Here is a 57,671-nt window from a genome sequence, read left to right on the forward strand (position 1 = left end):
GCCATGGATGAAAACAACTGGCCTGTTGTGTGGCAACTCAGCCCTGAAGAAATGAATGGTGAATGATCTTGATCAGCAAAAGTGGGGAACAGCAAATGCTTGATGTTGTCCCCGGCGTCGACCTTGCCAAGCTGAGCGCGGGTGATCAATACCAATCAACCCCAATCAATGATGCGCAGAAGTCATGAACAACCAAATCCTGTTTGAACTTTTAAAGTAATGAAGCTTTACCATTTTGCATGATCAAAAAAAAATAATGACGTATATTTACATGCAACATTTTTCCGCAGAAAATCCATATGGCACAAAGAAGTAAGCTGCCTGGCTGACAAAGCAAACAAGGGCCATATGGTGAGAATGGTATTTTCCAGGGAATATGCGCAAGCCAGAGGCACTGAACGCTGGCCTGCCCTGTCTTGGCCCTGTCTTACACAGCAAAGCAACTCAGGTGCTACTGATGTGGCAGAAAGTCCCGTTCTCTTGAATGGCAGAGACATCGCATATATGCTGGCGTACAATAATAAAAAGCGCTCGCAAGGTTTTCACTGGCTAAAATCGAGCCGGGATGCGACGCTAATAAATATAAAAACGGAGGCAACACGTGACTTGCTTCGCATTGAATATCAAAAGCGCAAGATGCTTTATTCTGCTTGCGGCCTCCTTGTTATTTTTTGCCGGGCCCGCCAGTGCGCAGAGCCTGATCAGGACAGCGGCGCAAGAAGCTTCTGCCCCCAAATTTATCTCCCTGGTACAAGACGGCAAACCTGCTGTTGGTGGTATCTGTATAGATATCATGCGGGCCATAGAAGCGGTGGAACCTGGCATCAAGTTTGTCGGCGATCAAAACTGGCTGCCACTGGTCCGTATCACTTCTGGCCCCATGGATGCCATTTGCGGCTTGCTGCATACCAAGGAGCGCGCCCTCCTCTTTGACTATGTCGATACCCCCATCTTCTCGGTCAATTACCTGCTGGCTGTGCGGGCTGATGACGACGTCCAGGTGGCTAGCTGGGATGACATACGCAAACTGGGCAAGGACGGCATCATCCTGTCCATGCATAACTATGCCATCAATGATCGTTTGAGAGACCTGGGTGGCTTGCATGTAGATTCCAGCGCAGTCTCGTCCAAGTCCAATCTGAACAAACTGCTTGCACGCAGAGGCCGCTTTTATTGTCACCGCTCGCCCGGTATTGTGGCCGACATACGGCAAGCTGGACTGGAAGGCCAGATCAAGCTGCTACCCAAAGTGATGCTCAAAGATGAGTTCCATATGCTGTTGTCAAAAACTTTAGCGCCTGAAGATGCAAGGAAATTGAAAGCCGCAATCGCCTTGCTTGAGCGTCAGGGTACGTTGGCGAAATTATTTGAAAAATATCAGGAGTGAGCCTGTACCTGTGCCCGCCTGAATAAGCTGGCTTACTCTACTGCCCCATCGCACGCAGGTTTGCAACTGCATGCGACATCACCTGACCCACGATCATTCCTGCGGATAAAAAAACCCTAATACCACTGTCGCAAATCGCCTTGGCTGGTCTGATCATTGCCCGGCAAAAGCAGTGCATGCATTTTTTACCTGATTCTTATTTCCATTGAATCTTGTTGCCTGCCCATCAAGTGGTATTTAAGTGGCAAGATAAAAACAAAACCAGTTGACGTCCAAATTCAAGGGTTACATGCTTGATTCCTGAGCGCTTGTTTGCTGCAAGGGCGAGCGTATCAAGAATGTATCTGGGGGAATAAACACAATTTTTGAATTCACAAAATCATGGGGGAGATAGCAGTGGAAAATACAACTTTAAGAAACCTGATTCAAAACATGCTGGTGTGCGCGACGAGCGGTAGCTTGCTGGTGGCATGCGGTGGTGGTAGTGGCAGCGCAAGCACGGGCCAGGCAAACACGCCACCACAGGCCCCGCCAGCAGTGGCTTCAACAGCGTGCTATGCGGCATGGGATGCAGCAACGGCCTACAACGGCGGTGCCCTGGTCAGCACGGGCGGTAATAATTATGTGGCTAACTGGTGGACGCAGAATGAGAACCCTGCGACCAATAGCGGCGCATCTGGCAGCGGCAAGCCATGGACTGGCAAAGGAGCCTGCGATGCTACGCCAACTCCAACTCCCACACCAACGCCAACGCCCACACCAACCCCGACTCCAACACCTACCCCAACACCCACGCCGACACCAACTCCCACACCGACGCCTAGTTGTTCTGCCTATGTCGCCGGCACTCAATACGCTGCTGGAAAAGTGGTCAGCAATGCGGGTGGCTTTTATCGTTGCGATGTGGCGGGCTGGTGTTCTACCGGTGCATCGGCTTATGAACCTGGTGTAGGCTGGGCTTGGACCAGCGCCTGGACTTCGGTCACTTCAAGTGCCTGCCCTACACCAACTCCTACGCCTACTCCGACACCAACACCGACACCGACTCCGACGCCGACGCCGACCCCGACACCAACGCCTACGCCTACGCCAGTCCCGGGCCTGGCCAAGCATGCACTGGTAGGCTATTGGCATAACTTTACCAACCCCGCCGGTAATACCTACCCTATCGCGCAAGTCAGCAATGACTGGGATGTGATTGTCGTTTCATTTGGTGACAACGCCGGTGGTGGCAACGTGAGTTTTACGCTGGACCCCAGTGCCGGTAGCGAAGCGCAATTTATTGCAGATATCAAGGCCAAGCAGGCGCAAGGCAAAAAAGTCGTGCTGTCACTCGGTGGCCAGAATGGTTCAGTCTCGGTAGGCTCTGATGCAGAAGCAACCAACTTTGCCAACAGCCTGTACGGCATCATCAGCAAATTTGGTTTTGATGGCATCGACCTTGACCTCGAAAACGGCGTGGCACAGGGCGCAGCTATCCAGACTTACCTGCCTGTCGCCGTCAAAAAACTGAAGGCCAAAGTCGGCTCCAGTTTCTATCTGTCGATGGCACCAGAATGGGTGTATGTAGAAGGTGGCTTTACCTCCTACGGCTCGATCTGGGGTGCGTATATCCCCATCATCAATGCACTGCGTGATGAATTGACTATCCTGCATCCGCAGTACTACAACAATGGGGATATTTATACACCGTATCAAACTGCAGCACTCAAAGCAGGGTCGGCAGATCAACTGGTGGGCACGGCAAAAATGCTGATCGAGGGCTTTACTTATGGCGGCAATACCTTTGCCGGTTTGCGCCCTGACCAGGTTGCTTTTGGTGTGCCGTCCGGGCGTAGCTCAGCCAATTCCGGCTTTACCACTTCAGCAGATGTCAGTAATGCGCTGAACTGTTTAACCAAGCTTTTGAACTGCGGTACCATCGTCCCCAAACAGGCTTACCCTGGTTTCAGAGGGGTCATGACCTGGTCTATCAATTGGGATAAACATGATGGCTATAATTTCTCGGCACCGACCAAGGCTGTCTTGAAAACTTTACCTTAGTGTTGAAATGCGTTGCCTGTCAGATGACGGGCAACGCATGGAGTGATAGAACTAGTGAATGTATGAGTTCCGGCACATGCTGACAACTATGCTCACTGCTGTCAGGAATAATGTTCTTGACAAACAATAACGAGTAAATTCCCTCCCTTTCAAGGGGAGGGTTAGGGTGGGGATGGGTTTCGGTCGATTGACGATGGAAAAATTTGCGTCGGAAACCCATCCCCATCCCAACCTTCCCCTTGAAGGGGAAGGGGCTTTAAGCACGACCGCTGGCAAATAATATTCATTTGCAGAATTAAGTCATAGACGCAGAAAAATCGCTAGGACACTGCTTGTACTTGGGGTCCAGAACGAGTTAAGACAATTATTCCGGACAGCAATGGACAGCTATGCTGGAATGCTGTCCTGGTTTAGACGTCTGATCAAAAATCGTGATTAGCCGGGTAATTGCTGAAGAAGTCATTATCCCAGCGAAAATTCGTCGCGGCGATGGTGACAGAAATATCCAGTGATTCCACAAAATGCCACCACCCCACAGGCAGGAACAATACCTCGCCTGGCTCCAATATACATTCCAGCACAGGCACATCCCGCATCTGGGGGAAGCGTGTCAGGTCAATATTGCGGCCATCGACTGGTGTAAAGCAATGACGTTCGTTCTGCAACTTGGCGAGGTGGCATGGCGCAATGAGTTTCACGCGTTTTCGCCCCATGATCTGCATCATGAAATTATTGGTCAGATCATGATGAAACGGCGTAATCGTCCCCGCCGGGCCAAACCAGAAAAAGCCTTGCTTGCCCTGGTCTGTCTTCAGGTATTCTGGCAATGAGGGTACGTCTTCCCACAATTCATTGAGTGCTTTACGATTGCTGGAATCATTATTGGCGGTCATGTACATGTCATTGCTGTGACCGTTTTCTTCCACCAGATCGACGTAGTCGCCAAAGCGCATCTGGCGTTTGTGGGCGATGCTGTTCATTTCATAATTGGCGTCGCTATTACGGCCAAATTGCACTTCTACCTGGCGTTCAGAATAATGCTCACGAAAATAAGCCAGATTCCAGCGGCTGCGCGCCGGGCAATCGTCGAGCATGCCTGTAATGATGACGGGGCGGTTTTGCTGATAATAGTCATGCAAAAACTGTTCGCCGGATAACCGCTGCTTGCGCTCCAGCGCCATCGGTTCTATCTGATCAAGTTTGGCAGTGATGGCCAAGACCCAGTCACGCTTGTCGAGTCGGTTCTTGAGTCTTTGCACGCCTTGAAAATAAGGGCTGGACAAAGCCGCACTGATTTCCAGCCTGGCTGTATGCAGGCTGAAGGAATTTTGCTGCAATACATTTTCCAGTGTTGCCGGATGCGCGCCGAGTAGCAGATTTTCTGCGATCCAGCGACGCCATTCATCGCTCATGGACTGGGCCGATTGGGCTGATTGCGTTGCTTGCGTTATTTGTTTTGCCTGCGCATGCAAACCGGGTTGTGCATTCATGTACTTTCCTCTCACTAAAAAACTGCGGATGTGATTTTATACATCATCACATCCGCAGCCATTTACTTCAAGCCAGGATTAACGTCCCTTCCAGACTTCGCTACCCAGGGCACCGCTGGCATCGCCATCAAGCTCCCAGGTAAATGCGCCACGCAAGTTCTGGTCGCGTACATACTTCATCTTGATACCTATCACTGCAGGATCATCGTAACTCCACCATTCACCATTATTGGTCAACAGCATCAGTTGCTTGGTCACAGGGTGCAGGGTACGCGTACCGGTCTTGTTTTTCAAGACCTTGTAGTCTTCTATCCCTGCCTCATAGGTGGCCGGGGCTGGCCCACCTGTTGCCTGATACAGCCCGTTTCCATTTGGCCCGGCACTGACGCTCTTCCAGCCGCGTCCGTAGAACGGAATACCCAGCAAGATTTTATTGCGTGGCATGCCGGCAGTGACCAAAGCCTGGATGGCGTCATCACTATTGTACTTGGCAAGCACACCCGTGGATGGGTCTGCACTGTCATGGTACAGCGGTGAATGGAAGTTGGTGGTGTTTTCCCAACCGCCATGGAAGTCATAGGTCATGACATTCACCCAATCCATGTACTGGCTATACAGCGAAGGCTCGGTCTGGGCGATTTTTTCAGTACCCGCACCAATTGCTGCAGTCAAGGCATAACGCTTGCTGTCCAAAGCCCCTTGCGCATCAAGTTGCGCGCGGAACTCTGCCATCAACAAAGTGAAGTTATGCTTGTCATTGGCAGTATCAAAGGTATTGTATGACTGCCCGCCACCGCCTGGGTATTCCCAATCGATGTCGATACCGTCAAACACACCCTTCGCAGCACCAGGGCCACCACGGCCATCCTGCACAGGCAAATCACCTGCGATAAATTGCTTGACGCAAGACCTCGCCAATTGCTTGCGCAGGGCATCAGTTTTCGCCGCCGCTGAGAAATACCTGGACCAGGTCCAACCGCCGAGAGAGATGAAGACCTTCAGGTTCGGATGTGCCGCCTTGAGCAATTTCAGTTGCGCAAAATTACCCGTGAGCTTGGCGTCCCAGGGTATGGTTTTTCCATCGACGGTGCGTGCAGGCTGACGCTGGTAATCTGCAAAGGCATCGCCACCGGTACCGGCATCGGCTGGTGGCGGATTGTTATTGCCCGTCTCTGCCTTGGTGACCATATCGCATTCATAACCACCGTTTTTGGCATACACATTGCCGAAGGCATAGTTAATGAAGGTCAGTTGATCAGCAATGCTGGTCTGCACGCCATTCACCGGCGTCTGCGTGGTGTGGATATCGGCCACTTCATAGGCACGGCCATACACGCCCCATTGCGCGAAATACGAACCGACCTCACGACCACCGACAGGAGTCGGCGTTGGGGTAGGAGTCGGCGTCGGAGTTGGTGTCGGAGTTGGTGTCGGAGTTGGTGTCGGCGTTGGAGTTGGAGTTGGTGTGGGCGTTGTGCAGGCGCTGGACGTTACCGCAGTCCATGCAGAACTCCAGGCCCAACCTACACCAGGTTCATAGGCAGATGCGCCTGTCGAGCACCAGCCCGCCACATCACAACGATAAACCCCACCCGCATTGCTGACGACGCTGCCTGCCAGATAGCTGGTGCCCGCAACATAGGGGGCGCAAGCTGGTGTAGGCGTGGGCGTAGGTGTGGGAGTTGGCGTGGGTGTTGGGGTAGGAGTCGGCGTTGGTGTGGGGGTTGGCGTCGGAGTTGGGGTAGGTGTGGGGGTGACCGCGCTCACTTCCCAGGGGCCCCACTGTTCTGTACCTGGGACATTCCCTTGCGTCCACCACTTGGCCTTATACGTTACGCCTTGGTAAGTGACACAATTACCTTGTGTATAAACTTGCGTGCTACTCCATACAGCGCAACTGCTATCGCCCATCTGTGCTGGCGGCATCGCCATATGTGCGCCAGTCTTGGGTGTGTCTGTCAAACTGCTGGTACTACTTCCACCGCCGCAAGCCGCCAGCATACTGCCGACCAGGCCTAGCATTAGGTGGTTAACGCGATTTCCAGTTCTTTGTCTCATCCTATTCCCCCTGAGGTATAAATAAACGAATGCCCCAATTGTTCGGGGTCATTTTCGTGATTTAGGCTTCATTCCAAGCAGAAACCTGCGACAAAGATGTTGCTTAAATATCAGGCGGTCAAGTGGTTTTTTTGGAAAGAAAATATTGTTACAAAAGAAGAGTCCAATTGAGAGAGCTGAGATTTGGAAAGGAAAAACTGAGGGGCGTGACGATCAAATCAGCCTCACAAATTAAATACCATAACAATACCAATTCTTACAATTACCCAAAGTGGTATTACGCCTGCACACAGAGTATTTATTTAAAAATTTGCCTTGATGAACAGCCGTTTTCCCGTTGGGCAAGAAGACAGCAGGCATATTTTCAGCGATTATGGCGCGGATTTGAAATGATGGATGCATACCCTAATTAATTAGCAAGACGATCATTTAAACCTAAGCCCGCGTTAAGATACAATTCCTGGAAAACATTAATAGATAACTCAGAATGATTTCGCTCCCAGCTCTGCATTGGCTTTTCCATACATACGCTTTCTGGATGGATGCCAATTGATCACTTGGACATCACGCAGCGTAACGTCTATGGATACCAGCGTTGTCGCATGCCATCGCTACTATGGCGAACAAGAAAGCCAGGACGACAAAGTCGCCTATGCAAACTGGCTCAGTCAGGCAATTCTTGATGGTCGTTACATCGGACTGTTGGCCGAAAACAATGGCGAAATCATCGCTGGCGCTGGCATGGCAATGCTGGATTGGGGGCCAACACGCGGCGACCCAAATCCATATCGCGGCAGAATCGTCAACGTCTTTACGTTGCCAGCCATGCGTCGCCAGGGCATTGCCAGATCACTCGTTGAGAACTTGTTGGAATTGGGGGAGCAGCGTGGCATCCAGACATTCAGCCTGGCTACCTCCGAAGATGGTGCGCAGATGTATCTCCAACTTGGTTTTTTGCCCTATAAAAATGAAATGCTGCGCAAGTTGCACTGCATGGGCAGCAAGCCCACCCGTGCAGTGATGACACGCTATGGGTTCACGCTGCACGGCGAAGCCACCAGCAAATAAGCAGCGACAAGATAACAAATTCAAAACAGAGTACAAGCACATGCAGATATCCAAACGTGATACCCAGGGATTTGTGGCTGGTTCACTCATAGGCACCTTGGGCGGGCTGATCGGTCTGGGAGGTGCGGAATTCCGCCTGCCGGTACTGGTCGGGCTATTCCGCCTCCCCACGCTGGAAGCGGTGATACTGAACAAGGCAATGAGCCTGGTCGTGGTAGCCACTGCTTTTGCTTTTCGCATCAAGTCAATTCCGATTACAGAACTCGGTCAGCACTGGGATGTCATCCTGAATTTACTGGCGGGTAGTCTGATTGGTGCATGGTGGGCTGCTGGTCATGCACTGACCATGTCTAAAGTTTGGCTGAACCGCATCATCATGGTGCTGCTGGTGGCGTTAGCAATACTCATGCTGTCAGAAGCATTCTTTGGATTTCATGATAAGACGACTGCATTGATTGCACCCGGCATGACACGCATCATTGCCGGATTAATCGCTGGGTTTGGCATAGGCATGGTAGCGGCCTTGCTGGGTGTGGCTGGTGGCGAACTCTTGATACCTACTATCGTGCTGCTGTACGGGCTGGATATCAAGCTGGCGGGCAGCTTGTCACTGGCAGTCAGTTTCCCGACCATGATAGTTGGCTTCGCCCGTTACAGTAATTCCAATGCCTTTGGTATTTTGCGCAAGGAAAGCAGCTTGTTCCGCTGGATGGTAGCTGGCTCTATCCTCGGTGCTGGCATAGGTGGTTTGTTGCTGGGCATCGTGCCTTCACATCTGTTAATTAGTGTACTGGGTGGCATACTATTGATTTCTGCGATCAAGACTTTCAAACACGCCCAATGAAGCACAGGAGCACGCAACCGTGAACCAGCGTGATTTGCTGGCAATTTGGCTTACCGTCTAACTGGCATGCACGGTCACGACGATTCTGCTGCTCATAGAAAACCAATCACCAAGACATCAACGCACATCCCCAAAATAAACCTGCTCAGCTTTCCCCACCTTATCCAAAAGCTGCACCGTAGTTGATGGCCCGAGATTGGGCTCTTTCCACTGGTGCAGTGCCCACACTACTTTCTTATCCGGTGTCACTTCCAGCAATTGTGCTGGTGCGGTGGCGGGGTCTATGTTGGCACCTGTCGGACTCCATTGGTTGACCCAGTGGTTCAGCAGGGTGTTGCCGTTGGGCAGGCGTTGGGCGATTTGGAAGCTGGTGTATTTGTAGGCGGCCAGGTCTTCCGGTATCAGGCTCCATACTATTTCTGCCTTGTTGTTGTATTCAAACACGCCGGTCTTGCCGGTGATGAGGGTGTTGCCGTTGTCCAGGCGTTTGGCTGACCAGATGCCGGGGAAAGGCAGGCTCCAGACTTCTTTGCCCTGGCTGTCAAATTCTACGGCGCGTTTCATGTCCATCTGCGCTACCAGGTAGGTGCCTGTGCTGGTGAGGCGTGCGTGGCGCAACTGGCCGTGGGTGTTGGCAAGGTTGCCAGCGGGGATGGCGATTTCTCGTTCTACTTTATTGATCTTGATATTGGCGACCATGATGCGTGGCCGTGGGCCACTCTGTATGAAGATGACTTTATCATTGCCGATGAATTGTGCGGTGTGGATTTCGTGTTTTTCTTCGGCGGCATATGCCCACAAAGTCTCGCGGCTTTGGTCTATGACTTTGACGCCATGCTGGTGTGCGATGACGATATTGCCGCTGGATGCCATGACGGCATCGCTGATCTCACCTTCTACTGAAGTGTCATGAAATTCCCAATCGACTTTGCCAGCGCGGACAATATACACGTCGCGGGTTCTGGCTTCACCCGCATATAAAAAATCATGCTGCGCCAGGCCTTTGCCTGGCATGGCTGGCAGTGCATCTACCGCATGACAAACACTGGCCAGCATGAGGGTGGCGAGGGACAGCAGTTTGATCAGAATTGGGGTGCGTGTCATGCGATGTCTCTCCATGTTTTTTAACCAAAAGCTACGCTTCAGTGTGCATACTTAAAAACTGCGCATGGGCACCAAGGCAGCAGCTGGCTTCACCGGAATGATCACCACACTCTCGGGCACACCCGGCATGGCTGGCACACGCGCACGCACGGTGATCTTGCCGCTGCTGGCTGTGGCACGCAGGATGGCCATTGCATTACCGTCATACAGTTTGCGGCGGTTGGAGTGATAAGGGTCGTGGTCTTGCAGATTGCCATTATCGACGGCGATGAGCTTGCCCTCGCCTTCAATCAAGAATTCGACGACGGTATTGTTGTCGGGGATGCGCACGCCCTTGTCGTCGAGCAGGGTCACGGTGACATGGGCGACATCGTCCAGGTGCTGGCTCACCATTGCATCGGCGAACAGGTGCAGGCTTGCGGCTGGCCCGGCTGTTTGCAATTCATCCGTAGCGACGGCCTGGCCATCACGTTTGGCAATGGCCTTCAAGCTACCGCTTGCAAACGGCAATTTGATGACGATGGGTGTGGCGTCGGCATGGCGCTTTTCTGTTGCCACGGGTTTGCCATTCAGGCTGAGTTCAACTTCATCTGCATTGGTATAAATTTCCAGCGTCTCGGTATGCGGTTCACGGTTGGCGGGTGACCAGTCGGCCACCAGTGGCTGCGAGAAGCGTGGTCTGGCAGTTGCTGCAGCCTGGGCAGGCTGGTCTGCCGGGGCAGCGCCGGGGCCAAATACAGGTTCCACCACGTTTTGCCCAACATTGGCAACGCGACGGGCGATCTTTACCATAGGCGCGCTTGACCACCATGACAGGCGCTCGAAGGCGCGTGGTCTTTGCAGGCCGGTGGTCAGCAGCAAGCCAGAACCTGTGCCTATGGTGGGCCAGCGACCTGCCTCACCCAGGTAATCTACGCCTGTCCATAAGAATTGCCCGGCGTATTCTGGGTGGTCGCGCACTGCTGTCCATTGATTCACTTCGTGGGTGTTTTCTGTGCCTAGGATTTTGCGGCTGGGCTTTTGTGCATGGGCGGCGAGGATTTCTTTTTCACGGTAATTCTGGCCCACCACATCCAGCAAGTCAGCATAGCCGTTGTCGTAATCCTTGGTCACATTGGGGCGGAACAGGGCTTGCGTCACCGGGCGGCTAGGGTCAACTTCATGATGTACCCTGATCAGGCGTCTGGCCCATTCAAATGCGATTTGTGGCTGTGTGGTATCGCGGATTTCATTGCCGATGGAATAGATGACGATGCTGGCATGATTGCGGTCACGCTTGACCAGGTCTGCGGTATCGCGCTCTGCCCAGTCCTTGAAATACTGGCTGTAGTCATGCGGCACTTTGGCGAGTGTCCATTGATCAAAAAATTCATCCATGACCATAAAACCCATGCGGTCGCACAGATCAAGAAATTCTGGTGCGACGGCATTGTGTGCTGTGCGGATAGCATTCACGTCCAGTTTGCGCAATTCTGTCAGGCGGCGCTTCCAGATTGCCAGCGGCACTGCGGCACCGACAGCACCACCATCTGAATGCAGGCCAACGCCGTAAATTTTTAAGGCACGACCATTCAGGAAAAAACCCTTGGCAGCATCAAATTCAAAACTGCGGATACCGAACACGACATCTTCATTATCCACGACCTTGCCATCACGCAGCAGGCTGACTGCGGCGGTGTACAAGACCGGGCTGTCAATATCCCAGCGTTGAGGTTTGCTAAGCTCTATATCAGTTTCCAGATGCAGGGTCTGGCCCGCTTTGGCTTGCACTGCGGATGTATTGACCGTCGTCAGCAACGCACCTTTGCTATCAAGCAGGCGCACCTGCAGTGCCAGTTTGCCGCCGCTGGGGCTGACTATGCTGCTGCGGACATGCACGGTGGCCTGGTCGTCCGTCACCCTGGGTGTGGTGACAAACGTGCCCCAGGGTTCAATATGGGTGTCGCCCGTGCTGACCAGGCGTACCTGGCGGTATATGCCTGCGCCCAGATACCAGCGCAGTGCAGGCTCATTGGCATTGTCACAGCGCACGGCAATGATGTTGTCGCCAGGTTTAAGGTAGCTGCTCAGTTCATGCACGAAGCTGACATAGCCATTCGGGCGCTTGCCCAGATGCTGACCATTGATCCAGACATCGCTATTCGCCATGACGCCGTCAAAGACGATGAAGTGACGCCGCCCCGGCTTCAATGTATCGATATGCAGGGTCTGGCGGTACCAGCCCACGCCGCCAGGGAAAAATCCGCCAGCTGGGCCAGAGGGATTATCTTGAGCCACTGGCCCTTCTATACTGTAGTCATGCGGCACGGTGATACGACGCCATTGGCTGTCATCAAAGCCCGGCTGCTCTGCACCACTGGCATCGCCCTTCGTGAAGCGCCAGCCTTCTGACAGCAATTGCACAGTGCGCGCTGTATTTGTGCTGGTAGCAGCAAATGCCTGGCCAGTGTTCAGAACACTTGACATGCATAGTGCGAATAGAAGAACAATACGAATCAGGACCATCAGACTATCACCTTAAAGTTCAGGGTAAATCAGACTGCCAATGGTAAGTCAGGCGCATGGGGTGGACGCCAGCGCACTTTGAAAAATCATCTTCTTGAGCAGGATTTTTTAGCAAAGCCTGCATAATTCCTGAACTCACTCCCAGAGCCGGAACTATCTTCAGGCAACACTATTCATGGACCGCAGAAGCTTTCTTAAACTCTCTTCCTTCAGCGCCGGTGCATGGGTGTTGTCAGAAACACTGCCTGCTGCCCTGGCACAGGCGAATACAGGCTTTCGCCCCTCGCCACTGATACGAATTGCTGCCGATGGACAGATCACACTGTTCGTACAAAAGCAGGAAATGGGGCAAGGCGTGCGCACTGCCCTGCCCTTGCTGCTGGCAGAAGAACTCGATGCCGATTTCGACAAAGTAGAAATAGCAGCACTGCCCTATGATGCCACCAACGCGGGGCAATACAATACCTGGGCCAGTGCCAGTGTCAAAGGTGGCTGGGGCAGCTTGCGCAAAGCGGGGGCCGCAGCGCGTGCCATGCTGGTCAGTGCCGCAGCCAGTCACTGGAATATTCCTGTCGAAAGAGTCGCCACCAGCAATAGCACACTCGTCAACCTGGATAACAACGCTGTCTTGCCCTATGCCGCATTATTAGAAGCTGCCAGCAAACTGCCGGTGCCAGCCAACCCGGCATATAAACCACGTAGTGACTATATGCTCATAGGCAAACACGTCAAACCCATCAAGCGCTATCACGCTGAAGAAAAGGTGAATGGACAAGAACATTTTGGCATCGACATCAGCCTGCCTGGCATGCTGTTCGCCACTATCGCTCGCTCACCCACATTTTTTGGCACAGTACGCAGCTATGATGACAGCGCAGTCAGGGCACTGGGTGCTGGCATTATCGCAGTGCTGGAAGTCAAACAAATGCCGGGCTGCGATAACCGCAATGGCGTAGCGATAGTCGCCAGCAATACCTGGCTGGCATTGAAAGGCCAGGCCTTGCTGAAGGTGGATTGGGACACAGGCCCTGCCCTTGCCCACCCTGGTAGCGCAGAACTATCACTGGCGATGCGCGCCGCCATCCAGAAAGACGTAGCCGCCCTCAGTTACGATAATCAGGGCAAGAGCAAAGCCTACATTGCAGCACCCGAAGCCAGTTTCAGTGCCGAATACGAATTACCCTTCCTTAGCCAGGCACCGATGGAGCCGCCCAATTGCATCGCCCGCTATCAGGACGGCAAGTATGAAATCTGGGGCGGTTTTCAGGCACCAGGCTTTTTTGCCAGCACCCTGGCAAAAGCATTTGAAGTCGATAAATCAGCCATCTTTGCCCACCTGCTACCCATGGGTGGCGCATTTGGCCGCAAGGAAAAAATCGATAATGCGGCAGAAGCCATGCAATTAGCCAAAACCATAGGCAAACCCGTCAAGCTGGTATTTTCGCGGACTGACGACACGCGCAACAGTTTTTACCGGCCAGCCACCTTGCACCGGCTATCAGCCAGGGCCGATCAATCTGGCATACAGGCGTGGCGTCATCAAGTGGCAGTGAGCACTTTTCCGGCCAGGAACATCGCTTCGGCCCAGCATATCTATGGCGGCCCATCGAATGATTTGATTTATCCGGTGGCAGATTACCAAAGTGGATTTTATCCGGTAGAGTCGCCCATCCCGGTTGGTTCGTGGCGATCTATCTCGTATAGCCAGAATGTGTTTGCGGTGGAATCTTTCATCGATGAGCTGGCTGCGCTCAACAAGGCCGATCCACTGGAATACCGGCTCATGCTGTTGCGCCAGTATGGCAACGACAGCGCAATAGCCACACACCGCAGACGCATGGAAACCGTGTTGCTGCGTTGTGCCGATGCGGCAGGCTGGCGCAAACCCGCTGCGCGAGGGCGCTACCGTGGCATTGCCTGCTGCGTCTATACCCATACGCATGCTTACACTGCACATGCATTTGAAATCAGCATCGCAGTAGAAAAATCAGTACAAAAATCAGCAAACAACTCAAGCAAAAGCGCGGCAAAAAATGCAGCCAAAATCGTGGTAAAAATACACAAGATCGTCTGCGTCACTGACTGCGGCCTGGTAGTTGATCCTTCCGGCTTCAGGGCTCAGATTGAAGGCAGCCTGGTGTGGGGATTATCGGCAGTGATGAAGGGTGAAATCACCGTCAAGGATGGCGCGGTGGAACAAGAAAACTTTTCTGACTACCAGGTACTGCGCCTGCATGAATTGCCTCCAGCAGAAATCATCGTCATCGACAGCGAAGAATCCCCCGCCGGGGCAGGCGAACCAGCAGTACCATCGATCGCTCCGGCCTTATGCAACGCCATCGCCGCAGCGATGAAAGGGAAACACGTGCGCGTATTACCCTTGTCCAAAGCGGGCTTTAGTTTTACCTGATGACGGCGCGGTAATTCAGGCCATCGTCAGGCTATTGCTAACGCACAGCATACCCGACCACATTGCCAGCACCAGCAAAACCTCGGGCACATGCTGTCGCAAAGATTTTCTTTGTACAAAAACGATGAGCATGGCAAGCATGGGCAAAAGCAGGCAAGCTTCAATGATCAGATTGCGCCAGAACGCATAAGTGTTAAGCCCGGTGTGTGAGGCCCCTGGTAATACAGCCAGGTGCAAGAAAAACTCAGTCGTCAAGAAAGGCCACAACAAAGGCAAAGCCCGCCCCACCAGCATATCAAGCAAGAGATGCGAGCATGCAGCCAGCAGCAAAATCCAAAAACCCGGAATAGCATAGGATTGCCACCCCATGCGACGTACAAGGTAGTAAGCGACGCTGCTTGTCATCAGACAAAATAACAGCGAATGCGTGAAACGCTGTTCATAGCGCAAATGAAAAAACCAGATACCAAAATAATCAAAGTCAGGTGCAATCGCCAGCAAGACCGGCAATGCCATGCTGACATGCAGTCGTGGCAACTGACCCTTGCGACAACAATACAGCGTCAGGCCAACGGCGACATGGGCCAGCAAAGAAGACATCGGTAAACGTGGCCAAATGGCAGCTAGTGAAGATGCACCAGCTTAGCCTGGCAATGTGAAATGAGTGTGCGCTGGGTGTGAAGTGTAAGAACCTGGAGGATTGCTCACACTTCAAATTTTCAAAAAAATGTCAATTCAAGAATAGGCATGACAAAAATAGGCATGAGGTAGATCAGAATCAATCAGCATCACGCGGCCCCGGCATATCGCGGCCATTTTGATGCAAGACCAGGCCGCTGATCTTGCCATCTGCGTTACGCTGGAAACTCAGTTGGGCATCGACGATTTTTAAAAAGAATTTGTCTTTTGCCTCGGCAAAAACAGGATTGCCGCCCTGGCCTGTGGCCTGCGCGTACAGTTGTCCGGCCTTTTCGCTGATGATGAGTTTGAAGCCGGGTGCCAGGGTGTAGCTGCCTGCATATTGCTTGAGCTGTTCAGCCGGGATTTGTATTTCTGTGCGCTTGGCGGCTTCGGGGGTAGCGTCGCCTACGCGGGCTGCGGGTGAGGCGTGGCCGTTTTGGTTCAGGGTCAGTGACTGTACCTTGCCATTGGCGTCGCGTTCAAACTGCAGGCTGGCTTCGACTACTTTGTAAAAGAATTCATCTTTCTTGCGCGGGAATACTGCTGCCTGTGGCTGACCTGTCAATTGCGCCAGCAAACCATCTGGCCCGGCGCTGATGTTGAGGATGGCACCTGGTGCGAGTTGATAACGGCCTGCGTATTCTGCCAATTCCTTGCTCGTCAGGCGGATGTCTTTGGCTTTGCTGACTTCGCTCTCCGGTGCTGCTGGCAACAAGGCTGTCATACCTATGTCGTCAACGCTGACACTGGCATTTGCCAGTACCACGACACCGCGCTGGCCATCAGCAGTGAAGCCGACGAAGGACGCATAGCCACCTGTCATGCCGTTATGCCAGACCACGGTTTGACCGCGCACGCTTTGCACATGCCAGGCCAGGCCTATCTGCAAACCCGGCATGCCCGTCGGGCGTTGTGGCTGCTGTACCAGTTGCAAACCTGCGGGTACTTTGACGTCCTTGCTGTGCATGTGTGCCTGCAAATAACGCAACATGTCTTGCGCACTGGAGCGCAGCGCACCTGCACCGGCCAGGGTGGGCATATCCCAGTTGGCGGCAGGCTTGCCCTGCCCGTCATGACCTGTCGCCAGATTGCCTTGCATGGTGGTAGTCAGGGCGATACCGGTGTCTGCCATGCCTAAAGGCTTGGCTATGCGTTCTTGCACCAGTTCTGCATAGGACTTGCCTGCACGTGTAGACAGAGCCTGGCCGAGCAAGCCAAAGCCCAGGTTGGAATATTCATACTTCGCGCCAGGTGCGCGCGTCAGTTGATAGCCACGCAAGAAGTCGCGCAGATTATTTTCTGTGTAATCGGCATAGGGATTATCAGGCTGTTTGGGCATGAGATTGGCAGGCAAACGCGGCAAGGCTGAGGTCTGGCTGGCCAGATCCAATAAGGTGATGGCGCGCCCCTGATATTGCGGGATAGTGTATGTCGGCAGCAAAGTTGCCACGGCATCGTCAAGTTTGACCTGGCCCTGCACCTGCATATCTGCCAGCAATAATGCGGTAAAGGTTTTGCTGACAGAGCCAATTTCAAAGACAGTGCTGGCATCTGGCAGATGTGCTGGCGATTTGCCATTCGACACCAAGCCAAAGCCCTGCACCTTTTGCTCTTGCCCGTTGATGGTCGCTACTACCAGCCCAGGAATGCCACCACTGCTGACGCGGGCGCTGGCAATTTTTTGTACGGATGTCGCGGTGTCATCTGCTGCAGCTACCGGCCCCAGAATAATGAAGCCGCATACTGCAAGCAGGGCTGAAGATATTTTCATGTGTAATCCCGAAAGGCTAAATGAATGACCAGCGGTATATTACATGAATCATCAAATTATCTAAAGAGCATGTTATTCCAGTACTAGACGCAGGGTCCAGAACTCATTTCATCCGTGTTTATGAAATGAGTTCTACATATAAACTTTACATATAAATCGCCTGCCAGCCAGTCGCTGGCATGATCAGGTTGCCCTTTTCTTTGGCGGCGTCCTTGGCTGCAAATCTGGCGCAATGGACTTTGTTTTTCAAAGGATCAGTAGCATCGCTATTTGCTGGCAGATGTTGCTCTTCACTACCTTTCACCAGCACAGTCTGGTTTTGCTCAGCATAACAAATCCCTATGCCACTCACTGAAGGCATGAACAGGCGCAAATACCAGGGCACGAGTTCTTTGATGGCCAGTTGGGCGGCTTCGATACTCTCGCTGATGTCTGCATATTTGAAGACATCTTGCGGCAGCTTGGGCAAGAGCAGGATATTGACTTCCATCGAGCCTTTTTTCTGGTTGGTCACAAACTCGGCACCATCGGCATAGGCCGCTTGATCCAGTGGGACATTGATGAAGCCGGTTGCGGATATGTCCAGTTGTTGATGGGTGTTTTTACCGTCGAGGTAAATATTCAGGCCGGGTACCGGTGCGTGGGATTTGGCCGAGGTAATGCGTATCAAGATTTGTACTTTGTCCTTGCTTGCAGCACGCACTTTGGACATCAGTTCATACGCCACTTTATAGGGCATGATGGCGGGATCTCTGATGGCTTTGACTTCTACACTTTGTAGCTCTTCGGTGCTCGTTGCCGATGAACTGGCGGAGGCGCTGGCAGATAAGCTGGCAGGTATGCTTACTGGCGAACTTGCAGGTGCGCTGGCTGGCGTATTTGCCTGGGCATGGGCCTCACCAGAAAACGCAGTCGCCGATGCCAGCAAGATTGTGAGCATGGCAAGATATCTTGAGGGAGTAAGAGTAGATGTAAGAGTAGATGTAGGAGCGGATGTAAAAGCAGACGCAACAGGCATAATGAGCATTTCCTTGAATTATTATTCTGCTGAGCAAGAGCGAATATGTTCGTGCTCATCAGTCTATGCTTGCATCCTCCACAAAGCCTTGAACTGGGCAAGGAAAGGTAGTGCAAGCAAATTAATATTTCAAAGTGTCGTCACTTTTAGTGCTTAGTGCTATATTTTTGGACAAAGTACTGCGTTTTCACCCTCCAGGCACTGCATGACAGCACTAATTTGTAAATTTATTACTCATTGCCAACTCACGCGAATTCACAGAGAACTCATAGCGAACTCACTTGACCTCGATCGCTTCGACCCTGATCAATTCACAGGCACCTGCCCCGGTGTCGTCCCGTGTCAGGGATGAACGCCAGTGCCAGCCATCTGCCGCCTTGGCCTCAACCAGCTGGCCGCGTATCTTGACGACCTGGCCAACGCGCACGTCTTTCATGATTTTTTCCAGCGCCGGGGTGGTCGGTATCAAGTGCATGTTGGCACTGTGGGTAGCGATTTCCGTGGGTGGACGCGGCGGTTCTTTTTCCCAGCGATAAAAATAGAAGCGGTTGCTCTGCCCTATCGACAATTGATCCAGCACCGCAGTATCTGACATAGCCCCCCAGCCCAGCGCCAGGTCAACGGGGGCAAGATCAGCTTCGCGGTCTGATGAATAGGTCTGCTTGGACAAGACCCGTGCCTCTACCGTAAAGTCTGCCAGTGCGGTCAGCTTGTAATTGTTTTGATCGTAAGTCTTGCCAGAACTCAGCATGGTTTGCACAGGTTCATTGGGGGCAATGCTGCCCGGCGGCACAGGCAAGGGCCGGTTGCGCCAGTGTTGAACAGCAAAGATCAGGATGATTGCTGCGAATAGCCATTTCCATGAAAACATACATGCCTTTTTCTACAAGTTGAATATTTCAAAAAATATTTAAGGCTTACATCTTATTTGAATTTGTTTCTCAGGTATATTCTTTGCATCTGAACTCACGCGGTGCCATCTTTCATGCGCCCCTATTTTTAATGCACTATGTATGATGCAAGCTATTTATTTTTGCGGCGACACCCACGGCAATTTCCAGCATGTAATTGATGCCGTGCTGGAAAAGCGCCCTGCCGCCATTGTCTTTCTGGGTGATTTGCAAGCCAGGCAGCCGCTGGAAGTGGAACTGGCGGCCATCGTGGACCTGACAGAAGTCTGGTATATCCACGGCAACCACGACACCGATACAGATGCTGACTATGACCACCTGTTTGGCTCAGCCCTGGCTGGCCGCAATCTGCATGGGCGCGTGGCAGAGATTGCCGGTTACCGCATCGCCGGCCTGGGCGGAGTGTTTCGCGGTCATATCTGGATGCCGCCGGGTGCCAAGAAATTTCAGACGCAAAGAGAATACACGCAGAAGGCAGGCAAGGAAAACCGCTGGCGCGATGGCTTGCCGCGCAAGCACTATAGCTCCATCTTCCCCACTGACTACAATTACCTCGCCAGCCAGCGCGCCGACATCCTGGTGACGCATGAAGCCCCCAGCGCTCACCCACATGGCTTTGCTGCCATCGATGAACTGGCACGCGGCATGCGCGTGAGCCGCACTTTTCATGGACATCATCACGACCGCATTGACTACAGCAAGCATCAGGAACGCCTGGGCTTCACAGCCCATGGTGTGGGCTTATGCGGAGTGACGGATATTGAGGGCAATGTCATCGTGGCGGGCAAGCATGATCATGAAGTGCCTTGGGCGACGCTGCACCGGCGCTGAATTTTACAAAGCAGCCAGCTTTTGCCTGACTGCGTACCACGACCAGTTCAAATTGACGCCCAGACTGGCCAGCACGATCAACATCAGCCCAGCCATTTGTGCCGGACTGATGCGCTGCCCATACACCAGATAATCCACACCAACTGCCGTCGCAGGATAGATAAAGGTCAACACGGCAATGGCGCTGGTTGGCATCTTGGGCAATGCACCGTAAATCAATACATAGGCCAGCGCAGTGGGCATCAGACCCAGACCAACAAGCCAGGCCCATTGCTGCATCTGTATGCCATTGGCAGGCAAGGTGACCAGACTCGCCAGCAAGACCAGACCGACCATGCAGTGGATCAATGCAATCAAATGTGCTGGCATATTGCGCATGGCGCGCGTGGTCAGGGTGACGCCCGCATAGGCGCAAGCTCCTGTCAGTGTCAGCAGCAAACCTGTCAGGTATTGCTCATTTATTTGCATGCCACCTATTTGCAAGCCGCAGGCCAGCACCAGACCAGCAAATCCCAGACATATCCAGGTCAGTTTATTGGCAGCGATTTTTTCCCGGAACAACACTGCTCCCAGCAGCAAGACAATGAAGGGCTGGACATGAAAGACGATGGTGGTAACAGAAATGCCTATGCGCTGTATCGCAGCAAAAAAAGTGACCCAGTTCACCACCATGAGCACGCCACCAAACACTGCCAACCCCAGGTTCTTGCGGGAGAAGTTGACAGCGACAAACATGCCTTTGTAAGCGCAATACAGTGCCAGCGCGATGGCTGCAAACAGACAGCGAAAGAATACGGTGGTCACTGCATCCAGGCCAGCTTCATGAATAAATATACCGAGGGTCGCCAGCATCAGCATGGCGGCGATGTAAGCCAGGGTGGCGCTACGGTGATAAGGAATGATGGCTGATGGCGCAGACATGTTTTGCTCTCTGGTTGACTATTGCGCTATCATGGATTTTGTCCATGCATCAGACAAGCTGATTAAATTGAAGTCATACTTTCGAAAATATGAACCATGAACTTCCCTGAATTAAACCTCAGCCAGTTACGCACCTTTGTGCTGGCGGCAGAACGCCTGAGCTTTGCCAGCGCGGCAGAAGCCGTGCACAGGTCTCAGGCGGCAGTCAGCATGCAGATCAGCAAGCTTGAATCCAGCCTGGGCCAGCCCCTTTTTGAACGACATACCCGGCGCATCGCCCTGACGCTGGCAGGTGAAACCTTGCTGCCCTATGCGCGCCAGTTACTGCAGACCGAACAGGCAGCACTAAACGCCTTGCGCACGCAAGAGGTGGTGGGCAAGGTGGTGCTGGGTTCACCGGATGATTATGTGTCCTCGCTACTGCCAGCCGTGCTGGAGAGGTTTTCAAAAAGATTCACTGGTGTCGAAATAGAACTGGTGTGCCTGCAGAGTGTCTTGCTGAAACCCTTGCTGAAGAAAGGCGTGATCGACCTGGCTTTTGTCACCCGCGATGAAGACCTGGACGGTGCCTTCATACGCCGTGAATCCATGGTCTGGGTGGGTGCAGAAAAACATGCCGCCTGGAAGAAAACCCCGCTGCCGATAGCCTTGTATGAAAAAGGCTGCGTCGCCCGCGCGCATACCCTGGCTGCACTGGAAAAAAGCGGCCTGTCTTATTACTCCACCTATAGCAGTCCCAGCCTGCTGGGCATACTGGCGATGGTAGAAGCAGGCCTGGCGATTGCTGCGCTGGCCGAATGCAGTGTCCCCGCACACCTGGTGAGGCTAGGTAAGGCGGAAGGCTTGAAACCCGTAGAGCCACTGGATATCGTACTCATCAAGGGGAGGAAGAATAATTCGCCTGCGGCGGAGTGTCTGGCGAATGAGATTATGCAGGCGCTAAGCGCGAGACATGGAGTGTAGTGCGTATTAGGTCATTGCCTCGACAACGGTGAGGCTATCAACAAACTGCTCAAAGCGGATGATCTTGTCGTCCTTTAATTGCCATAGATGGGCAACTCTGGCGGTGAAGGATTTCTGGCTCGCCTTGTGCGTGCCGCTGTAAGTACCATATGCCACGACCTTGTCGCCGCTGGCGACGTAATCTTCTACGGTGAATTTGTAGTCTATCCATTCTGTGGCGAGGCGGTAGAAGACATTTTTTTCTATGTCGGCAAAGCCTGTGTAAGTGCCCGCATAGGGGAAGCCTTGTGCTTCTGTCCAACGGGCGTCTGTAGCCAGATAGCGCTGGAGGTTCTTGCCGTTTTCTTCCGAGGTCTTGCCTTCATAAGTGCTTTTGATGATGTCCAGGTTGGTCATTTTCTTATCGCTTTACATGTTAGCAGCATGGCAAACCATAGTTCGCCATGCTTAGAGGCTGTCTAGTGAATTAATTTACGCAAACTCACCACTTCATCTCGCCCTTATTTACCTTGGCACCGATATCCAGAGACAAGCCAGGTGGCGCATCAGGATAGGCTTTTTTCATGGCCTCAATCAGCTCGGCACCGGTCTTGGTAGACGCTGCATTTTTCTCAAATGACAGCAGATATGCCTTGGTATAAGTAATGGCGCTGATATCAATCGCAGTGCCAGACTTCATATGACCAGGCACGACGATTTTAGGTTGCAGGGCAGCCATTTCATCGAGTTGCGCTACCCAGGCGCTGCGTTCTGCTGCGGTTTGGGTGTCTGCTGTCCACACATGCAAGTTACCAAATACGCCTATGTTGCCGACGATGGCCTTGATAGATGGAATCCAGAAGTAAGGGCGGTGTGCCAGCAAACCCTGGTTGCCGCGCAATTCGACCACTTGGCCATCGACGGTCAGGCTATTGCCGCTCAAGGCTTTTGGCAAGACTGGTGTGCGTGGTGCATTCGCACCCATTTTTGGGCCCCAGAAAGCGACTTTTCCTGCAACTTTGGCTGTCAGTTTTTCCAGCACGGCTGGTGTAGCGACTACATCGGCCTGCGGGAAGATTTCTTTCAGGGCTTCTACACCAAAATAATAATCAGGATCAGCCTGGCTGACCAGGATGGTTTTGAGTTGCTTGCCACTGTCGAGCACATTGGCGGCAATGCGCAAGGCATCAGCACGGGTGAAACCGGCATCGATGACCATGGCTTCTTTTTCGCCATAGACCAGGGTGGAATTGACATTGAAGCTATTGCCGTCAGCGTTATAGACTTTGACTTGCAATGGCGTAGCTGCCTCGGCAGAGGCGAAAGTGACAGCGAGGGTAGTGGCTAAGATGGTCGTGCGCAGCATGGTGGGCTCCAGGTGGGTATTGGCTAAGTGTCAGCTAAGTATCAGTTAAGTATGAGTTAAGTATCAGTTGATGAACCTTTATCGATTCAGTGCTTGTAGTGTAATTTCATTTTTTAGCCAGATAAACACGTTAAAATGCACATAACTGTTTCATAAATTGAGCAAATAGAGATCGGATTGTGGAAAAATCATGGATAGGCTGACAGCGATGCGGGTGTTTTGCGAAGTGGCGACCAGTGGCAGCTTTAGTGCCACGGCAGACAAGCTGGACATGTCACGCGCCATGGTGACGCGTTATGTGAGTGAACTGGAAAGCTGGCTCAATGCCCGCCTGCTGCAAAGAACCACGCGTAGCGTGACGCTGACAGATGCAGGTGAACAATGCCTGCGCCGCAGCCAGCAAATGCTGGCGCTGATGGACAACATAGAAGAAGAAACCCGCAGCGATGATGCAGAATTGCGCGGGCAATTGCGCCTGACTTGCAGTACTTCATTTGCCTTTGGTCACCTGGCCCGTGTCATCAGCAAGTTCCTGGCGCTGCATCCCTTGCTGAAGATCGATTTGCATGTCGGTGACGGCACGGTCAACCTGGTAGAGGCGCGCATAGACCTGGCGATACGCATCAGCAGCGAGCCTGATCCGCTCTTGATAGCGCGGCCACTGGCTATCTGTGATTCTGTACTGGTGGCGGCACCTGCGTATGTGCGGCAAGCGGGTTTGCCTGCGCATCCACAAGACCTGCCTGCGCATCGCTGTTTAAGCCATGCCAATTATGGCCGTAATACCTGGCGCTTTGTGCGTGGGAATGAGCGTGGGAATGCGCGTCAGGATGAGAGCGTACAAATCGATATCGCCAGCCATTTCAGTGCCAATGATGCAACCGTATTATTGCAGGCGGTGTTGGCTGGCTCAGGCATCACCCTGCTGCCGACTTATCTGATGGCTGACCACCTGGACAAAGGTGATTTGCAAATCATCTTGCCGGAATGGACTGCACCGCCTATGACTATCTACGCCCTCTTCCCTTCACGTCGCCACTTGTCGCCTGCGGTGCGTGCCTTGCTGGATTTTTTGGTAGTAGAATTTGCCAGCCAACCTTGGTAAGTGACTGGGCAGCAAAAAATGTGGACGGTGATGCTCTGTGAAACCAGCATCATACCTCGCACACTCTCAGCCATTCGGTAAAGAACAAGCGCGCCTGATGTGCCAGATCCAGCGCATGGGCAGCGGCCTGCTGGCGCATCTGCGTTACCGATAATTTCTCATGTGCCATTTCATAGGCATGACCAACATACCAGGCTTCCAGCCCTGCTGCCGTGACTTCAGGGTGGCATTGAAATGCCAGCCCATGCTTGCCCCAGCTATATGCCTGGTTCTGGCAAGCCTCGCTTGATGCCAGCAATTGCGCGCCCTGCGGCAAATCAAAGGTATCGCCATGCCAGTGGAACATATTGCAATGCCGCGCATCAAAATGCCGCACTGGCGTGTCCTTGCCTTCGTTCGTCATCGTGAGAGGAAACCAGCCTATCTCTTTAGTAGCCGCAGGATAGACACTGGCCCCAAGCGCCCGCGCCATCACTTGCGCGCCCAGGCAAATGCCCAGCGTGGGTAAATCTGCCTGCAGGCGCTGCTGCAGAAAGTGAAGCTCTTGTCGCAAGAAGGGGTAATTATCATCTTCATAGGCCCCGATGGGGCCACCCAGCACGATGCAGACATCGGCTGCCAGCGGGTCGAGCGCGGCCCAGCCCTGGGTACATGCATTGACTTCCTGAATGGCAAAATCCTGCTCTTTCAGCAAAGCGAGAAAACTGCCTGCATCTTCAAAAGCTACATGGTGGATGATCAGGGCGGTTTTCATGTTGCTTCCTCAATATGGCCATGCTTGGATTGTACCAACTGTATTGCAACTTGCACTTTGGATATCTGCCCGTACAAGTTGGCGCGAGTACAATAAACAATATAGTCTTGAATTTGGAAAATTCAAAACGCACTGTGCCATATTGATGAATCTGGGTGAGAGAAAATTCGTAGGTTGGGCTACGGGGTATCAGCCCAACACTGGGCGTATAAATAACGTACGCCTCAATTTCTTAAAAAGCCCAGCTATACGCAACTTCGTACTCCCTTACGTATGTAATCCCAGGCCCAGTGTTGGGCTGATGAAGCGTAGCCCAACCTACGGTTTCCCCTTACTTCCCCTTCATCCCCATTTTCTCCAGCGTCAAGGTCTCGTCCGCCCTCCCCCAGCCACCATCGGCAACTTCTTCGACCAGCACCATGGTATAAGGCCGCACGCCTTCGCCAAAATACTCGACAAACATGGCGGTGGTACGGTGAATGATTTCTTCTTTACAGCTGGCATCAATGATGCCTTCAGGGAATTTGAAATTAGCAAATGGCATGATTATTTCCTTTAAAATAAATTAGGCGAAACCGCCGTTAACACGCAAGACTTGCGAATTAACCCAGGCACCGTCAGGGCCAGCCAGGAAGGCGACGGCAGAAGCAATCTCGACAGGTGTGCCTATGCGTTCCATCGGTGCCATTTTGGCGATGTTGCTGATCTGTTCCTCCGTTTTGCCATGGAAGAACATCTCTGTGCCTACCGGGCCAGGGGCGATGGCATTGACTGTGATCTCGCGCCCGCGCATTTCATTGGCCAGCACATGTACCAGGCCTTCTACCCCTGCCTTGCTGGCAATATACGGACCATAGGCAGGAAAGGATTTGGCGATCACGCTGGTCGACAAGGCGATGATGCGGCCCCCTTTTTCTACATGTTGCGCAGCCTGCGCCAATACCAAAAAGGCACCGCGCAAATTGGTGGCGATGATCTTGTCAAAAGCATCCAGATTGCTGCCGTTAATCGTAGTCATGGTCATGCTACCAGCGCTGTTGACAACCACGTCTATGCGCCCAAATACCTCTTTAGCTGTTGCAAACAATTGCGCCACCTCCTCAGGCTTGCTGACATCGCCCTGCACCGCGATCGCCTTGCCCCCGGCAGCCTGTATGGCGCTGACGGTTTCTTGCGCCTTGGCGACATTGCCTGCGTAATTGACAACAACAGCAAAGCCGTCAGCCGCCAGACGCAGGGAAATGGCCTGGCCTATGCCACGCGAGCCACCGGTGACGATGGCAGTTTTAGTTATATCTTTACTCATGTTTCTCTCCTTGGTGAAGATCATCCAGACCGATATGTCTGCATGGGACACACTTTAACCATTCAACCCAGCAAGATAAATACTGATAAACTCAGAACATAATTCAACACAGCTCAACAATCATGGACCGCCTCGATACCCTGCAGCTATTCACCCGCATCGTTGAAACCGGCAGTTTCAGCCGGGCGGCGGATATGCTGGACATCCCCAGAGCCAGCGCCACCCATGCCATCAAGCAACTGGAAACACGCCTGGGAACGCGCCTGCTCGAGCGCACCACGCGCCAGGTACGCACCACGCTGGACGGCCAGGCCTTTTATGAACGTTGCGTGCATATCATCAGTGAACTTGATGATGCAGAGGCATCCATGCGGCATGTGGCCGCCAATCCGCGCGGGGTCTTGCGGGTGGATATGCACGGCACGCATGCAACACAAGTGGTGCTGCCGCGCATACAAGAGTTTCGCCAGCGTTATCCCGGCATAGACCTGGTGGTCAGCAGTGGTGATCGCCTGGTGGATCTGGTGCGTGAAGGTGTCGATTGCGTCGTGCGTGGCGGCAACCCGCGAGACTCAACTTTGGTCGCGCGCCGTCTGGCGCTGATGCCGCAAGTGATTTGCGCCAGCCCTGCCTATCTGGCGAAATTTGGCACACCGCATCACCCGGATGATTTGATGCTGCACCAGGTTGTCAGGTTCTTTTCCAGCACGACGGTGATTGACTACCCCATCGTGCTGAACATCGATGCTCAGATAAAGGAATTTGATGTCGGCGGCTGGGTCTCAGTCAACGATGCCGAGAACTATGTCACCTGCGCTGAGAGCGGCTGCGGCCTGATACAACTGCCTCGCTTTCATATCGCCGACGCCTTGCGCGATGGCCGCCTGGTAGAAGTGCTGGCCGACTGGCAAAGCCCGCCCTTGCCAGTTACCGCACTCTACCCCTACCGCCGCCAGCTATCACCACGCGTTCGGGTATTTGTGGATTGGCTGGTGAGTTTGTATGAGGAGAAATTTGGGGTCTTGCCGCTTGAAGGTAAGGTAGGATGAGGGTTGTGCAAGAATCGGTATTTTGGGGATGTACTAAGCACTATCAAATCTCGTAGGTTGGGCCGGGTCTCAATACCCCGTAGGTTGGGCTACGCCTTATCAGCCCAACACTGGGCGTTTAATCAATGTATACGTTATTTCGAGGCCGAGTGTTGGGCTGATGAAGCGTAGCCCAACCTACGTTGTCTATGCCGGACATATTTTTCATCCGACATCCATCAACAAATCACAATTCCACCATCACCTCAAAACCACCATAAATCATGCGCTTGCCATCACAAGGCATGGGATTGTTTTCTGAACTGAGGCGCGGGTCTGCCATGACTTTTTCCCATGCGGTATTGCGCACTTCTTTGGAGGGCCAGGTCATCCAGGAAAACACCACGGTTTCATCTTCCTTGCATTGCACGGCCAGCGGGAAGGAGGTCAGCTTGCCGGGTGGCACATCATCACCCCAGCATTCGACGATGCTGAGCACACCGTATTCCTTGAAAACCGGTGAAGTTTTTTCTGAATACACGCGGTAGGCTTCACGGTTGGCATTGGGCACTGCGAGTACAAATCCATCGACATATTTCATGGTAAGACTCCTGATTTGGCGAGGCTGGATGAAAGAATAAAGCTGGTGGATTCAAGGGCCATACGCAGCGACAAAATGCACGAGCTCACTTGCTGCTGTGGCTGAATTTTAGTCTACATTTTTTGAACAAGGTAAAGTTTATTTTTGCATCAGGTCATATAACTATTTACGAAATTTACCTTAAAAAACATCAACTTAAGCTTGCACCAGAGCACTCTGGTGCAAGTACTGTACTTGCACTAAACTAGCACCATACTAATCCTGCTGATTCCTTAATCCTGAATCCTGATTATTGATTCCTTAAACCTATATCCCTTCGCAAGCTCCGCGATGAGACGTGAGATAAAAAAATTTGGTGATTTTCAAAATTTGCGGCAAGATGATGGCTGCGAATTTTGTCGTCCGTACCAAGCCCACATCGGACGAATCAGCAGCACCACTGCCCACCCCGATTTGAAAGCAACCCCATGCGTCTCGCCTACTCCACCTGGCCCGAAATCACGGCATTTCTGGCTGACTCCAAAACCGTCATCATCCCCATAGGCTCGAATGAGCAACATGGTCCCATGGGCTTGCTGGGTACGGACTGGATGTGCCCTGAGATCATCGCCACAGCTGCCGAAAAAATCGCCCAACAAAACGCCCAGGCCCTGATGGTGGCACCGACTTTCAACATTGGCATGGCGCAGCATCACCTGGGGTTTGCGGGTACGATTTCTTTACGACCTTCGACCTTCATGGCAGCGATTGAGGACTGGGTTTTGTCACTGGCGCGCCATGGTTTTGACCACATTTATTTTTTGAACGGCCACGGTGGCAATATCGCCACCATCGAAGCAGCTTTCTCGCAAATTTATTCGCACTACTCGTACAACAACAAAACCTGCCCGCTGACGCTGAAGCTGAAAAACTGGTGGGATTTGCCTGGCGTTGCGCCGCTATGTCATGAAATGTTCCCGATTGGCCATGGTTCGCATGCGACACCGTCAGAAATCGCGGTCACCTATGCTGCCTACCCGGATCAGGTACGTCAGGTAGAACTGACGCCAAAAATCCCGCCGACCGGCCCTATCCTCGATGCGCTTGATTACCGTGCCCGTTTCCCGGATGGCCGCATTGGAGCCGATTCCAGCCTGGCGACGATAGAGCTGGGGCAGCAGATCATAGACACAGCAATAGCGGGATTATTGAGTGACATCAAGGTATTTAGTGCGGAACAAAAACCTGCCTGATAGCCACTGATAGCCGTCACACTTATTCACAAAGCTGCTGAAAAAATCATCAACATTTCCGTACGGAAATCTGGTATTGTTTTCCTCGTGGCAAAATGCTGATGGAAAAAGTGTGGTCTTTGCATTGCAAAACCTGCCTGCAAAGCCTACTCTGGGTTCGTTGTTAAGCGTTTAGTCACCTGGAATGCATGCACTCAACAGGGTGAAATGCGTTCTACATAAAAACACATACCGGAGACATCATGAGACATTTTTTCAAAAGCATCCTTGTAGCTTTATCCCTGTCCCTGCTTGCCCAGGGTAACGCTTTTGCTGCTGAACATGCCACCGCACAAGAAGCGATAGACATGATCAAGAAAGTCATCGTCTACTATAAAGCCAATGGCCCTGAAAAAACCTATGCTGCGGTGAACGACCCCAAGGGGCAATTCATCTACAAGGATTTATATGTGTTTGCCGGTACTGTCAAACCCGGTGGCGTCACCCTGGCGCATGGCGGCAACCCCAAATTATTGGGCAAACCACTCGGTGAATTGCGCGATGGCGATGGCGTTTTCTTCGTCAAGAAAATCAATGAAGTGGCGGGCAGCAAAGAAGGCAAGGGCTGGGTAGATTACAAGTGGCCAAATCCCGTGACCAAGGCGCTGGAACAAAAAAGTACCTATGTAGAACGGGTAGACGAGATTTATTTTGCTTGCGGCATTTATAAATAAAAGGCAATAACACCTTTTTTACCTTACCGCTGTCCTGCTTTTGTTCTGTATTGCATTTGTGTCGCATTTGTCGCATTTGCATTATCAAGCTTCCTGCTGCCAGACTGGTCGTGATATTTACGGCGCGACCAGTCATGGTAATCAAATCCCCACGCTGTCTAATGGTAAAATATGGCCCGGCTTAAGCCACGGCCTGATTTTCGTGTTTTTTTACCTCTCTGTTCCATCTGACCGCACGCGCCTTGGCTGCACATATCCAGATGCACGGGATATATTTTCCTTCTATTTTTACCATTATTTTTATGCCATATATCGGAGCAGGTTTTCATTTTCTCATCGCCTTATTTTTTGCGGTGCACGCAATGCGCAACAAACGCGAGATGTACTGGCTGATGATTTTATTCATGTTCCCCTTGCTGGGCAGCGTAGTGTATTTCTTTGCGGTATTCTTGCCTGAATCACGTCTGGAGCGCGGCATGCGCAAGACGGTGATAGCAGCCGCCAAAAGCTTGAATCCTGGCCGCGAACTGCGTGAAGCACAGCAAGCCTTTGACCTGGTACCCACAGCACAAAACCAGATGCGCCTGGCGAATGCCTATCTGGATGCAGGCGATACTGCCCAGGCTGTGCAACAGTTTGATATCTGCCTGCAAGGGCCTTTTGCCAGTGATGCGGTCATCCGCATGAATGCCGCCGAAGCAAAGATATTGCATGGCCAGGCTGCTGAAGCCATTACTTTGCTGGAAGCAGTACGCAAAGACCAACCCAATCACAGACCAGAACAGCAGGCTCTGTTGCTTGGCAGGGCCTATGTAGCTGCCAGCCGCCAGCAAGAAGCAGGTACCACCTTTGCCGATGCCGTAGCCCGCTTTGGCAGTATGGACACCCGTGTTGAATATGCGATCTGGGCCTTGCAGACGGGCGAGCAAGGTATCGCCGACCAGCAATACGCAGAAATCCAGCAAAACATGAAGCACTGGAGTAAAGACACCAAGTCCATGAACAGCCATCTGGTCAAACGCCTCAACAAAGCTTTTGCTGATCGTAAGTAATGGACTTGTCAGGGTGCGCAGTGCACCATTTTTAAAATTCGATTGCTGTTTATCGAAGACGGTGCGCGCGGCACACCCTACTGGATATTATTAAATTACGCTAACACTCAATGAAAAGCCATCGACACGTTAGCGTAAAATATTCGCGATATGTGTAATTTCGTAGGGTGCGCCGTGCGCACCATGGTTGAAAAATACGACTGCGGTTATTCGGAGACGGTGCGCACGGCGCACCCTACAAGATAGCGAACTCTAAGCGTATATTTTTATGCACAACTATCGACGGTCTCGAATTAAAGGTGCAAGTTATTTTTTTACTTTAACCAGCCTCCACCGAAGACCAATATTGACCGAGCCTGCGATACGGCTATCATTACGCGCAGCGATACAGCAAACCCGCATTTCACATCCTTTCGAGATTGATGCCTGGGTATTACTACCCGATCATTTGCATTGCATCTGGACTTTACCTGAAGACGACGCAGATTTCTCCATGCGCTGGTCTATGATCAAACGACTGGTAACGCAAGCGTGCGCTAAGAATTTCGGTGTAGAAGAATTATCTTCTTCCCGTACATCAAGAAGAGAATCCGGAATATGGCAACGTCGTTTCTGGGAACATCAAATCCGGGATGACGAAGATTTCGCCAGACATGTTGATTACATTCACTGGAATCCAGTCAAGCATGATTTGGTCAAACGAGCAGGGGATTGGCCCTATTCCACATTTCATCGCTGCGTCAAAGAAGGAGTATTGTCGCCAGAGTGGGGAATAGGCACGTCAATGATTGAGCATCATGATTTTGGTGAATAAATCACCGATAGTAGGGTGCGCCTTGCGCACCATCGTTGAAAAATACGACTGCCGTTAATCAAAGACGGTGCGCACGGCGCACCCTACCAGGTTACTCAACTCAACAAAACCACACTCAAAGCCAGCATCACCATTACCCACACCAGGCTGCTGCGGCCTGTTATCAGGCTGAGGGAAACCAATGCGATACCAAATGTCAAGGGGTAAAGACTGTGCAGGCTGGCTGAGAATATGGCGCACAAAAAAACTTGGAAAACCCGGCCTAACATGCCATGGCGGCGACTGAGTTTGTTTTTCTCTGCTGCGGTATAGTTGCTTGCAGCTTCTGTGGCATCAGGCTGCTTGAGCTTGGGTATCGCAGCAGCTTGCTTTTCTTCTTTCGCGGCTTGCTTCACTGCCTTCTTCTCTTCCACTACTTGCTGCGCAGTTTGTTCCAGCACAGGAGTAGCGACTTCCTGCACTTGCCACCAATCCTGGCCATTTGCTCTTTGTGGTGTCTTGCCGCTGGCGACTTGCTGGCGCAGGGTTGGTCTTGCTGCGCGGACTGTAGACTGTGCTTGCACTACAGATTGTGCACGCAATTGTTTGATGCGCTGCAGCCAGGGTTTGCCTTTTACCGGATTGACCATGCAGACATAGCGGGCATAGCCTTCCAGCGCACCCAGTACATCGGTATTGCCATTCCAGTGGTAACCTGCCAGGCCATTTTTTTCTACCTGGTGCAGGGTGGCGCGGAAGCGATGCAGGGTCTTGGCATCTATCGTCGGGCTGTGGTTGACGACGATGCCGGTGACCTCCTGCTTCTGGCTATGGCGCATGATGTGTTGCTTGTCAGGATGCAGGGTGAAGCCTTCGTCAGCGATGATTTGCTTGACGCGCCACAATAGCTTGCCGACAGGCGGGCGTTCTTTTTGTTTGCTGGAAAACGTCAGGTCATCCGCATAACGGGTATATACAAAACCCAGCTTGCTTGCTGCCGCATACAGGCGTTTATCGAGGGTATGGCACAAAATATTCGTGATCATCGGGCTGGATGGCGCGCCTTGTGGCAAGCTGCGTTTTTTGCCAGCGACAAAATATTTTTGCTTGTCTACCCGCACTTCTTCTGTTGCCTGCTCGGTACAAAGCAAACCCAGCAAAGTGGCAATCTGCTCGCCATAACCCAGTGATTTGAACACGCCTTTGACGCGCGGATATTCTATGCTGGGGAAGAAGTCTTTCAAATCCAGATTGATGACTACTGCCTGCCCCACATGCGGCAAGGCATTGCTGAGTATGGAATGCTGTGGCAAGAAACCATGCGCCGCCGGATGGCAAGGTACTTTCGCGAGGATGTGATCCAGCACCCAGTACTGGCAACGCTTGAGACGGGGCATGGGAGCAGAAATAAAGCGCTGACCGCCGGTCTTTTTGGGGATGGCGAAACGCTGATAGTGGCTGACCTGGCTGACCTTGCGCTGGAAGCTCATGAAGCGCAATTCTGCCAGCGGTATGCCTATCGCCGTTGCCAGGTCCAGTGATTTTTGCAGCGCTGGCAATTGATAACGCGCCAGTTTGTCGGTATTGGTGCTGGTGTAATTCAAGCCTGTGGAAACACCCTCACCCAGATAGCCAATATCGTTCTTGCGTTTTTCTTGCCAGGCCAGTGCCTTTGCATGCCGCAATTGCGCATGTTTTTGTTTGGTCAGTTCGCGTTTTTCTTTTGCTGCAGCCATGCGCTGCTTGCGCATATCGCGCAGGGCAGCCTTGGGGTCTTGTACGCGGCGTAACTGAGCCGTCAAGTCATTTAATTCTTTACTGAGTGCAGCTTCACGGGTGATGAGTTCGTCAGTCACCGATGGCTTGCCACTGTCGGCAGGCCAAAAGCCTAGGCGGCGCATCTCTTGCAAGACCATGGCATCTTTGGTGGTCGTGCGCAGGTGGGCATACAATTCATCGCGTGTCATCTGCGACAAGGGTTTGTCAGATGTAGTCTGTTCGGTTTGTTGTGCGGACTGCTGGTGTTGTGTCATGACGCTGGTCTCTGTTTTCTTTTGGCACGCTGATATCAGCAAATGCAAAAAGAATTCACGTTTTCCAAATAAAACAAAACGGTGAGCCAGACAAAGAAGAAAAGCGGCAGGAAGCTCATCGAAGAGCCTTCAGACTGAGAGGCTCCACTCGACGCCGGAAACGACTACCGGCGTAATGGGGTTCACGGAATCCACATCGTCATTGCGCCGGTAGTCGTTTCCGGCACAGTGAAGAGAAACTCAGTGATGCATAGCTAAGCAAAATACATGGATGGCGATACACCATCCGGATTGCAAGAGCCTTCCTGCCGACCTAAATTCTAATGCCCGGCTCACCTCCTGTAAATAATTACTATGTAAAAATTATGTAACTACTTTTCCATCCCACATTTACTTCTTAATAGGACTTACGCAAAATTGTCCCAGCAAGGCGCAGCGACGAAGACAGTACTTTAGTACGGCTAGGAGCTGCAACGCAGCTGGGGCGGTTTTGCGTATGTCCTATTTATTGGCAACCTGACGTATGGCGAGCATATGTTCACAAGGCCCGCGGAACATGCGGTTACGCACGTAATAATCGCAACTGCAATTGCCTTCCACCAGCCTGTCATCATTGTCCAGCCTGATCATGGTCTTGCTGAGTTTCTTGGTATTCGTGATACTGGCACTGACACTGGCTTTCCATTCGATGCCACCACTGTCGACGCGGGCTGACTGCAAATCAAGCAAGAGGTTTTTATGTACGAGTTGCGCGGCCAGGGCTTCACGTTCGCTGGCAAAGCGCAGGCTGGCGACATTGATGGGTTCGCGCACCAGGTCGCGCCAGCGGGCTACCTGATCCACCGCGTCATACACCACGCGGCCTGCCTGCATGAGGCCGGTCAGGGCAGATGCCACCAGCTTGCTGTCGAGTTGCAATTGCTGCGCCAGGCTGGCGGTGCTGGCTGACCATTGTGAGGACAATGCATGTGCCACGGCTTGCGCTGTCGTGTCATCGACATCCAGGCGCGGTGCCAGCAAATCAAATTGCCCGGCGCGTGACCAGTCATTCGCTGTCCAGCCGGACAAGCCCAGGGTGTAATCCATGTCAGGCAGATGGGCGATCCAGAAGCTGGGCAAGCCTGTGCCCATGAGCATGACGCTGAACTTGTCGGCAACGGCAATCAGCCTCTCCAGCGTCAGCAAGCGGCGGCGACCCCAGATCCTGACTTCTGCCGCCTCTTTGCCAGTAAATACAGAACGCTGGCAAACCAGCTTGATGCCCCATGGCTCAAACAGCATGGTGATGGGCTGGCCTGGCTCAAGGATGAAGCGTATCGAGCGTGGCCCTACCCGCTCAGTCTTGCGGCGCAGGATGTGGCAGATGCTGTGCACGTCCATAGGGTGCAAATCGAGCTTGTGAGCAGGCAATGACATGGCAGTGCTGACTTGCAAAAAGCCGCGCATCCAGCTGTCAGGCAAGTCTATCTTGGCCTCATGATATTGTTCATCATGGCCGGTTTGCACTTTGAAACCGTCGGCCTGGATTTCAAAGCGGATTTCTTTATAGGCGCGTATCTTCTGGAACTCTTCATACAGCGCTGACGAATAATCGATATTCGTGGTGCCGCAGGCAAATTCACTCAGATGTTTGAAAACACTGTGGCGACAACTCAGGCTGGCATACGTTGATTCATCACGGCTGAAGCATTCAAAGAAAACCTTGTCGGGATGCACGGTGATGACAGGGTCAAGTACTATCCACATGTCGCGGTTTTCTTTGTACAGGTAATCAAAGTATTCGCGCTGTGCTTTGTAGAAGGGCTGCATGAGGCCATACTTTTGAGTCTGTACCTTGGTGAGTTCTGCTCGCAAGGGCGTGATTTTCTCGCGCAACTCTTTTTCCTGCGCCATGAAATCTGCCAGCAGGCTGGCCTCATTCTCTGCCAGCCAGGCGAAGTAAGCTGTCCTGTCCTTGGGCTGGGTGCGCAGGTCAGACACCACCACATCATGCATGGCGCTGATGGCTTCGCGGTAAGCCAGTGCCAGCGTGGGTTGCAGGGTTGCCGCAAAATATGTAGGCGTGCGTAAGGTATCGGGCGCGAACTGCATGCTGGTGGCAGTGGCGCTGTCATTCACCTGGCTATTGCCAAAATAGCGGTATTCAAACTTCATACAGACTCCGCAGAAATGGTGACTGCATCCTTGTGCAATCTTGGGGCAATGAACTGCATGGGCCAGTCGGCTGCATCAGCCAGCACCGGATACGCGGCCTGCAATTGCGACAATCCCAGGATGTATTGCGCCTTGTCCTGTCTCGCCACGGTCAATACCTGGCGCGTGAAAATCTGTGCCACAAATTGTGCATGACCAGCGGACAGCAAACCCTGATCCTGCAGGAAACGGATCACGCGGTTCTTGACTGTGCGGGCCTTGTTCACATGTGACAAGACGCTGAGGAAGTAAGGACGCAGTTGCTGAAGGTGCTGTAGTGCCAATTGCTGATCAAATTGCTGATCAACATACGCTTGCACACTTTGCTCCAGCCACTGGCTGACAAATAATTGCATGTTGGCCGATGGATGCTGGCTCAGGCTCAATACATATTCGGCGGCATCTTCGATACGGAAGTGGCGGGTGATCAATTGCCGGCCCAGTCTTTGTATGACAGCTTGCTGATGGTCACACAAGGCCAGCAACTGGCTCAGCGACCATTCGTCAGCACTGATATTGCGGGCAAAATAATCTGCCGCAAAAGAACGGGTTTCTGGCCAGCGGGTATCGAGTATGCGCAGTGCATCATTGAGATTTTCGCGTACTTCAGGCACATGCTGGTTGAAGTAATGTTGGGCACGCAGCCGCACTTGCAAGACAGCGTGCCTGCCGAGCAAAGCCCATTGCAGGATCGTGAGGCTGGCGGCTAATGTACCTCTAGCCTGTATCAACAACATGGCACCCAGTTCCTGTGCGCCCTTGCTGCGCGCCTGCAACAGACGCCATTGTATATCCACAGACTGCGTCAGTGTCGCCGTCAGCAAAGGGCCGCTGCACCAGTTGATGATGTCAGCATGCACACTCTCTTCACCATCAGTGTTATCACTACGGAAAATCACATCGATGAAGTGGGCCAGCAATTTCTCAGAAAAAATAGCATCAGTAGCAAGCTGGGTAATCACCGGCGTCATGGCAGCCCGTACACGTGCATCCAGTGCAGTTGCCAGGGTAGCGACAAGGTCAGGCTGCTGGCGCAATACATCTGCAGGCAAGGCAGCAAACAGACGGCTGCCCAGGCTTTGCCTGCCGGGGTCCGCATCTTGCAATAAATCCCGCAGTGTCAGTGGCGAGACATGGGCGATGCCTGCCGGATGAGCCAGCAAAATATCAGTTGCCAATGCCTGTTGCCAGAATTGTGCAGCCTGCAGCAAATCGCACCAGACGGCAATATCCTGGTCAGGCAATTGTGCGACCTGCTCAGCCAGGATGTTCTGGATCAGCCATTGCAAGTCATCTCGCAACGTGTCGATCTGGCTTGCAGCCATGGTGGTCTGTCTTGCCCAGATGGACAAACGACTCAAAACTAGCTGCCGTGTCGCAGCAGTCGTACCATGCGCCAGCAAGCGGCAAGTTTCGCGCACGCCTTGTGACGGGCTGGTGATCATCGCCACAATCAAGCCAGCATCTTGCGCATATAGCTCTGGCGTCTTGCGGATGAAGCCCAGCGCAAAATCAGCGGCAGGTTGATAATCAGTTGCCAGCAAAATCATCAGCCAGTTAAGGTCTGGAGTTTGCTGTGCAAAGCGCTGTTTGACGATGGCAAAAGCAAATTCTTTGGTCGGCAGGTAGGCGCTTTGCAGCAAACCCTGCAACTGTTCCATACTCAATTGCTGGCAGTAAGCCTGGTTATCCACCAGGGTACGGGCAGCAAACACATGCACGCCGTGGCACAGGCTGTGTTGCATCAGGTAGAGCAATTTTTCTGGTGCGGCATCCCATAGTTTTGGGAAAGCTTCTTGTCGTTTTGTGCGTGGTGGATAATCGAGATTATCTGTCGTTGCGGGTATCCACCATTTGAGTGCGGTACGGCTGGTCTTGACTTCGCTATCGTGCTGGTGCACAAGCTGGTTAAACACCATCCAGCTGGCATAGGGGGACAGGAAACGCAGTTCTGTCGTGTAAGAGCGGCTCTGGTAATTCCAGTTAACCAGTCTTTGTATCTGCGGCTTGCCTGCGTGTGCGTCATCACAGGCCAGCAATACACCGCTTGCCATGCTGGTGAAATCTGCACTCTCCAGCTCGCCCAGGCGGCGCAGTGTGCGCCAGGTGCGACGGCGCAGGTAATCGCGCGTCAGGCTGGAATAAGCGACCCGGGTTTGCGGTTTTTTGACTTCGTCGGCATAGCTGACGTAACGTCTTTCCAGATACACGTAGCTGGTATTGGAACTGAGCAAAAACAGCGGCCAGGCTTTTTCAAAGCGCTGGTGCAGGACGCCGAACAATTCTGCATCGGCACGGAATTCGGCAGTCTTGTACAAATGGCGGAAGGCGCGAAACACCAGCAAATTCACCGGCAGGTTGCGCAACTGCTGCAACAGCAAGGGCCGCGCCAATGAAGAAATGCCTGCCTGGTCTATCATGTCCAGTTGTTCCAGCCAGTCATCATGACGCCATGCGTCCCATGATTTGGCAGACAGAAGAGAGAGTAATATCTCATCCATGCCTTTTTGCAGATCCGCGGCCTGCTGCGCTTTTTGCCAGGCAGCCTGTAATTCTGCAGGCCATTGGGCAATCAAAGCCTGCCCATATTGCTGCGTCTCTTCTGGCGTCGTCAAAACCAGCCAGGCTTGCCTTGCCATGTGTTTGACGTGTGCTTCTTGGGAACGCTGGCTCAGCTCATGCATGGCCTGCTTGGCACCGGCATCTGCGCAACGACCTATGGCATAGGCGATGCAATAATCGAGCATGGCATCGGCGCTGCCCAATAACTCTACCAGGCGTGGCACGGCGGCGGGCAAACGGCGCTCGCCTATGCGCCAGACTGTGCGGCTGCGCTCAGAGCGTGACATGCCTGACCATGCGCGTGGCGGCAAACGGTCTAGCAGGATTTTTTCTTGTCCGGATATTGATGCTGGCTTGCTGATTTTTTGCACCAGGGTTTGCGAAGAATGGCCCCATTGCATGGCGTCAGCCTTGACTTCGTCCTGCGCTGCTGGCGTGACTGAAGTAGCTGGAATAGCTGGAGGTGCAGATGTATCCGCAAAACCCTGCTCCAGCTTGCTGGCCAGCACTTGGGCATACAAAGTTTCTGCCTGCCCCAGGGTGACAGGGAAAGGGGTCCGAGTGCTTTCCTGCCATTCTGCATCGGGTTGGCCTTCACGCACATTGACCAGATATAAAGGGACTGCCCCTTCGTTCTGCGGTGCCTCGGACAACTCGATTTCGCAATGCCGCTCTGCGGGCTGCATGCGCACCAGCTTCACCAATTTAATCATGCCCTGCATAGCCATGCTCCGGAAAATGTCGCCAGCCGGAATCGCAGCACAATCAGCATTTTCGGCATCATAAAGCGAAGCATTATGACATCGATTATTTTGTCAGCAATACATACTTACGTTTAGCTACAAAGATGATTTCATCACTATTACACTATGAAATATGCATACAAAATGCACATGTTAAAATGCCTGCATCAACACCACAACAACATTTCTCTGGGGAACTTATGCACTATCGTCTTATCAGCCGTAACGAACAAAAAGAAATCGTCAAATCTACAGAAGCGGGCGATGATTTCATGGCCGCCGTCAGCCAGGGCGCGCATTTGCGCCATGAACTCAATGCAGCATATCAAGTCGACCTGATCTCAGTCACCCATGATGGTGAAGAGCACAAGCTGGTACAACTGGGCGGCTTCGCCTGAAACTGAAACCCACTATGACCAATCAAGATACCGTATTGATTTTGCAGGGCGGCGGCGCCCTGGGTGCCTATCAGGCGGGCGTGTATCAGCAATTGCATGAAGCGCACACGCCGCTGGATTGGATCATAGGTACTTCCATTGGTGCCATCAACAGCGCGCTGATTGCGGGCAATCCACCTGAGACGCGCATTGCGCAATTGCGTGCTTTCTGGGATAGCCTGGCACCTGATGCGGTAAGCCGAGGCAGTTTCTGGCCGACCTTCTCTCCGTGGATGAATCTCACCAATAACCTCAATACCCTCAATGCCATTACCCAGGGCGTGAATGGTTTTTTCAAGCCACGCTTTGGTGCTGCCTGGGATATCAATGCCAAGGTGCCGATTGAGGAAGCCGGTTTTTACGACACCTCACCTCTCAAGGCCACACTGGAAAAATATGTGGATTTTGATTACCTGAACGATGGCCCGATACGCGTCAGCATTTGCGCTGTCGATATCGACAGCGGCCAGGGCGTGGTGTTTGACAGCAAGCGCGGACGTCTGGGGCCAGAGCACATCATGGCCAGCGGTGCCTTGCCACCCGGTTTTGCGCCGGTGAAGATAGGTGAGCGCGCCTATTGGGATGGCGGCGTGTATTCGAATACACCGCTGGATGTATTCCTGGATGAAGAAAGAAAAACAGACGCCCTGTGCTTCATGATCGATCTGTGGGACCCTTCAGAGAACCGGCCAGAGTCAATCTCTGCGGCCATGACGCGCTATAAAAGCATACAGTATGCCAGCCGTTCGGCAGAACAATTACTGATCTACCAGCGCATACAAGACCTGCAGCGTGCCATACGCACACTGACCGAACATCTGCCTGCATCAGAGCGTAAAAAAGAAGAGTTGAAACCACTGATGGACATGGGTTGCGACCACACCATCAATGTCGTCCACCTCATCATGAAGGCGCTGCCTGACGATAACTATTTCAAGGATGTGGACTTCAGCCTGGCGACCATGGAAGCCCGCTGGGACGCTGGCGTCCACGACTGCAAACGTGCCTTGCGCCACAAGTCATGGCAAAAACCTTTGCCACCGCATGCGGGGCTGGTTATTCATGAATTGCCGCAAGAGGAATAAGCTGCTTTTTTAATGGTGATATAGCCCTGACACACACCAACAACAGACCTGATGTTTTGAATTCGCCTGCAAACAAAGGAGCTGCACATGCCAACAAGCAATCGCACTACCTGGGATTTTCTGACTGACAGCTATTGGTATGTGACTTACCCTGATCTGCCTGCATTGCAGTTTTCAAGCAGCGACAATGTATTGAGCTGGACGGGCGACCAGACTGTCTGGCATATATCTGGCTATAAGAACGGTTATTTTTGGGGCGTATCGTCGGCCCTGATGTTTACCCCTGGATCAAGCAGCAGCACTGAAAATCCTCAACAGCGCAGCCTGGTAGGTACTGTGACTGCGAATGGCCAGGTGCAAATCAGTTTTATCGGCAGCAGCCGCTTCCAGGAAACCGTTACCGGTTTTGGCCATATGAGTAAGGTCGAGGAACAATGGGCATTCCAGATGCAAATGGCAACCTCGTCTGGAAACCCGACCCTGCATTGGGCCAACATGATGCAAACCAGAGAAGGTGACCCCAGTTGGGAAAAATTGCCAGGGGTGAATTGCTCGGTATCAGACATGCTGGAGGGTGCCAGCTATCCGCAGTTTGATGGTGACGAGTAAGTAGCCTCCCGGCCCCGCATTACAAGCCCTTGAACAGATGCAGATACAGGCGGCTAACCTGCAAGCGGTCTGGATGATTGTGCAGATTGAGCATGAGCTTGCCATTGCCTTCACGCACGGCACTGGCAATGGCATCGCAGCGCACGACGGTGCCACGGTGGATTTGCCAAAAAACTTGCGGGTCCAGTTGGGGCTGCAGCTCACGCAAGGAGATGCGTATCAGATGTTCACGGCTGGCCGTCATTACCCGCACATATTTATCGGCAGATTCCAGATAGATGACCTCATCTACTGGCACCATGACGATGGTATTACCGGCCTGGACTTGCAGCATACGCAAAGGTGTTGCTGGCTGCGTTAATAACTGATTTGTACCTTGCCCCGTAGCTGCTGCTGGCGTCAATGCATGCCCTGCATTGCTGTCAAGCAGACTGCGCAATTGCTGTATCAAATCTGGAGTGGCAACACTGGCTGGTGGTGTCACAGCCCTGCTCCTTTGCTGCAAGGCTGCCTGCACACGACTGCAGGTATGCGCCAGGCGCTGCGGCTGCAATGGTTTGAGCACATAATCAAAGGCTGCCCGTTCAAATGCTTGCACCGCATATTGATCATAAGCAGTAACAAACACAATCAGGGGAAAGGCTGTGCCATCATCTGGCCAGTCTTCTGCCAGCGCTTGTGCCACTTCCAGCCCTGTCATGCCTGGCATGTGTATATCAAGGAAAAGCACATCCGGTTGCAACGCCAATGCCTGCTGCAAGGCGGCAGTACCATGGGTGACATTGATCAATACCTGCAGGCCTGGCCACAACTGTGCCAGTTCAGTCTGCAGGTTGGCAGCGAGCAGGGGTTCGTCTTCAGCAATGAGGGCAGTGGCTTTCATTCGCAGTGCATTCCTTGTCTAGTCCTTTGCCTTGCTGGCAAGCTGTAGTGGCAAGCGCACGATGGCCATGCTGCCGCCTTCTGCATCATCGGCGGCACTTAGCTCAAGGCTGCCTGCCTTGCCATACAGGGCAAGCAGGCGCTCGCGTACTTGCTGCAGGCCGAAGTGCGTGCCCGCTGTGTCCTTTGTGTCCTCTATGCCATGTCCGTCATGCCGTGACATATCCCCAAGCCCGATGCCGGTATCACGCACGCTGAGCACAAGCATGTCTGCTTCGCACCGCGCCGTAAGCTGTATGCGCCCACCATCCAGAACCGGGTCCAGCCCATGCTTGATGGCGTTCTCAACCAATGGCTGTAACAACAGGGGCGGCACCATCAGGCTGCCCAGTTCAGGTGGTAAATCGAGATGTTGGCGCAGGCGACTGCCCATGCGTATCTGCATCAAGGTCAGATAGTCTTCAATGCGGGAAAACTCGGCGGCCAGGGTATGTGTATTGTTGCGCGAAGCCTCCAGCGTGGCGCGCAAAAAATCTGTCAGGTGATCCAGCATTTCCTGCGCGCGTGGCGGGTCCAGACCTATCAATACGCGCAGGTTGGCCAGGGTATTAAACAGCATATGCGGTTCTAGCTGGGACTCCAGCAACTTGAGCTGGTTTTCGGCGGCGGCCCGCAATGCGGTTTGTGTACGCATTTCCATCAAGGCCATGCGGCCACGCATATAAACCAGGAAAACCAGGCCAGCAGTACTGACAAAGACAACTGACATGACCATCGTCAGTGTGCGGGCATTGCGCAATACCTCGCTGGGTTCGCGATGCTGGCCGGTCAATACATTGGCCAGCAAGGTACCAAAATAAAATCCCAACACACCTGAGATAATAATCCACGGCCCCATCCAGGCCCAGCCCGGCCAGTTATACACTGCGCCAGTGTGCTCTGGCCTGTATTTACGCAAATACCTGACCATGCCGTAGTGACCGCAACCCAGCAAGACCTGTATCAAGAATCCTATGCAGGCGACATACACCAGCGTAATAAAAAAAGGATCGCGAAACATGATGCTGAAGTAACAGGCCGCCATCAGCATGGCCGGAATACTGATACGCAAGTTGCGCCACACCCGGTGAGAGCTGTTGGGTAAATCAGGCAAAGGTGTGGGCGGCGGCGCAGGCATGATCAGTGGATTATGCGTTAATTACGGGCAGATGGAAACAGAGTTTGCGCTTGCCCCTGTTTTTGCGTTTGTTCCTGCGCTTGCCCCTGCTCACGCGCCTTCAGCTCGGCTGTCGTATTGCCAGCACCATCCGGCACCCAGCCCGGTGGCATCAGCAGGTAACCAAAAAATGCCCGTGGACTGCGCGCCTTTGCCAGATCACGCAGCAGGCTGAACCATTGCGCCAACTCTATCTTTAATGGGTTATAACTGGTGACGGGCTGCACCAGGCCATAGCGACAGGGCAGATCCTCACGCTCGGCAACATAGGTCCCGAACATTCGGTCAAAAACCAGTAGTACGCCACCAAAATTGGCATCCAGGTATTCTGTATTCGCCGCATGGTGCACGCGATGCGCAGACGGGGTATTGAGAATGCCTTCCAGCCAGCCCAGCTTTGGTATCCAGGTCGCATGTATCCAGAACTGGTACAGCAAATTCAGGGTCAGTACAGAAAACACGGTGCGGATATCAAAACCCAGCCAGATCAGTGGCGTAAAGAACACCGCCGTGCCAGTCAGCTTGCTGAGTATGCCTATGCGTACTGCCGCCGACAAATTCAAGTCATTGGGTGAATGATGTACCGCATGGGTACTCCAGAACCAGCGCACTCTATGGGCAGCCCTGTGATACCAGTAATAACAAAATTCCTGCCCTATAAACAGTAACAGTATGCTCAGCCCGGTATTGAGCTGTATCGTCGTCAACCTGTGCATATAAGCCCAGCGCACCAGTGGTGTGGCTATCGACAAAGGCAACAGGAGATTCACTGCAATCCGGCTCACCAGATCAAAAGCAGACACGCCAAATGCGCGCCAGTCATACTTCTGTCTGAGCGACAATACGATACCTTCTATCAATGCCAGCACCAGTACGACGGGTGCAGCGACAAACAGCAGGTAGTAATCTAAAGGCTTCATGGCATGGCTTCCGCAAGAATGACAAGCTCAATAAACAATATGAGGATTCCGGGTCAGCAAGATCTTGATCATTTGTCGCTATGCGGGCTGGAGTCAGTCTTCCTGAGCCTGGTTTGCGAAAGTTGAAATTGATGAGGATTTGCGCCCTACAGCCCTATGTTTGATCAAAGCGGCTGAGCTTGCCACAGGCATGCGACGAAAAAAGCCAGGCCGGGCGCGAAATGACAGAAATGCGGCGTCAAATTTTGCGACCAACCACCAGCGTAATCGTGCACGATCGTGATTAGCAGTCAGGCAAACATGAGGATAGAGGGCTTGTTGGTGAGGGATGAGAGTAAGTGCTGTGCAATTTGGGTAGGGTGCGCCGTGCGCACCGCTTTTCATCCAAACCATAGCTAGTCATGGTGCGCACGGCGCACCCTACAAATTTTACACTGTGCGCTTGCGCAAATGATGCAGAGCCAGCGCCAACTGCGTACCGACGACAGCATTGTTCTTGACCAGCGCGATATTGGTTTCCAGGCTGCGCCCTTCTGACATTTGCTTGATGCGGTTCAGTAAAAATGGTGTGACAGCTTTGCCAGTGATGTCCATATCATCTGCCAGTTTCAGTGCCTGCTGGGTGATGGTTTCGATTTCTTCTTTAGGCATGGCAGATTCAACTGGCACCGGGTTGGCAATGACGATACCACCGTTTAATCCCAGGCTCCATTTAGCGTGGATGAACTCGGCCTGCTGTTCAGCCGTGTCGAGCTGGAAGTCTGCCTTGTAGCCGCTGTCGGCGGTAAAGAAAGCCGGGAAAGATGGCTGGCCCACGCTAACGACTGGCACGCCATGGGTCTCAAGATATTCCAGCGTCAGGCCGATGTCGAGTATGGATTTGGCTCCAGCACAAACCACGGCAACCGAGGTGCGTGCCAGCTCTTGCAAGTCGGCAGAAATATCAAAGCTGGTTTCAGCACCGCGATGCACACCGCCTATGCCGCCGGTGACGAACACTTCTATACCCGCCAGAGCAGCACAGATCATGGTGGCGGCAACAGTGGTTGCACCGAGTTTGTTGTTGGTCAGTGCATAGGCCAGGTCGCGGCGACTTACTTTCATGGCGTCGGGCGAATTGCCCAACAATTCCAGTTCTTCGTCATTCAAGCCTATGTGAATTTTGCCATTCATGATGGCAATGGTGGCAGGCACGGCGCCGCCGTCACGGATGATTTGTTCCAGTTCACGCGCAGTCTGCACGTTTTGCGGATAAGGCATGCCATGTGAAATGATAGTGGATTCCAGCGCCACCACAGGCTTGGCCGCCAGACGGGCAGCGCGGACTTCATCGGATAAGACCAGATAAGATTGCATGATGTTTCCTTTTTTTTTGGACTACGGGCATAGTCCGTATGATTCAAATACTAGAACTCATTTCATAAATAGGGTGAGATGCGTTTGTCTCATAACGTGGGCTGGCAAGGCGGACGAGGCAGTCAATAGCGGTGCTATTGATAACGAGTCCAACGCAGTCCAGCACGCGTTATGAGACAAACCCTTCGGGAACTGACGATTTGGGCGCATTGCAGCGTTGTGCCTCTCGCTAAGGCACCAGCCTTAGCTTCGCGTCACGCCTTGCACTGCATCCCAAATCGTCTTGTTCGCACTCATCCTATTTATGAAATGAGTTCTAAGCTTCTTCAAAAATCGTCGGGCTGATAGTCGCTGCCACCGTCGCATCGCTTTCCAGCGTCAATTTTGCCAGCTTCAAGCCATATTCACAGGCCAGGCCCAGATCATCTGGCTGACGACACAATGACCATGCCACACCTGCGGCAAAAGCATCACCTGCACCTGTGGCATCGCGCACGCTGGCTGCCGGTGCGGGCATGTGCTGCATGCCATGTTCCACAGCGCTGGTGGTATAAGTCACGCCTGCCACGCCCTTTGTGACGATGATGTCTTGCACGCCACGCTGCTGCAATTGCCTGCAGGCTGCTTCCAGTTCTGCCTGGCTTTGTATGCTACTTCCAACAGCGGCTGCGAGTTCACCCTGGTTCAACAAGAGCAGGCGCAAGCCGTGCAAATCTTGCGGCAAACGCGCCATCTTGGGTTCAGACACAGCCACCGCCATCAAGGGCATCGCCTGTTGATGCGCTTCTTGCAATAGTAAGCCTATGCTATCTGTCGGCAAATTCAAGTCGATGATGGTGAAGGCCGCATGGCCGCGCTGGGTCTGGCGGCTATGCAGGTAATCTGGCGTCAGGGCATCACAGCATTCCATATGCGCCAATGCCAGCACCATATCACCATCATCATTGAGTAGTGCGGTGTAGCTGCCGCTATGCATGCCAGCCGCCAGCAGGCTGGCCTTGACATCGATGCCGACGGATTGCGCATGATCGAGCATGCTGCGCCCGGCTGCATCGTCACCTACCGCACACAGCAGGCGTGTGGGCAAACCCAGGCGCGCCAGGTTCTCGGCAATATTGCGGGCGACACCGCCAAAGGCTTCATGCTGGCTGACGGGATTGGATGTACCCATCTGCACCGGCCCCAGGGTGCGCAACTTGCGGTCTATATTTGCCCCGCCTATGCACACCACGGGCCGCTGGTCAGGCAAGACATAGGCACGGCCCAGCAAACGTTTTTCACGTATCAGGGCAGCAATATGCCCGGCCACGGCAGAGCGTGACAACCCCAACTGGTCTGCCAGTTCCTGCTGGGAGATAAAAGGCTGGGCAGCGATGAGCTGGTAAAGCTGTTCTTTCTTACTCGGTGCTATAGACATAAAGGTGAAATGCAAATCAAAAAAATTACAAACAATTGTCTCTCACAATAAACAATTGTATATTTCACGTCAACAACTGTTTGCATTTGCCTGGGATCATTCGGGCTGCAAAGTGGCAATAAAATAACAATAATTAACATTAAATCTAATCTATTTTATAACTTTAGATAAAAAAATGATAACCTCGTGGATGCAGATACTTGTGGCAGTGCGAGTACCCCTGCAAACCCCGCAATGCATTATCGAAATAATTCATCCGCTTTTAGCACTCACACATCAAAACAAAATCCAACGAGAGGGAAACCATGAACACGTCTTATCGCAACCAGGGCAAACCTGGCCACGTAGTGAAACTGACTACCTGTATGTCTTTGTTAATGGCCGCTTGCCTTGGCCCGCTGGCACAGGCACAAATCCTGCCACCCGATGCCAAACCAACCTGTACTACCGCTACCCCCGCCAGCCCCGGAGGACCAGCGCCGACACCTTTCGCGCAATGGTTTGAGCCAGCCGGGGTCACCAACGGTGGTCTGGTCAAGGCTGCTGACAGTGTGAATTTTCCTGATGCGTCGGCATGCAGTTTTTATCAATGGTCGGAACAGATGTTTTTATGGGTGACTTCGCCCACGCCCAAGGGGCTATCCGGTGGCGATCATATATTCTCGTCTTCGGCTTTCTATGGCGTATCACCAGCAGTCAATCATGTGCGCAACTTCATACCGCAATTGACTAAACAAACATTGAATTTCAGCCCTTTGTTGCGGCAATTGGGGCCAAATAATCTGCCAGTGGCATTCGACAAGTCAGGCAAACAATTTGAAATCCTGCCACCAAAACTGGCCCCCAATGGCAAGGCCACCACGCTCGACAAGGCTGGCAAAACAGTAGAAGTAGATCGTGTTGAAATTGGTGCGACTGGTAATGTCAATCTGTGGAGCAAGGCTGGCAAACAGATTGAAACTGATCTGGCCGCCAACCTGCGTGCCCGCCTGCCCAAGAAACAAACTGCCTTGCTTAATGCGGCAAGTACAGACAGCAATGTCGTGCAAAGCTTCAAGAGCGATGCCAAGGGTGGCCTGATTTTTCTGGATGCAGCTGGCAATCAAGTTGACATGACCATAGGCCAGGCTGGTAGTAGCAGCAATGTACTGGTCGCACAAAACGGCTCACTGGTGTATTACTCGATTGTAGCCAATGATTTATTTGCCTACTTCCTGACGCAAAGAAAACCGAATGCTCCAACAAACCTGATGTACCCGACTACTGCACAAGAATTGGCCGACGTCGTTGCCTATGCGAAGAAAATGGGTTTGCGTGATCTGGCTGCACCAGAAGCACTGGCAGTTGAGGTCAAGCTGGCATGGATAGAAACCACGGGCTTTGACGAAGCGACCAAAAAGAAATTCATCATCATTGATGCTGAAATACCTGATGTCAGCATCAACCAGCCAGCATCGCTGAAGCAGGCAAACATCAAGAACAAAAAAACCAAACTGGCACTGGTTGGCGTACATGTGGTCGGTAGCGCAAAAGGTAATCCCGAACTGATCTGGGCGACCTTTGAACACATGGACAACACCCCCAATGCCGAATATAAGTACATTGATGTCAATGGTATGGAGAAACTGGTTCCGCAAAACACCAAGGGCAAATGGCTGTTCAGCCAGGATGGCGCAAGCGGTCCTTACAACCAGAACCTGTACACAGCTTCCGGCAATACCATCACCTGCAACGACAAAAGCGTGAAGCCTTGTATCGTCAAACCCAATGACACCATACGCTGGAAGCCCTGGGGAGTTGCCGCCGACCAGAATCCACGCCAGGCTGACCCGACCCACGCTGGCCCGGTCATCACCCCGCCTGAATCCAACACAGACCTGGTGTCCATCAACAATAGCGTCATTTCACAACTCGCAACAGGTGATGTACGCAAAAATTACCTGATGATAGGCTCAACCTGGACCACCGGTGGACGCGCCCCGGATTCGGCCAGAGCACCGGCCACGGCAATCAACCAGGTCGGCACTAGCAGGCTGGCCAATAGCACGATGGAAACAGTATTTCAGGGTAACAACATCAATTGGGCAGGCGGTACCAATTGCTTTAGCTGCCACCAGAGCAATACCGTCACTGTCAGTCATATCTGGCCTGATCTGAATCCCCTGCCAAATACGCTGTTGAAGGCCAAAACCAAGTAAGCGAGTTTGATATCGCCAAAACAAAACCGCAGACTTTAAAGGTCTGCGGTTTTTTTCTTCTTTGATCTCTTCTTTGATCTATTTCACCCCTGCCAGCCACACCAGCTTGCTTTAACAGTGCAGACAGCCGGGTTTTGTACTTCACTTTGTATTACCGGTATCAGCAATATAGGTCAAATAAACTGCCCGGTATGTTCGTCAGCGTACGGATGCGCAGCTTTTTTGCGCGCATGCTTTGCCTGCATTGCGATATCTGTGCTGGCGCTGCCTGCATGCAGGTGGGTGTCAGCATCGCTCCTGAAACAAAGAAGTTTCGATTTTTAATCAAATTTTTAATCACCTAAGGGTAATCCCATGAAATTTTCCATCCTGATTTTGACACTCGCTGGCGTATTGGCAACGAGCGCCTGTGACCGTCAACCAGCGCAAGTTGCTGTGCCGGTCGCAGTTCCAGTCCCGGTCGCTGTACCAGGTCCTGCTGGTACACCCGGCGCTACTGGCGCTACCGGTGCCACTGGTGCCGCTGGTGCAACTGGCACACCTGCTTCTGTAGGTGCCACTGGCCCGGCAGGTGCTGATGGCATGCAAGGCGCAACGGGTGAAAAAGGTGCGCCAGGCTATGACGGTCAAAAAGGTAAAACAGGCGAACCTGGCAAACCAGGTGATACTATCGTCGTCTTGCCACAGAAGTAATTCCGCAGGCAAGCATGTGTGAGTCACTTTCGCTGGTTTTGCGAGTCTGATGCACACATGCTTGCCATCTCATCGCTATCTTTTAAAAGGTAAATCATGGTTCAGCTCGTCAATCTTATTATCTACCTAGTTGTGTTCGGTCTGATCTGGTGGCTGGTTGGCTTCCTGCCCTTGCCTGCTCCAGTAGCACAGGTTGTGCGCGTGCTGTTCATCGTCTTGCTGATCATCATCGTGTTGTCTGCCTTTGGTATCGTGCCTGGCATCCATATGCCGCAGTTACGCTGGTAGATATCAATAGGAAATAAATAGCAGGGCTTACGCAAAATCGCCCCCGCTACGTCGCAGCTCCGCTCCTGGAGCTGCATACTAAAGTACGGTCTTCGCCGCTACACCGTGCTGTGACAATTCTGCGTAAGTCCTGAATGATTTTTTGCTGGCGTGCAATCAGCTTGCACACCAGCAACATGCCGTAACATGCAGTAACAATAAATACCCTGCCCTATTATGCGTCACGGCTTTTCGCTGGCATGCGCATTGTAAAATAATCCACTTTCTACACCTTCCTTGATACAGTCATCGGTTCAGACCTGGCATTGGGAGGCTGTTGTCATGCCCAGCTCGCTGGGTCATGTCTATTTTTTCGCACACCATCGCCATTTTTACAGGGTCATTATGCAGGGATATTTCGCCTCGATTTCACGCAGAGCAAGCTGGTCTTGCCTGCCCCTGGCTCTGGCCTTCGTCAGCCTGACATGGCAAGTCTCTGTGCAAGCAGAAACTCAGGGCACATTGCGCCTGCTGGCTGGTTCTGGCGACGCGCCTTCTGGCATTGCAGACGGGCCAGCATCCGTGGCCAGGTTCAATACCAATTTCTTGAAATTTGATGCCTTCATAGGCACGGCGATAGATAGCAAGGGCAAGTTATTCGTGACAGATCCGGGCAATCACACGATACGCCAGGTAGCAGCAGATGGCGCAGTCAGCACCCTGGCAGGCAAGGCAGAACAGCCTGGCAGCACAGATGGCGCCATAGCACAGGCGCGCTTTCGTTTGCCCAGCGGCATGGCCTTTGACAAGGCAGGCAATTTATATGTCGCCGATTCAGGCAATCACAGCATACGCAAGATCAGCCTGGATGGCATGGTCAGCACCGTCGCGGGCAAGGCTGGCGCACCCGGCACCGCCGATGGCCCGGCAGCAAAAGCACGCTTCAATACCCCCACCGATGTAAAGATCGATGCTGCGGGCAATCTGTATGTGGCCGATTTTGAAAACCACAGCATACGCAAGATCACTCCCGATGGCATGGTCAGCACCTGGGCTGGCGCATCAGGCAAGGAAGGAGATGCCGAAGGCATAGCCAGGCAAGCCCGGTTCCGCAGACCCAAGGCACTGGCATTTGACCCGGCAGGCAATCTGATCGTCAACGATGCAGGTACCATGGTCATACGCCGCATCACGCCAGATGGCCATGTATCCACCTTGTCAGTAGGACCTGAAAAATTTGATAAAAACAAGAATGATCAGGAAATAGAATATGGTGAAATTGACGGCATGGTTGCCGATGCTGATGGGAATGTCTATGTTGCTGACCGTAGCAGTGGCAAGATCCGTCGCATTACTTCATCCGGAGATGTCGTTACTTTTGTCAAGAACAAGAAGAACGAACTCTTCAGCGAACCCAGCGGACTGATATTTTCCCCAGATGGTGATATCTTCATTTGCCAGCGAGATGGCAACATACTCACGGTCAAAGACGGTGGCATAGTTGTATCCCTGTCAGGGCCGATCTACCCGACAGTTAGCCAGGATGGCCCCGCACTTGAGGCAAGATTCTCAAGCCCCTCAGGTATTACTGCAGACCACAATGGTAATCTGTATCTGACAGATTACCGCCATACCATACGCAAGATCAGCAGCACAGGAGTGGTTAGCACCATCGCAGGCATGATTAACCAGGGGGGAAGTAGCGACGGCAATGGCGTCGAAGCGCGATTCAATATGCCGTCTGCATTGGCGCTCGACAGCAAGGGTAATCTCTACGTCAGTGACCAAAAAAACCATAACATACGCAAAATCGATACGGCAGGAGTAGTGACGACTTTTGCCGGCAAGGCAGGCGAATCTGGCAGTGTCGATGGCGCTGGAGCTACAACCCGCTTCAACAACCCCATCGGTTTGGCGATAGACAAGCACGATAATCTCTATGTCGCTGACAATGGCAATAATCAGATACGCAAGATCAACCCAACTGGCCTGGTCACTACGCTGATGGGCAAACCCTCTGGCAGCAATAAGCCGCGCGATGGTGACAAAAAAACCGGACACCTGGTTGATCCAATAGCATTAACTATTGATCCAACTGAAAATCTTTACGTCACTGACCGCACATCAATCAGAAAAATCACACCAGGCGGCAAACTTACTACGATTGCCGGCAATAAAGTCAGTGCCGGAATTATTGGGCCTCATAGCACCCAGGATATCTATGGCGTGTCCTGGGGTATCACCATCGACCATGCGGGCAATCTGCTGGTGAGCGACTACGACAACGACGTCATACGCAAGATCAGCCCCAAAGGCAAGATGACCACCATCGCAGGCATAGATGGCTACCGGCGCATACAGACTGGCAGTTTGCCAGGTCGCCTCTATCGCCCCATGGGCATCACCACGACGGGCAAAAACAATTTCGCCGTGATCAGTGGCGACAATGTGCTGATGATGGCATTGCCTGGGAATCCCTGATTTCCATTCGCGACATTCTATAGATTAACAAATGAAACCAGATACAGATTGCAGATATGACTGACAACATCAAAGACGGTAAAGTCACGGTTGACATCAAAGAAAAATCAGCAGAGGCAAGCTATAAGGGCGTCAAAGCCACCGTCGACAAAGAGCACCTGACCGTGCAGGCAGGCCCTGGAACAATCAGCAGGAACCGTGAAACAGGTGTGACATCAGCTGAAATAAAAGCAGCGGGTGCCAGTGTAAAGGGTGATACTGCGGGAAATCAAAAGGTAAAGGTAGGCAATGTCGAATACCAAAAAGATGGCGAAACCGATAAGCGCACCACTGACGTCACTTTCAGTCGCGGCATTCTCAATGCCGGTGTAGATGCAACTGTGGATGAGCATGGGCAGGCACGTATCAACAAGGCTGAAATAGGTGCTGGCAAAATCCTGGGTAAAGGCAGCAAGTATGAGACTGGCGCAGAAACCAAGACCAGCGTAGAACCGACTTTGACACCACGAGGTGTTATTCTCGACTACGAAGTAAAGACCAAAGCGACAATCGCAGGTCACAATGCCACGGATGTTCTCAACAAACTGGGCGCGCATGTGAGCTTGCCAAATGAGCTCAACCAGAAAGGAACACTGGACCTGTCTGACGCCGACAAATTCGCAAAAAAAACTCACCTGCCTGGTTACAAGGAAATCAAGGCTGGCAATGCGCGCATGGAAAACGCGATCAATGAAGCCAGCGGCGAAGCGAACCAAAATATAAAAACCTCGGGAGTAGAGTCGACTTCAACAGTGACGTACTCCACATATAAAAAATCACCTCCAAGAGCAATGGAGCACAAAGGTGCAGAAAGCGTAGAAGGAGGATTAATAGCGCTCGCCCAAAAACAAGGCTACACCAAGGTCAAATCTGAAGCCTATGTCAATGAAGAAGCTCACAAGCAGCAATATAAAATCACTGGCATAGCACCAAATACGGGCAAAGTAGAAGATATCTTCATTACCACCAACCCCAAAGCCGTAAAAGGCAGGCCACCAGATTCTCCAGCAACGAAAGAAAGCAGACCAGGCACATCGCAGGAAGGGGAAAGCAAACCAGCATCCCCCATCCACATCTTGCGAGATAAATTATCGGATGCGAATCCCGGCAAGGAGGCAGGTGCCACTCCAGAATCGCCGCAAATTGCGGCAGCAAAACCAGCGTCAATCAAAAAAGAAGACAATTGTGGATTGCTGATGGGTGACGACACCCGTTCCAGCCGCCTGGTAGCCTTGGCAGAACCAGGCTTGCGCCGCCCTGTACCGACCTGAGTATGTCAGTTCACGTGCCGCGGGCTAGTACTGCAGACTGCTATTGAGAATGATCAATGTGGAATATTACTGAGAGCCATTGCCAGGAATTATTACGGCAAACTATTTTTTGCCAGAGAATTTTTCGTGCTGCCATTCAATCAGCACTGCAACCAGAAAAAATCCCACGCTCACCAGCAACAGCTTGAGCATGATATCCACATCAAACTGTTTGCTGCGATAAGACGCCACGGCAGCGATCAGGCCAGCAGCACAAAGTATGCGCATACCTTGCCGCTTGTAGGCAGCACGGCATAAGGAGAAGAATTTGTTGTCTGTATCGCTGCTCATGGAATTGTCGATGCAAGTCGTGAAAACGCGATTTTAACAGTGCCGGGCAAACGACAGTGAAGACCTTGCCTTGCAGGCTGAGCAAACATCACCCCGAATCCCATTCATACAGCAGTTGCTCTTCGCAAGGCTGCCCGTGCCAGCAAGCGGGTGGAGTCCAGTGTGGGCAGGCTGGAATTATCGTCACTGGCTATCAAGGGCAGCTCTGTGCAGCCCAGTATCACCGCATCGCAGCCATCGTCTTTGAGCCTGTCTATGATGGCGAGAAATTCGCGCACGCTCTCCGGCTTGATGATGCCACACACCAGTTCATCCATGATGATGCTGTTCAGGCGCGCCCGGTCTTCTGCGTTCGGCAAGGCAAAATCCAGGCCCTTGTTACGCAAGACGGCTGGATAAACTTCACTGCCCATGAGCCAGTCAGTGCCAGTAATACCCACACGGCGGTAGCCGCGCTGTACGGCTATGGCCGCGACTTCTTCGGCGATGTGCAACCAGGGCAAAGGTGAAGCAGCCTGCACCAGGTCGAAGGCGAGGTGGATGGTGTTGTCAGGGCAAATCAAAAAATCCACCCCTGCCCCGGCCAGCTTGTGTGCCGAAGCCAGCATCAGATCAGCCACACCTTGCCGGTCGTCACGCTCAAGGCAATCAACATACAAGGCCAGCGAAGGCGTATGCATACTGACCTCAGGATGGGCATGCGGTCCCATCGAGGCTGCACCCTCTTCACAGATGGTGCGATAACAAAGCGCTGCCCCGGCTGCGGAACAGCCGACTATGCCTATGTGAGCTGTCATGGTTGGGGTCTCCAGTTTTGATATAGGTAGGAGGATTAAATAAGGTTTATGGGAGAAAGTACAAGGTGGGCCAATGAAAACCTTGATTGTTTTTAGTGCTTCTGCGCAGATTAGCAAACTGGCTTCCAGGATTTATCTATCAATGCTTAATTTGCATTTGTTATACTCAATACCATCATCAAGAACGTTAAGAAAGATCCCTACATGTTTTTACCTTGGGAAAAATTGCCTGGGTGGCTATTGGGCCCACTGATGACATGCTTGGGTATATACCTATTTCTGCATGCAGAGCCCTACTCATGGCGTCAATGGGAAGCCCTGGGCTTCGTGGTGGTCGGAATTGTTATTTTCATATTCGCGGTAAAGAAACTTTACGCCGAGACAGACGAATATCACATTGATGGGACTTTGACTTCACCACGAAAAAAAGCAAAAGTAGAACGAGAGAAATTATCGGCGCTCAATTTTGCCAACTACGATGCAATGCAACTAAAACGAATTCTTGGCCGCATAGACGCAGATCGCTATCCAGAACGGGTAAAGGAAATACAAGCCAGATTGGAAGCACTTGAGCAAAAGTGAACCACTTATTGCAATTGCTGACGCATCACTTGGCTGAATCGATTTATTTAGCAAGTGAAAGTTTTTTTGGTTTTGAGATCGGACTTGAGCACAAGCTCAGATTTGCACCTCGGCCCAGCCCTTGCCTCCGCTGCTCGCCAAATTTGACATCCACCCGCGACAGCCCCACAATCAGCGCGCTTTAGTATATTTATGGGTTTATTTGTGGCTATTGTAGCAATTTTATTGCCGCAATTTGTCTGGTGCGATGCAGCAATCCATCGCTCTCCAAATACCGATCAAAGAGACAAAAAAGAAGAATCAAAATATGGTTGCCAGTCTGCCGCGATTTTGCACAATTTTTGACCAAAAAATCAGATTGCACTTGACGTTCAACAGGCTCCATAGTTAAATACGAAATCGATTGCGCAAACGATTGCGCGACAACTTTTTACCGAGAATAAGCATCATGAAGCCACGCATTACTGTAGTCGGCAGCGTCAATATGGATCTGGTTTTTCGCACGCCGCGCATGCCGGCTGTGGGCGAGACCCTGCATGGCCATGAATTTTGTCAGATTCCGGGTGGCAAAGGGGCCAATCAGGCCGTCGCCGCTGCCCGCCAGGGTGCGCAGGTCAGCTTCATAGGTGCGGTAGGCGATGACGGTTTTGGCAGTTTTTCTCACGCCTGCCTGGCTGCGGAAGGTATGGAGCTCACGCACCTGGCCCGCGTAGCAGGTGTGGCAACTGGCGTAGCCGGTATTCTGGTGGATGACAATGGCAATAACAGCATCGTGCTGGCCGCTGGTGCCAATGCCACGCTCACGGCAGCGCAGGTAGAAGCTGCTACCGCCGCCATCGCTGGCGCACAATTACTGGTTTGCCAACTTGAAACTCCACTTGCCACTGTCACCCGCGCGATAGAAATCGCCCGCGCCCAGGGTGTCAAAGTGATTTTAAACCCGGCCCCGGCACAAAACCTGACAGATGCCTTGCTGGCCCAGGTTGATTACCTGATTTTGAATGAAACTGAAGCCTCGCAACTGAGTGGCGTGACTGTTATTGACCAGGCCAGCGCCAAAGCCGCATCGGAACAAATCTTGCAACGTGGTACCGGCACCGTCTTGCTGACCATGGGTGAGCATGGCGCCCTGATTACTGAGAGCACGGGTAGCCAGTTTATCCCGGCTGTCAAGGTTGACGTGGTGGACACCACCGCTGCTGGCGACACCTTTGTCGGTGCATTTGCGGTTGGTCTGGCAAATGGCCTGAGCGTGATTGATGCCAGCCGTGAAGCACAATATACGGCAGCACTGACGGTCACCAAGCTGGGTGCGCAAACATCCATACCGCAACGCCAGCAAGTGCTGGACTTCATGGCGGTCAGGAAGGCTGCTTAAGAAAACAGCTTTCGAAAGCAGCACCAAAATTGGGCAAAGGCAGAAAATCATGCCCTGCCACCAGCACCAACACTGTTTTTGATAAAATTTCGCCCGCGTGGCTGAAACGAAATGTCTGCACCATGTTAGGCTTGCACAGGCTTTCAAGACTGACTCTGCTTTTATGTAGTTCAGGCTGTGGCAGCGAAAAACATGGTTTTTAATTTGGGCGCTGCACGCTCTTTTTGAGCACACAGCACAACGACATC

At 52.5% G+C, this 57,671-nt stretch carries 49 protein-coding genes (1 of these 49 only partly in view); 24 read left to right on the forward strand and 25 right to left on the reverse strand.

Features of this window, described 5'->3' with window-relative positions:
* The 3 genes from ACO0LD_RS23020 to ACO0LD_RS23030 form a co-directional block, all read left to right on the forward strand.
* A protein-coding gene (locus ACO0LD_RS23020) for an NACHT domain-containing protein (protein ID WP_423010509.1) crosses the window boundary here: on the forward strand, positions 1 to 66 show its 3' end. Its footprint begins 5,016 nt before the window's first position; the window shows 66 of its 5,082 coding nt (coding positions 5,017-5,082); its start codon lies off the left edge, out of view; it ends in the stop codon at positions 64 to 66.
* 595 nt (positions 67 to 661) lie between these two features.
* Positions 662 to 1,387: a substrate-binding periplasmic protein gene (locus ACO0LD_RS23025; RefSeq protein ID WP_423010510.1), complete on the forward strand. Its 726-nt coding sequence runs from the start codon at positions 662 to 664 to the stop codon at positions 1,385 to 1,387.
* Between the two features lie 396 nt (positions 1,388 to 1,783).
* Positions 1,784 to 3,430 (forward strand): chitinase, encoded by a 1,647-nt coding sequence (locus ACO0LD_RS23030; RefSeq protein ID WP_423010511.1) that lies wholly within the window; start codon positions 1,784 to 1,786, stop codon positions 3,428 to 3,430.
* Between the two features lie 422 nt (positions 3,431 to 3,852).
* On the opposite strand, the gene ACO0LD_RS23035 is transcribed toward ACO0LD_RS23030, so the two are convergent.
* Both ACO0LD_RS23035 and ACO0LD_RS23040 read right to left on the reverse strand, forming a co-directional pair.
* Positions 3,853 to 4,842 carry a cupin-like domain-containing protein gene (locus ACO0LD_RS23035; protein WP_423010581.1) on the reverse strand — a complete coding sequence of 330 codons (990 nt, stop codon included), beginning with the start codon at positions 4,840 to 4,842 and terminating at the stop codon, positions 3,853 to 3,855.
* Positions 4,843 to 4,998: 156 nt separating this feature from the next.
* Positions 4,999 to 6,978 (reverse strand): glycosyl hydrolase family 18 protein, encoded by a 1,980-nt coding sequence (locus ACO0LD_RS23040; protein WP_423010512.1) that lies wholly within the window; start codon positions 6,976 to 6,978, stop codon positions 4,999 to 5,001.
* A gap of 582 nt (positions 6,979 to 7,560) precedes the next feature.
* Here ACO0LD_RS23040 and ACO0LD_RS23045 point away from each other — a divergent pair.
* Both ACO0LD_RS23045 and ACO0LD_RS23050 read left to right on the forward strand, forming a co-directional pair.
* On the forward strand, positions 7,561 to 8,046 hold the full coding sequence (locus tag ACO0LD_RS23045) for a GNAT family N-acetyltransferase (protein WP_423010513.1): 486 nt from the start codon (positions 7,561 to 7,563) through the stop codon (positions 8,044 to 8,046).
* Between the two features lie 40 nt (positions 8,047 to 8,086).
* On the forward strand, positions 8,087 to 8,890 hold the full coding sequence (locus ACO0LD_RS23050; RefSeq protein WP_423010514.1) for a sulfite exporter TauE/SafE family protein: 804 nt from the start codon (positions 8,087 to 8,089) through the stop codon (positions 8,888 to 8,890).
* 117 nt (positions 8,891 to 9,007) lie between these two features.
* On the opposite strand, the gene ACO0LD_RS23055 is transcribed toward ACO0LD_RS23050, so the two are convergent.
* Positions 9,008 to 9,994, reverse strand: coding sequence for a hypothetical protein (locus ACO0LD_RS23055; protein ID WP_423010515.1), 987 nt, complete (start codon positions 9,992 to 9,994; stop codon positions 9,008 to 9,010).
* A gap of 51 nt (positions 9,995 to 10,045) precedes the next feature.
* Positions 10,046 to 12,460: a glycoside hydrolase family 2 TIM barrel-domain containing protein gene (locus ACO0LD_RS23060; RefSeq protein WP_423010516.1), complete on the reverse strand. Its 2,415-nt coding sequence runs from the start codon at positions 12,458 to 12,460 to the stop codon at positions 10,046 to 10,048.
* A gap of 214 nt (positions 12,461 to 12,674) precedes the next feature.
* On the opposite strand from ACO0LD_RS23060, the gene ACO0LD_RS23065 reads away from it, so the two are divergent.
* Positions 12,675 to 14,909 carry a molybdopterin cofactor-binding domain-containing protein gene (locus tag ACO0LD_RS23065; protein ID WP_423010517.1) on the forward strand — a complete coding sequence of 745 codons (2,235 nt, stop codon included), beginning with the start codon at positions 12,675 to 12,677 and terminating at the stop codon, positions 14,907 to 14,909.
* 15 nt (positions 14,910 to 14,924) lie between these two features.
* On the opposite strand, the gene ACO0LD_RS23070 is transcribed toward ACO0LD_RS23065, so the two are convergent.
* From ACO0LD_RS23070 to ACO0LD_RS23085, 4 genes are all read right to left on the reverse strand, one after another.
* Positions 14,925 to 15,509 (reverse strand): metal-dependent hydrolase, encoded by a 585-nt coding sequence (locus tag ACO0LD_RS23070; RefSeq protein WP_423010518.1) that lies wholly within the window; start codon positions 15,507 to 15,509, stop codon positions 14,925 to 14,927.
* A gap of 178 nt (positions 15,510 to 15,687) precedes the next feature.
* Entirely contained in the window at positions 15,688 to 17,361 is a 1,674-nt protein-coding gene (locus ACO0LD_RS23075; protein ID WP_423010519.1) for a serine hydrolase, read from the reverse strand.
* A 145-nt stretch (positions 17,362 to 17,506) separates the two neighbouring features.
* Positions 17,507 to 18,301 carry a hypothetical protein gene (locus ACO0LD_RS23080; RefSeq protein ID WP_423010520.1) on the reverse strand — a complete coding sequence of 265 codons (795 nt, stop codon included), beginning with the start codon at positions 18,299 to 18,301 and terminating at the stop codon, positions 17,507 to 17,509.
* A gap of 355 nt (positions 18,302 to 18,656) precedes the next feature.
* Positions 18,657 to 19,250, reverse strand: a complete 594-nt coding sequence (locus ACO0LD_RS23085; RefSeq protein ID WP_423010521.1) for a hypothetical protein — start codon at positions 19,248 to 19,250, stop codon at positions 18,657 to 18,659.
* Between the two features lie 142 nt (positions 19,251 to 19,392).
* Here ACO0LD_RS23085 and ACO0LD_RS23090 point away from each other — a divergent pair, with 142 nt between their 5' ends.
* Complete coding sequence (locus ACO0LD_RS23090) at positions 19,393 to 20,121, forward strand: metallophosphoesterase family protein (protein ID WP_423010522.1); 729 nt, start codon at positions 19,393 to 19,395, stop codon at positions 20,119 to 20,121.
* A 3-nt stretch (positions 20,122 to 20,124) separates the two neighbouring features.
* Here the strand turns inward: ACO0LD_RS23090 and ACO0LD_RS23095 are convergent, their stop codons facing one another.
* Positions 20,125 to 21,042 carry a DMT family transporter gene (locus ACO0LD_RS23095; RefSeq protein WP_423010523.1) on the reverse strand — a complete coding sequence of 306 codons (918 nt, stop codon included), beginning with the start codon at positions 21,040 to 21,042 and terminating at the stop codon, positions 20,125 to 20,127.
* 96 nt (positions 21,043 to 21,138) lie between these two features.
* Between ACO0LD_RS23095 and ACO0LD_RS23100 the strand changes: the two genes are divergently transcribed.
* Positions 21,139 to 22,005, forward strand: a complete 867-nt coding sequence (locus ACO0LD_RS23100; protein ID WP_423010524.1) for a LysR family transcriptional regulator — start codon at positions 21,139 to 21,141, stop codon at positions 22,003 to 22,005.
* A gap of 6 nt (positions 22,006 to 22,011) precedes the next feature.
* Here ACO0LD_RS23100 and ACO0LD_RS23105 read toward each other — a convergent pair whose 3' ends face one another.
* The gene (locus ACO0LD_RS23105; RefSeq protein WP_423010525.1) at positions 22,012 to 22,401 is read right to left on the reverse strand and encodes a nuclear transport factor 2 family protein; all 390 of its coding nucleotides are present in this window, start codon (positions 22,399 to 22,401) and stop codon (positions 22,012 to 22,014) included.
* Positions 22,402 to 22,486: 85 nt separating this feature from the next.
* Positions 22,487 to 23,350 carry an MBL fold metallo-hydrolase gene (locus ACO0LD_RS23110; RefSeq protein ID WP_423010526.1) on the reverse strand — a complete coding sequence of 288 codons (864 nt, stop codon included), beginning with the start codon at positions 23,348 to 23,350 and terminating at the stop codon, positions 22,487 to 22,489.
* Between the two features lie 190 nt (positions 23,351 to 23,540).
* Here ACO0LD_RS23110 and ACO0LD_RS23115 point away from each other — a divergent pair, with 190 nt between their 5' ends.
* Positions 23,541 to 24,455 carry a LysR family transcriptional regulator gene (locus ACO0LD_RS23115; RefSeq protein ID WP_423010527.1) on the forward strand — a complete coding sequence of 305 codons (915 nt, stop codon included), beginning with the start codon at positions 23,541 to 23,543 and terminating at the stop codon, positions 24,453 to 24,455.
* A 49-nt stretch (positions 24,456 to 24,504) separates the two neighbouring features.
* On the opposite strand, the gene ACO0LD_RS23120 is transcribed toward ACO0LD_RS23115, so the two are convergent.
* The 3 genes from ACO0LD_RS23120 to ACO0LD_RS23130 form a co-directional block, all read right to left on the reverse strand.
* On the reverse strand, positions 24,505 to 25,209 hold the full coding sequence (locus tag ACO0LD_RS23120; protein ID WP_423010528.1) for a glutamine amidotransferase: 705 nt from the start codon (positions 25,207 to 25,209) through the stop codon (positions 24,505 to 24,507).
* A 331-nt stretch (positions 25,210 to 25,540) separates the two neighbouring features.
* Positions 25,541 to 25,753 carry a tautomerase family protein gene (locus ACO0LD_RS23125; RefSeq protein ID WP_423010529.1) on the reverse strand — a complete coding sequence of 71 codons (213 nt, stop codon included), beginning with the start codon at positions 25,751 to 25,753 and terminating at the stop codon, positions 25,541 to 25,543.
* Positions 25,754 to 25,774: 21 nt separating this feature from the next.
* A complete protein-coding gene (locus ACO0LD_RS23130; RefSeq protein ID WP_423010530.1) occupies positions 25,775 to 26,515 on the reverse strand; it encodes an SDR family oxidoreductase in 741 nt (246 codons plus the stop codon).
* Between the two features lie 122 nt (positions 26,516 to 26,637).
* On the opposite strand from ACO0LD_RS23130, the gene ACO0LD_RS23135 reads away from it, so the two are divergent.
* A complete protein-coding gene (locus ACO0LD_RS23135; RefSeq protein WP_423010531.1) occupies positions 26,638 to 27,564 on the forward strand; it encodes a LysR family transcriptional regulator in 927 nt (308 codons plus the stop codon).
* Between the two features lie 226 nt (positions 27,565 to 27,790).
* Here the strand turns inward: ACO0LD_RS23135 and ACO0LD_RS23140 are convergent, their stop codons facing one another.
* Positions 27,791 to 28,144, reverse strand: coding sequence for a DUF1428 domain-containing protein (locus ACO0LD_RS23140; RefSeq protein WP_423010532.1), 354 nt, complete (start codon positions 28,142 to 28,144; stop codon positions 27,791 to 27,793).
* A 467-nt stretch (positions 28,145 to 28,611) separates the two neighbouring features.
* Here ACO0LD_RS23140 and ACO0LD_RS23145 point away from each other — a divergent pair, with 467 nt between their 5' ends.
* From ACO0LD_RS23145 to ACO0LD_RS23160, 4 genes are all read left to right on the forward strand, one after another.
* Positions 28,612 to 29,376: a creatininase family protein gene (locus tag ACO0LD_RS23145; RefSeq protein WP_423010533.1), complete on the forward strand. Its 765-nt coding sequence runs from the start codon at positions 28,612 to 28,614 to the stop codon at positions 29,374 to 29,376.
* A 242-nt stretch (positions 29,377 to 29,618) separates the two neighbouring features.
* Entirely contained in the window at positions 29,619 to 30,089 is a 471-nt protein-coding gene (locus ACO0LD_RS23150; protein ID WP_423010534.1) for a cache domain-containing protein, read from the forward strand.
* Positions 30,090 to 30,451: 362 nt separating this feature from the next.
* Positions 30,452 to 31,141 (forward strand): tetratricopeptide repeat protein, encoded by a 690-nt coding sequence (locus ACO0LD_RS23155; RefSeq protein WP_423010535.1) that lies wholly within the window; start codon positions 30,452 to 30,454, stop codon positions 31,139 to 31,141.
* 268 nt (positions 31,142 to 31,409) lie between these two features.
* Positions 31,410 to 31,955, forward strand: a complete 546-nt coding sequence (locus ACO0LD_RS23160; protein ID WP_423010536.1) for an REP-associated tyrosine transposase — start codon at positions 31,410 to 31,412, stop codon at positions 31,953 to 31,955.
* A 95-nt stretch (positions 31,956 to 32,050) separates the two neighbouring features.
* Here the strand turns inward: ACO0LD_RS23160 and ACO0LD_RS23165 are convergent, their stop codons facing one another.
* From ACO0LD_RS23165 to ACO0LD_RS23175, 3 genes are all read right to left on the reverse strand, one after another.
* On the reverse strand, positions 32,051 to 33,967 hold the full coding sequence (locus ACO0LD_RS23165) for a reverse transcriptase family protein (RefSeq protein ID WP_423010537.1): 1,917 nt from the start codon (positions 33,965 to 33,967) through the stop codon (positions 32,051 to 32,053).
* Positions 33,968 to 34,468: 501 nt separating this feature from the next.
* Positions 34,469 to 36,121: an SWIM zinc finger family protein gene (locus ACO0LD_RS23170; RefSeq protein ID WP_423010538.1), complete on the reverse strand. Its 1,653-nt coding sequence runs from the start codon at positions 36,119 to 36,121 to the stop codon at positions 34,469 to 34,471.
* Positions 36,118 to 39,435: a hypothetical protein gene (locus tag ACO0LD_RS23175; protein ID WP_423010539.1), complete on the reverse strand. Its 3,318-nt coding sequence runs from the start codon at positions 39,433 to 39,435 to the stop codon at positions 36,118 to 36,120. Before ACO0LD_RS23175 ends, ACO0LD_RS23170 begins: the two co-directional genes overlap by 4 nt.
* 230 nt (positions 39,436 to 39,665) lie before the next feature.
* Between ACO0LD_RS23175 and ACO0LD_RS23180 the strand changes: the two genes are divergently transcribed.
* From ACO0LD_RS23180 to ACO0LD_RS23190, 3 genes are all read left to right on the forward strand, one after another.
* Positions 39,666 to 39,863, forward strand: coding sequence for a hypothetical protein (locus ACO0LD_RS23180; RefSeq protein WP_423006000.1), 198 nt, complete (start codon positions 39,666 to 39,668; stop codon positions 39,861 to 39,863).
* Positions 39,864 to 39,877: 14 nt separating this feature from the next.
* Positions 39,878 to 40,987, forward strand: coding sequence for a patatin-like phospholipase family protein (locus ACO0LD_RS23185; RefSeq protein WP_423010540.1), 1,110 nt, complete (start codon positions 39,878 to 39,880; stop codon positions 40,985 to 40,987).
* 87 nt (positions 40,988 to 41,074) lie between these two features.
* A complete protein-coding gene (locus ACO0LD_RS23190; RefSeq protein WP_423010541.1) occupies positions 41,075 to 41,596 on the forward strand; it encodes a hypothetical protein in 522 nt (173 codons plus the stop codon).
* A gap of 19 nt (positions 41,597 to 41,615) precedes the next feature.
* On the opposite strand, the gene ACO0LD_RS23195 is transcribed toward ACO0LD_RS23190, so the two are convergent.
* The 5 genes from ACO0LD_RS23195 to ACO0LD_RS23215 all read right to left on the reverse strand — a co-directional run bounded on the left by ACO0LD_RS23195 (position 41,616) and on the right by ACO0LD_RS23215 (position 47,387).
* Complete coding sequence (locus ACO0LD_RS23195; RefSeq protein ID WP_423010542.1) at positions 41,616 to 42,479, reverse strand: LytR/AlgR family response regulator transcription factor; 864 nt, start codon at positions 42,477 to 42,479, stop codon at positions 41,616 to 41,618.
* Positions 42,480 to 42,497: 18 nt separating this feature from the next.
* Positions 42,498 to 43,655 (reverse strand): sensor histidine kinase, encoded by a 1,158-nt coding sequence (locus ACO0LD_RS23200; RefSeq protein WP_423010543.1) that lies wholly within the window; start codon positions 43,653 to 43,655, stop codon positions 42,498 to 42,500.
* A gap of 17 nt (positions 43,656 to 43,672) precedes the next feature.
* Positions 43,673 to 44,614, reverse strand: coding sequence for a sterol desaturase family protein (locus tag ACO0LD_RS23205; RefSeq protein ID WP_423010544.1), 942 nt, complete (start codon positions 44,612 to 44,614; stop codon positions 43,673 to 43,675).
* Positions 44,615 to 45,043: 429 nt separating this feature from the next.
* Entirely contained in the window at positions 45,044 to 45,970 is a 927-nt protein-coding gene (locus tag ACO0LD_RS23210; protein WP_423010545.1) for a pseudouridine-5'-phosphate glycosidase, read from the reverse strand.
* A 316-nt stretch (positions 45,971 to 46,286) separates the two neighbouring features.
* A complete protein-coding gene (locus ACO0LD_RS23215) occupies positions 46,287 to 47,387 on the reverse strand; it encodes a PfkB family carbohydrate kinase (protein ID WP_423010546.1) in 1,101 nt (366 codons plus the stop codon).
* A 305-nt stretch (positions 47,388 to 47,692) separates the two neighbouring features.
* On the opposite strand from ACO0LD_RS23215, the gene ACO0LD_RS23220 reads away from it, so the two are divergent.
* The 5 genes from ACO0LD_RS23220 (at position 47,693) to ACO0LD_RS23240 (ending at position 54,336) form a co-directional block, all read left to right on the forward strand.
* Positions 47,693 to 49,585, forward strand: coding sequence for a hypothetical protein (locus tag ACO0LD_RS23220; RefSeq protein WP_423010547.1), 1,893 nt, complete (start codon positions 47,693 to 47,695; stop codon positions 49,583 to 49,585).
* A 354-nt stretch (positions 49,586 to 49,939) separates the two neighbouring features.
* Positions 49,940 to 50,278: a collagen-like protein gene (locus tag ACO0LD_RS23225; RefSeq protein ID WP_423010548.1), complete on the forward strand. Its 339-nt coding sequence runs from the start codon at positions 49,940 to 49,942 to the stop codon at positions 50,276 to 50,278.
* A gap of 96 nt (positions 50,279 to 50,374) precedes the next feature.
* On the forward strand, positions 50,375 to 50,566 hold the full coding sequence (locus tag ACO0LD_RS23230) for a Thivi_2564 family membrane protein (protein WP_422952219.1): 192 nt from the start codon (positions 50,375 to 50,377) through the stop codon (positions 50,564 to 50,566).
* Positions 50,567 to 50,887: 321 nt separating this feature from the next.
* A complete protein-coding gene (locus tag ACO0LD_RS23235) occupies positions 50,888 to 53,026 on the forward strand; it encodes an SMP-30/gluconolactonase/LRE family protein (RefSeq protein ID WP_423010549.1) in 2,139 nt (712 codons plus the stop codon).
* A gap of 56 nt (positions 53,027 to 53,082) precedes the next feature.
* A complete protein-coding gene (locus ACO0LD_RS23240; protein WP_423010550.1) occupies positions 53,083 to 54,336 on the forward strand; it encodes a hypothetical protein in 1,254 nt (417 codons plus the stop codon).
* Positions 54,337 to 54,438: 102 nt separating this feature from the next.
* On the opposite strand, the gene ACO0LD_RS23245 is transcribed toward ACO0LD_RS23240, so the two are convergent.
* Positions 54,439 to 54,666 carry a hypothetical protein gene (locus ACO0LD_RS23245; protein WP_423010551.1) on the reverse strand — a complete coding sequence of 76 codons (228 nt, stop codon included), beginning with the start codon at positions 54,664 to 54,666 and terminating at the stop codon, positions 54,439 to 54,441.
* 104 nt (positions 54,667 to 54,770) lie between these two features.
* Positions 54,771 to 55,463: an aspartate/glutamate racemase family protein gene (locus ACO0LD_RS23250; RefSeq protein WP_423010552.1), complete on the reverse strand. Its 693-nt coding sequence runs from the start codon at positions 55,461 to 55,463 to the stop codon at positions 54,771 to 54,773.
* Positions 55,464 to 55,667: 204 nt separating this feature from the next.
* Between ACO0LD_RS23250 and ACO0LD_RS23255 the strand changes: the two genes are divergently transcribed.
* Positions 55,668 to 56,045: a hypothetical protein gene (locus ACO0LD_RS23255; RefSeq protein WP_423010553.1), complete on the forward strand. Its 378-nt coding sequence runs from the start codon at positions 55,668 to 55,670 to the stop codon at positions 56,043 to 56,045.
* A 448-nt stretch (positions 56,046 to 56,493) separates the two neighbouring features.
* Positions 56,494 to 57,423 carry a ribokinase gene (gene rbsK / locus ACO0LD_RS23260; protein ID WP_423010554.1) on the forward strand — a complete coding sequence of 310 codons (930 nt, stop codon included), beginning with the start codon at positions 56,494 to 56,496 and terminating at the stop codon, positions 57,421 to 57,423.
* Positions 57,424 to 57,671 lie beyond the last annotated feature (248 nt).

It is taken from the genome of Undibacterium sp. Ji83W, from assembly GCF_049340385.1.
Taxonomy (GTDB): Bacteria; Pseudomonadota; Gammaproteobacteria; order Burkholderiales; family Burkholderiaceae_D; genus Undibacterium.

Excerpts from the sequence above, each read along its gene's own strand:
- ACO0LD_RS23035 (WP_423010581.1), bottom strand. The coding sequence starts at position 4,842 with ATGAGCGATGAATGGCGTCGCTGGATCGCAGAAAATCTGCTACTCGGC.
- ACO0LD_RS23040 (WP_423010512.1), bottom strand. The coding sequence starts at position 6,978 with ATGAGACAAAGAACTGGAAATCGCGTTAACCACCTAATGCTAGGCCTG.
- ACO0LD_RS23045 (WP_423010513.1), top strand. The coding sequence starts at position 7,561 with ATGGATACCAGCGTTGTCGCATGCCATCGCTACTATGGCGAACAAGAA.
- ACO0LD_RS23050 (WP_423010514.1), top strand. The coding sequence starts at position 8,087 with ATGCAGATATCCAAACGTGATACCCAGGGATTTGTGGCTGGTTCACTC.
- ACO0LD_RS23055 (WP_423010515.1), bottom strand. The coding sequence starts at position 9,994 with ATGACACGCACCCCAATTCTGATCAAACTGCTGTCCCTCGCCACCCTC.
- ACO0LD_RS23060 (WP_423010516.1), bottom strand. The coding sequence starts at position 12,460 with ATGTCAAGTGTTCTGAACACTGGCCAGGCATTTGCTGCTACCAGCACA.
- ACO0LD_RS23065 (WP_423010517.1), top strand. The coding sequence starts at position 12,675 with ATGGACCGCAGAAGCTTTCTTAAACTCTCTTCCTTCAGCGCCGGTGCA.
- ACO0LD_RS23070 (WP_423010518.1), bottom strand. The coding sequence starts at position 15,509 with ATGTCTTCTTTGCTGGCCCATGTCGCCGTTGGCCTGACGCTGTATTGT.
- ACO0LD_RS23075 (WP_423010519.1), bottom strand. The coding sequence starts at position 17,361 with ATGAAAATATCTTCAGCCCTGCTTGCAGTATGCGGCTTCATTATTCTG.
- ACO0LD_RS23080 (WP_423010520.1), bottom strand. The coding sequence starts at position 18,301 with ATGCTCACAATCTTGCTGGCATCGGCGACTGCGTTTTCTGGTGAGGCC.
- ACO0LD_RS23085 (WP_423010521.1), bottom strand. The coding sequence starts at position 19,250 with ATGTTTTCATGGAAATGGCTATTCGCAGCAATCATCCTGATCTTTGCT.
- ACO0LD_RS23090 (WP_423010522.1), top strand. The coding sequence starts at position 19,393 with ATGATGCAAGCTATTTATTTTTGCGGCGACACCCACGGCAATTTCCAG.
- ACO0LD_RS23095 (WP_423010523.1), bottom strand. The coding sequence starts at position 21,042 with ATGTCTGCGCCATCAGCCATCATTCCTTATCACCGTAGCGCCACCCTG.
- ACO0LD_RS23100 (WP_423010524.1), top strand. The coding sequence starts at position 21,139 with ATGAACTTCCCTGAATTAAACCTCAGCCAGTTACGCACCTTTGTGCTG.
- ACO0LD_RS23105 (WP_423010525.1), bottom strand. The coding sequence starts at position 22,401 with ATGACCAACCTGGACATCATCAAAAGCACTTATGAAGGCAAGACCTCG.
- ACO0LD_RS23110 (WP_423010526.1), bottom strand. The coding sequence starts at position 23,350 with ATGCTGCGCACGACCATCTTAGCCACTACCCTCGCTGTCACTTTCGCC.
- ACO0LD_RS23115 (WP_423010527.1), top strand. The coding sequence starts at position 23,541 with ATGGATAGGCTGACAGCGATGCGGGTGTTTTGCGAAGTGGCGACCAGT.
- ACO0LD_RS23120 (WP_423010528.1), bottom strand. The coding sequence starts at position 25,209 with ATGAAAACCGCCCTGATCATCCACCATGTAGCTTTTGAAGATGCAGGC.
- ACO0LD_RS23125 (WP_423010529.1), bottom strand. The coding sequence starts at position 25,753 with ATGCCATTTGCTAATTTCAAATTCCCTGAAGGCATCATTGATGCCAGC.
- ACO0LD_RS23130 (WP_423010530.1), bottom strand. The coding sequence starts at position 26,515 with ATGAGTAAAGATATAACTAAAACTGCCATCGTCACCGGTGGCTCGCGT.
- ACO0LD_RS23135 (WP_423010531.1), top strand. The coding sequence starts at position 26,638 with ATGGACCGCCTCGATACCCTGCAGCTATTCACCCGCATCGTTGAAACC.
- ACO0LD_RS23140 (WP_423010532.1), bottom strand. The coding sequence starts at position 28,144 with ATGAAATATGTCGATGGATTTGTACTCGCAGTGCCCAATGCCAACCGT.
- ACO0LD_RS23145 (WP_423010533.1), top strand. The coding sequence starts at position 28,612 with ATGCGTCTCGCCTACTCCACCTGGCCCGAAATCACGGCATTTCTGGCT.
- ACO0LD_RS23150 (WP_423010534.1), top strand. The coding sequence starts at position 29,619 with ATGAGACATTTTTTCAAAAGCATCCTTGTAGCTTTATCCCTGTCCCTG.
- ACO0LD_RS23155 (WP_423010535.1), top strand. The coding sequence starts at position 30,452 with ATGCGCAACAAACGCGAGATGTACTGGCTGATGATTTTATTCATGTTC.
- ACO0LD_RS23160 (WP_423010536.1), top strand. The coding sequence starts at position 31,410 with ATGCACAACTATCGACGGTCTCGAATTAAAGGTGCAAGTTATTTTTTT.
- ACO0LD_RS23165 (WP_423010537.1), bottom strand. The coding sequence starts at position 33,967 with ATGACACAACACCAGCAGTCCGCACAACAAACCGAACAGACTACATCT.
- ACO0LD_RS23170 (WP_423010538.1), bottom strand. The coding sequence starts at position 36,121 with ATGAAGTTTGAATACCGCTATTTTGGCAATAGCCAGGTGAATGACAGC.
- ACO0LD_RS23175 (WP_423010539.1), bottom strand. The coding sequence starts at position 39,435 with ATGATTAAATTGGTGAAGCTGGTGCGCATGCAGCCCGCAGAGCGGCAT.
- ACO0LD_RS23180 (WP_423006000.1), top strand. The coding sequence starts at position 39,666 with ATGCACTATCGTCTTATCAGCCGTAACGAACAAAAAGAAATCGTCAAA.
- ACO0LD_RS23185 (WP_423010540.1), top strand. The coding sequence starts at position 39,878 with ATGACCAATCAAGATACCGTATTGATTTTGCAGGGCGGCGGCGCCCTG.
- ACO0LD_RS23190 (WP_423010541.1), top strand. The coding sequence starts at position 41,075 with ATGCCAACAAGCAATCGCACTACCTGGGATTTTCTGACTGACAGCTAT.
- ACO0LD_RS23195 (WP_423010542.1), bottom strand. The coding sequence starts at position 42,479 with ATGAAAGCCACTGCCCTCATTGCTGAAGACGAACCCCTGCTCGCTGCC.
- ACO0LD_RS23200 (WP_423010543.1), bottom strand. The coding sequence starts at position 43,655 with ATGCCTGCGCCGCCGCCCACACCTTTGCCTGATTTACCCAACAGCTCT.
- ACO0LD_RS23205 (WP_423010544.1), bottom strand. The coding sequence starts at position 44,614 with ATGAAGCCTTTAGATTACTACCTGCTGTTTGTCGCTGCACCCGTCGTA.
- ACO0LD_RS23210 (WP_423010545.1), bottom strand. The coding sequence starts at position 45,970 with ATGCAATCTTATCTGGTCTTATCCGATGAAGTCCGCGCTGCCCGTCTG.
- ACO0LD_RS23215 (WP_423010546.1), bottom strand. The coding sequence starts at position 47,387 with ATGTCTATAGCACCGAGTAAGAAAGAACAGCTTTACCAGCTCATCGCT.
- ACO0LD_RS23220 (WP_423010547.1), top strand. The coding sequence starts at position 47,693 with ATGAACACGTCTTATCGCAACCAGGGCAAACCTGGCCACGTAGTGAAA.
- ACO0LD_RS23225 (WP_423010548.1), top strand. The coding sequence starts at position 49,940 with ATGAAATTTTCCATCCTGATTTTGACACTCGCTGGCGTATTGGCAACG.
- ACO0LD_RS23230 (WP_422952219.1), top strand. The coding sequence starts at position 50,375 with ATGGTTCAGCTCGTCAATCTTATTATCTACCTAGTTGTGTTCGGTCTG.
- ACO0LD_RS23235 (WP_423010549.1), top strand. The coding sequence starts at position 50,888 with ATGCCCAGCTCGCTGGGTCATGTCTATTTTTTCGCACACCATCGCCAT.
- ACO0LD_RS23240 (WP_423010550.1), top strand. The coding sequence starts at position 53,083 with ATGACTGACAACATCAAAGACGGTAAAGTCACGGTTGACATCAAAGAA.
- ACO0LD_RS23245 (WP_423010551.1), bottom strand. The coding sequence starts at position 54,666 with ATGAGCAGCGATACAGACAACAAATTCTTCTCCTTATGCCGTGCTGCC.
- ACO0LD_RS23250 (WP_423010552.1), bottom strand. The coding sequence starts at position 55,463 with ATGACAGCTCACATAGGCATAGTCGGCTGTTCCGCAGCCGGGGCAGCG.
- ACO0LD_RS23255 (WP_423010553.1), top strand. The coding sequence starts at position 55,668 with ATGTTTTTACCTTGGGAAAAATTGCCTGGGTGGCTATTGGGCCCACTG.
- rbsK (WP_423010554.1), top strand. The coding sequence starts at position 56,494 with ATGAAGCCACGCATTACTGTAGTCGGCAGCGTCAATATGGATCTGGTT.